Source organism: Citromicrobium sp. JLT1363, assembly GCF_000186705.1.
Classification (GTDB): domain Bacteria; phylum Pseudomonadota; class Alphaproteobacteria; order Sphingomonadales; family Sphingomonadaceae; genus Alteriqipengyuania.
Window position 1 is genome coordinate 1 of record NZ_AEUE01000003.1, and the last position, 55,333, is coordinate 55,333.

Here is a 55,333-nt window from a genome sequence, read left to right on the forward strand (position 1 = left end):
CCACCACGGCTGCACGCCGCGCGCTGTCCGTCGGGTCGCCGGAAAGCTGCTGCAGCGCGGCCTCGAATTCGACGATGGAGCCGAAGATGTCCGACTGCTCCACCGCGGCTTCGATATTCTGCAGGCCCGCCAGTTCGACATTGGCGCGCTGCAGATCGGCCTGCGTGCGGCGCATTTCCGCCTGCCTGAAGGAATCCGCGTTGCGGCGGACTTCGGCCACGCGCGAGCCGGAGGCCGCGATCTCGCTGCCGCGGCCGGCAATGGCGCCGCCCGAGACTTCCTCGATCCGGACGCTGCGGCGCACGTAGCCGTCGCTGGAGGCATTGGCGATGTTGTTCGCCGTAACCTCGAGCGCGCCGCGCGCCGCGCGAGCACCGCTCGCACCGATGGAGAGAAGATCGGACGCCATTATACGCTAACCCTGAAGAGTGTCGTCTTGCGGGATGAACCGCGCGAGCTGCCGCTCGATCGCATCCGCAAAGCCCAGCTGGCCGGACTTCGCCGCGATGTCCGCAAAGGTCTCATCGCGCATTTCGGTAAAGGTGTCGTCGCTGCCTTCGAACAGATCGTTGCCGCCGAAGTCGGTCGAACGGGCCGAAGCCATCATCTGGCGCAGCAGGATAGCCTCGAACTGCTGCGCGGCCTCGCGCAGTTCCTGGCGTTCCGTGGCGGCAGCCGGGCGATCCCCGCCCAGCGGCGTCGGCTGGCGCAGCAGCGAGTAATCTGTGGGGCTCAGCGCGGTCATATCACCACCACCTCTGCCGTGAGCGAACCGGCCTGCTTCAGCGCTTCGAGGATGGCGACCAGGTCCGCCGGGCTCGCGCCCAGCATGTTCAGCGCATCGACCACGTCGGCCAGGTTGGCACCCGCCGGAAGCGGGGTCACGTAGCCGCCGCTCTGGCGCGCCTCGATATTGCTGTTCGGCTCCAGCGCAGTGCGTCCGCGAGAGAATGGCTCCGGCTGGACGATCGTGGGGTTCTCGTCGATCCGCACCACCAGGCTGCCATGGCTGACGGCCGCAGGCGCAAGGCGCACCGCGCTTGAGATCACGATGGTGCCGGTGCGGCTGTTGACGATCACCTTGGCTGCCCGTTCGGCGGGATCGACGGTGAGCATCTCGATCTCGGCCATGATCGTGGCGCGCGTATCCGCGCCAGGGGGCAGCGCGAGGGCGAGTGTCACCGCATCCTCGATCCGCGCCATGCCGGGGAAACGATCGTTGATCGCATCGCGCACGCGGCTGATCGTCAGGAAATCCGCGTGGTACATGTTCCAGCGCAGAACCTCGGTGAAATCGAAATTGGTGGTGACCGCGCGTTCGACGCTCGCACCGTCGGAGATGCGGCCCACGGTCGGCACGTTGACGGTCAGCTTCGATCCGTCGTTGGCCGAAATGCCCAGCCCGCCGACGGTCAGGTTGCCCTGCGCCATCGCGTAGATCTCTCCATCCGCGCCGTAGAGCGGCGTAAGGATCAGCGCGCCGCCGCGCAGGCTCTTGGCCTTCCCGATGGTTGAAACGGTAATGTCGATCCGCTGGCCGGGCTTCGCGAAGGCGGGCAGATCGGCAGTGATCAGCACGGCGGCCGCGTTCTTCAGCGCCGGATTTACGCCCGGCGGCAGCTGCAGGCCGAGACGGCCCGAAACGCCGCGCATCGCCTGCGTGGCATAGGCGAAGTTGTCGTCGCCTGTGCCGTCGAGCCCGACCACGATGCCGTAGCCGGTCAGCTGGTTGGAACGGACCGACTGGAACTGGCCGATGTCGCGCACGCGCTCCGCCGAAGCCACGGAGGGCAGGGCGAGGGCGCAGATCGCCGAGAGGAGAAGAAGGAGGCGGGTCATTGCAGGCTCCGGATCAGAACGGCGAGACGGCGGCGAAGAAGCGCGAAAGCCAGCCGGGCTTGCCCGCCTGCTGCACGGCGCCCTTGCCGCTGTAGGAAATGCGCGCGTCGGCCACGCGGATGGAGGAGATGCGGTTGTCCTGGTCGATATCGGCCAGGCGGATGATGCCCGATACCTGCACCCATTCCTCTCCCTGGCTGAGATTCAGCACCTTTTCGCCGCGCACCAGCGCGGTGCCGTTCGGGCGGATCTCCGCAATCGTCACGGTCAGATCGCCCCTCAGCGTGGAAGTCTGCGCGGCAGTGCCCGATCCGTTGAAGGTCGATCCGGCAGAGGCGCTGAGGTCCTCCTGCCCGATGCCGATGAAGTCCGGCAAGGTCAGCCCGGCGCTGCCGTCGCGGCTGGTCTTGCCGCTGGTCGCCTTGCTGGTGGCCGTCCGTTCGATCAGCACGATCGTCACCAGATCGCCGACCTGCGAGGCCCGGTTGCCGTTGTAGAGCGGCGCGTAGCCCTGCGCCGCGCTGTAGATGGCACCGTCGGTAGCCGAAGGCGCGGCATAGGCGGACTGCAGCGGCGGTGGCGGCGGCAGCGTTGCCGCGAAACCTGCGGGGCGCGATTCGCCACCGCACGCGGCCAGCGAAAGGCCGAGCGTCAGCGTGAGGGGCAGGGCGAGGAGGGTGCGGGTGTTCATGAAATCCAGTCTCACAGCGTCTGGTTGGCGTTGCGCAGCATCTCGTCGACGGCGGACACCATCTTGGAGCTGATCTCGTAGGCGCGCTGCGCCTCGATCATGGCGACCAGCTCCTCCACGATGTTGACGTTCGATCCTTCGAGCATGCCCTGGCGCACGTTGCCGCGGCCGCCTTCGCCCGCCACGCCCAGTTCGGCGGCGCCGCTGGCGGCGGTTTCGGCAAGGAAGTTGTCGCCGATGGCCTGCAGGCCCGCCGGGTTGGTGAAGCGCGCGATCTGGATCTGGCCCAGTTCGGTCGGCTCGGCCTCGCCATTAACGGTCGCGGTAACAGTACCGTCGGGCGCAATGGAAATCGCGGTCGCGCCCTCGGGCACAGTGATTTCGGGCTGCACGGCGAAGCCCTGCTGGGTGACGAGCTGGCCTTCGGCGGAGCGGGTGAAATTGCCCGCTCGGGTATAGCCGGTGCGGCCACCCGGCATGGCGATCTGGAAGAAACCGTCACCGTCGAGCGCCAGATCGAAGGCATTGCCGGTGGTGTCGAGCGTGCCCTGCGTCATGATCTGACTGGTCGACTGGACGGCAACGCCGGTGCCCAGGTTCAGCCCTTCGGCATAGGCCGTCTCGCCCGAGGATCGCTGCCCGGCAACACGCGCGTCCTGATAGGCGAGCGTGGCGAAATTGGCGCGGTCGCGCTTGAACCCGGTGGTGCCGACGTTCGCCAGGTTATTGGCGATAACACGCATGCGCGCGTCCTGCGCTTCGAGCCCCGTGCGGGCGACCTGGAGTGCTGATGTGGGCATGGTCTGTCGTCCTTGAGTTTAGCTGAGGCGCATGAGTTGCGCGCCGCTCTCGTCGAGCTGGCGGGCGGTCGACACGAGCTTGGAGCGCATGGCGAAAAGGCGTTGCTCCTCGATCATGGCGACCAGAACCTCGGTCGGCTTGACGTTGGATTGTTCGAGTGCGCCGGTATGCACGCGGCCCTCGGCGTCGGTCGGCAGGATGCCGCCGCCCTCCACCCGGAACAGCCCGTCCAGCCCTTTGGCAATCGGCGAGCCTTCCCAGCTCGCCAGCTTGATCCGCCCGACTTCGGCCGGCGGGGCTTCGGGCGCATCGGGGTCGGTCCGGGTCACCGTGCCGTCTTCCGAAATGGAGATGCGGCCACCCGGTGGGACCGTGATCGGTCCCGTGTCCCCCAACACCGGGTGGCCTTCCCCCGTGACGAGCAGTCCTGTCGCCGAAAGCGAAAGGTCGCCGCGCCGCGTGTACGCCTCTGTTCCGTCCTGCGCCTGCACCGCCATGAGCGAATCGGTCGCCATGGCAATGTCCAGATCGCGGCCCGTTTCGATGATCTCGCCGCCGGACATGTCTGCGCCGGTGACGCGCGCGGTCTGCATCGCGCGCGCTTCGTTCGGGTGGCCTTCGATGGTCTTCGCGCGCTGCTCGATCAGCTCGGCCCGGAAGCCCAGCGTGTTCGTGTTCGCCATGTTGCTGGCAATCGCGCGCTGGCGATCCATCGAGGCCTGCATCCCCGAAAGCGCAGTATAGATCAGGCGGTCCATCTACTTAGGTCCGCAGGTTGATGACGGTCTGCGAAATCTGCGTCGCGGTGTCGATTGCCTTGGCGTTGGCCTGGAAGTTCCGCTGCGCGGTGATCAGGCCGACAAGTTCCTCGGCGATATCGACGTTCGAACGCTCGAGCGTACCCGAAAGCAGCGCGCCGAACTGGCCATTGCCCGGTTCGCCATAGCTTGCCGCGCCCGAGAAGCCCGTCGCCTGCCAGTTGGCCGACCCGACCGGCTTCAGGCCATTGGGCGCCATGAAGGATGCCAGCGCGACCATCCCGACCGGCTCGACCGAGCCATCGGCATAGGATGCACGAACCACCCCGTCCTTGCCCACCGCTATTCCGGCGTACTCCGCGCCGGCGGCGTTCTGCGCCGGAACCTGCAGGTTCTGAAGCGAGGTGCCCGTAGGTGCGCCGGCGGCGTCGACCGGGAAGACCTGCAGGCTATTGCCATTGCTGTCGACGATGCCGCCGCGCTCGTTGATCGAGAACGAACCCGCGCGGGTATACAGCGTCTCGCCGTTCTCGCCCGACAGGGTGAAGAACCCGTCGCCCGTGACTGCAAGGTCGAGCGCCGCGCCGGTCTGCTCCAGCGGGCCGAGCGAGAAGTTCTGGGAAATCGCTTCGACCGAGGCGCCGATGCCCTGGATCGTGCGCGGGTTGGCGTTGGCCGATCCCGCAACGATTTCGGAAAATTCGGTCCGCCCGCGCTTGAACCCGTAGGTTTCGGAATTGGCGATGTTGTGCGCAATCGTGCCGAGCGAAGACTGCGCGTTCTTCAGGCCGTTGAGCGAAGTGTAGAAGGACATTGTTGCGACTCCCGGTTTAAATGTCGTTGGCGGCCGGGCTGGCGCCCTGGGCCTGAGCTGCGATGAGGGCGTCGAGCTTCTCGACGATCTTGCCCAGCGTCTCGTTGGTTTCGGTGGTGCCGGCGAGCGAGGAGAACTGCGCCATCTGCGCCAGCATTTCCTTGTTATCGACCGGTTCGAACGGGTCCTGCTGCGACACCTGGACGGTCAGCAGACGCAGGAAATCGGCCTGGCCCAGCTGGTCCATGGTGCGCCCCTGGACCTGCGGCGTTTTCGCCGGGGCGGACGCTGCGCTCGCATAGGGATTGGTGCTGTTGATCATTTCATCCTCATCGTTTCGAGCATCAGCTGCTTGGCGGTGGACATGGCTTCGACCATGTTCGAATACTGACGAGAGGCTTCGAGCATCTCGATCATCTCGGCGTTTTCATCGACCGGCGATTCCCACACATCGCCATTCTCGTCGGCGAGCGGATGGCCGGGCTCGTGGCGGCGGGTCGGGGCGACATCGGCACGCACCACGCCATCGACGCGGACCGAGCTCATGCCGCTCTGCCTGTCGAGTTCTTCGGAAAACACCGTGCGCATCGGGCGATAGGCTTCGTCCGCGCTGCCTGCGACGCTGCCTGCGTTGGCAAGGTTGGACGCCGCGGTGTTCATGCGGACCATCTGCGCGGACATTGCGCGATAGCCCATTTCGAACATGGTCATGGGACCGCTCATGCTCATTCGCCCCTGATCGCGCGGGTGAGCGTTTCGACGCGCCCGCGAAGGAAGCCGAGGGTGGCGGTGTAGGCGACGGCGTTTTCCGCGAAGGCGGCCTGCTCCATCCCCATCTCCACGGTATTGCCGTCGAGGCTGGCCATGGTCGGGATGCGGTACACCGTGGCGCGGGCGGCTGCGCTTTCGGTATCGTTGCCCGCCAGGCGTGCCTGCAGCGCGGCACCGAAATCGATGTCGCGCGCCTTGTAGCCGGGCGTGCCTGCGTTCGCGATGTTGGAGCCGAGCACGCTCATCCGCTGCGCGCGGACCTCCAGCGCTGCTCCGTGAATGCCGAAAAGGCCTTCGCTCATCTCAATCATCTCCGCCTGAAAAGGGTGGGCGTTCGTGTACGTCGGTATGTAAGCAAGGGGCGTGCCAAGTCGGTCGAGGGGCGCGGATAAGCGGGCTTTGCCGGTCTGCGCGGCAAGCGCTTGCCGGTCGGCGGCAAATTTGCGGCAACCCTGAAAACCGGCCATGCGCGTGCCGTTCTTGGGTGCGTGGAGAACATCGCGACCTTCCTCGACCACTGGCTGGACCCCGTTGCGCTGGGCATCGTGCTTGGCGGGACATTGCTGGCCACGCTGCTGCGCTGCGGCTTCGCCGAAGCGCGGGTGGCGATGGGCAAGCTGGGCGAGCTGCTGCGCCCTGCCTTCGATCCCGCGCGCGCCAAGGCCGAGCTTGCGCGCCAGCTGCGCGATATTGCGAGCCAGGGTTTTCTCCGCGCGGAGCCGGTGCATTTCGGCGATGCCGAGTTCGACTGCCTGTCCGATGTGCTCGTCAGCCGCCGGTCGCTCGACACGCTTCATGCGGAGCACGAGAGCCACAAGCGCCAGCGCACCGAAGCCGCGCGCACGGCGATGCACGTGCTCGGCCAGGCGGCCGAACTCGCACCCGTGCTGGGTCTCGCCGGAACGCTCGTTGCGCTTGGAACAATGCCGGATGATCCCGGTGAGGTCAGCATGACGGGTGCGATTGCGATGGCGGTCGTCACCACGCTCTACGGGCTGGCGGCCGCGAATTTCCTGTTCGGTCCGCTCGCCGCCGCCATTCTGCGCCGTTCGAACCGCGAAGAGCGGGATCGGCAGGCGGTGCTCGACTGGCTCGAAAACGGCGTGCGTCACGCGATGCCGCAAGAGCGGCCTGGCCCGCAGGTCGTGGAGGGTGGGCATGCCGACGGCTCCGCCCACCGGAAAGCGTCGTGACACTTCGCGGGCCGGCGGGCTGGCAGACGGCGATGGCCGATCTGACGCTCATCCTCTTCCTGGTGGTCGCTGCCGCCTATCGCGAGGACGCGCCGGAGCGGGCCGATCCCGCTGACAGCGAGGCGCAGGCCGCCGACATATCGCTTGGGCAGCCCATGGCGGTGTTCAGGCCCGGTGGTGACGCCGATCTGGCACGGTGGCTGGCCGCCCAGCACATGGGGCCGGGCGAGGTGGCAACGGTGATCGTGCGCCATCGGCCCGGCGCGGCCACGCCGGCGGTGGAAGAAGCCGCCAGCCTCGTCGCCCGGATCGAGCGCGCGGGCGAAGCAGCGCGCCTGATGGTGGAGCCTTCGGCCTTTCCCGAAACGCTGGTGGTGATCGCGCACGACGCGCGCAGGCAGGATGGCACGGAAATTGCAGATACGCGGTAGGAAGACAAAGGCGGGCAGTGCGCCTGCCGCCATGCAATTCGGAGCATCCGCGACCATGCACACACTGACCATCCCGTTCGCCGTCGGCCTGCTGGGCCTGACCACGCCCGCGTTTGCCGAAACGCCGATGGACCCGGCCGAGATCGACCGCGCGGTGATGCAGTTCACCGGCGCGGCAATCGGCCAGCCGGGCGGCGCGCGGCTGGCGGTAGACCGCCGCATGCGGCTCAACGCCTGCGGTGCGCCGCTCCAGCTCGAATGGTACGGCAGCAATCGCGACAGCGTGCAGGTGCGCTGCCCCGATGCGGGCTGGCGCATCTACGTCGCTGTTGCGCAGCTGCCGCAGGCGGGCGAGCCGGGCGGGGGCGAGATCGCCATCAGCCGGGGCGAAACCGTCTCGATCATTGTGGAGGGCGGAGGGTTCTCGCTGTCGCGCCAGGCGGTTGCGATGGAGGAAGGCGCTGTCGGATCGTGGATCAAGGTCCGCCCCACGCAGGACAAGAAGGCCGATCCGGTGCGCGCGCAGGTGGTCCGGCCCGGGCAGGTTGCGGTGCGTCTGCGCTGAGGCGAGAAAAAAGTTGCCGGGCCCTTAAAGCCCGCAAACGGCTGTCGTTCTTGTATACGACGAGGCCGTTCCCCCGAACGGATGGATATTTGGAGCAGTAGCAATGCGAGATCTCGGATTGCCCGAAATCGGAGGACCAGCAGGATTGCGCCGCGGCGTCGCGCCGGTTGAGCGCGTTGCTGCTCCGCGCAAGGTGGCCGACCAGTCCGCGCAGACCGAGGCGATGGCCTCTGTCGCGGCGCTCGACGCGGGAGAAAAGGCGCCGGTCGATGCCGATCGCGTCGCGGAAATCCGCAAGGCGATCGAGCAGGGTAGCTACCCGCTTATTCCGAATGAAATCGCCGATGGCATCATTGCCGCCGGTCTGTTCCAGATCGCAGGCGAGTAAGGCACCCATGACGACGCGTTCCGCCTTGCGGCAAATGCTTGCCCTGCTGGAAGGTGAGCGGCAGGCCCTTGCCGCCCTCGACATCGACCGGATCAACAATTGTTCGAAGGACAAGATGGATCTGTGCGCGCGGCTCGATGAAGTGCGCCCGGAAGACCTCGACGAGGAATGCCTCGGCCTGCTCGACGCGGTCCGCCGGCTGAACACGATCAACCGCCGTTTGCGCAACCTGATTGCCACCAACGTGCAGTCGCGGATCGACGCAATGGCGGGCGCGGGCGCCACCTATCAGGGCGCAAACGGACGGATGGTGGCGCAGTCCATCTGATTGCCGCCGGGCTTCGGCTCCGGTTGGGTCCAAGTTTGGCACGATGATTGCTTGATTGTCCCGGATACGAAATTCCGGGAGGTCCAGTGCCCACCGCCAGCCCAGTACCGAGCATTCCAGCCGCCAGCGCGCCGCCGCCCAATGGGGACGTGCGCGCGGCGATTGCGCGCGCATCCCGGCAGACCGGCGTCGATTTCGATTACCTGCTGGCGCAGGCACGGCTCGAATCCGGGCTGGACCCCGAAGCGAAGGCGCGTACGTCCAGCGCGACGGGCCTCTACCAGTTCATCGATTCCACCTGGCTGCGCACGATGGACCGGCACGGGGCCAAGTACGGGCTGGACTGGGCGGCCGATCAGATCGGCCCGGGCGGCGGTGTCGCCAATCCCGGCACGCGCGCGCAGCTGCTTTCCATGCGGTACGATGCGGATGTCTCCGCGCTGATGGCGGCGGAGCTCGCGCGCGACAATGCGAACGGGCTGCGCGGCATCCTCGGACGCGATCCGCAGCCGGCAGAACTCTACCTCGCCCATTTCCTGGGCCTGGGCGGCGCGCAGAAATTCTTCGAAGCCTACCGGACCGATGCGGGGCAGTCCGCCGCGGCGCTGATGCCCAAGGCGGCAGGTGCCAACCGCCCGATCTTCTACGACAAGGGCCGCGCACGTTCGGTCGCGGAGGTGATGAGCCTGATGCAGACCAAGGTCGCCAACGCGATGGAGCAGGGTGGCGCGATGCCGCTCGTCCCCGGGGGAGCGCCCGGTGCGGGCGGGATCACGCAGGAATTCGCGCAGGCCCGCTTTGCCAGCAGCGCCATGATGCCGGGCCGCAGCACGCGGCCGGTGGCCGCAGCCGCCCCGGCAGGCCCGCAGGCCCGGCCTTCGATGGCGGAGACGCTGCGCACCACCTTCGGCGGGACGGACGATACCGGCATGGGCGCCCGCGCGCGTGCCCGCATCGATGAAGCCTACGGCAAGTTCGCGGCGCTCGGCCTGTGAAGCTGCCTGCCTTCATCTCGCCCGCGCTGGCGCTGCCCGCCGGTATCCTCGCGGTCATCATCCTGATGGTGGTGCCGATCCCGGCGCTGATGCTCGATCTGTTCTTCGTGCTCAATATCGCGCTTTCGGTCTCGATCCTGATGGCCGCGATGAACGCACAGAAGCCACTGGATTTCTCTTCCTTCCCCTCGGTCCTGCTGTTCGCCACGCTGATGCGCCTCGCGCTCAACGTCGCCTCGACCCGCATCGTGCTCCTCAACGGGCACGAGGGCGGCGATGCGGCAGGCAAGGTGATCGAGGCCTTCGGCGCCTTCCTGATCGGCGGCAATTTCGCCGTCGGGCTGATCGTGTTCATCATCCTGACCATCATCAACATGGTGGTGGTGACCAAGGGCGCGGGCCGCGTGTCCGAAGTGACCGCGCGCTTCACCCTCGACGCTCTGCCCGGCAAGCAGATGGCGATCGATTCCGATCTCGCCGCCGGGCTGCTGACTGCCGAGGAAGCCAAGGCCCGCCGCCGCGAGATCGCGACCGAGGCCGACTTCTACGGTTCGATGGATGGTGCCAGCAAGTTCGTGAAGGGCGACGCCATTGCCGCCCTGCTGATCCTGATCGTCAACGTGATCGCCGGGCTGGTGCTGGGCATGAGCATGTATGGCCTTTCGGCAGGCGAGGCAGGCTCGGTCTATGTCACGCTGGCCGTCGGCGATGCGCTGGTGGCCTCGATCCCCGCGCTGCTGCTGTCGATTGCCGCCGCCGTGATCGTGACCCGTGTTTCCGACACGCGCGATCTTACCGGGCAGATCGGCGGCCAGCTGGCCGATTCCAAGATCTGGTTGCCGGTCGGCTGCATTCTGGGCGCCATCGGCTGCATCCCCGCGATGCCGCAGATGATCTTCCTGCCGCTGGCCGCAGGCGCGCTGCTGCTGTGGCGTGCCCTTTCCAGGCGCGAGCAGGCGGCTGCCGTCTTCATCCCCGAGCCCGAGGAAGCGCCCGATCCCTCGCGCATTTCCATCGGCGAGGTGTCCGATCAGACGCTGGTGACGATCCAGCTCGGCTACGGGCTGGTCCAGCTGGCCGACGACAAGAAGGGCGCCCCGCTGGTCGCCCGCCTGACCGGGCTACGCAAGCAGATGTGCCAGGCTTTTGGCTTCGTGGTGCCGCAGTTCCGCATTGCCGACAGCTTCGACATCGGGCCGGACGAATATCGGATCATGCTGGGCGGTGCGCCGGTTGGCTCGGGCATGCTGCGTGCGAACAAGCTGCTGGCGATCGACACCGGCGAAGTGCTCGACGCGCATGTGCTGCAGGGCGAGCCGACCAAGGACCCGAGCTTCGGTTGCGACGCCAAGTGGATCGACGCGGGATCGCGCGATCTGGCGGTGGCCGAAGGCTATCTCGTGGTCGACCCCGAAAGCGTCATTGCCACGCAGGTCCACCAGTTGCTGGCCGGCCGCGCTGCGGAGCTGCTGGGCCCCGACCAGGTGCGCGAACTGCTCGACCTGCTGCGAGAACGCCATTCGCAGCTGGTCGAAACGATCACACCGCAGCCCCTGTCGCTCGCCGCGATCACCGCAGTGCTCAAGGCGCTGCTGGCGGACGGCATTTCGCTGACCCATTCGGTGCGCGTGTTCTCCAGCCTGTCGCAGGCGGCGCAGCGCACCGCAGACCCGGCGCAGATCGTGGAGCTGATGCGGACCGATCTGGGCACGCTGCTGGTCGGCAATATCTGCGGCCCCAACGAGCGGTTGCCGGTCGTCACCCTGGCCGCGCAGCTGGAAGAGATGGTCGTCGGCGGGATGCAGGACCCGACCACGGGCGAGATCGTGATCGAGCCCGATCTGGCACGCTCCATCGGTGAACGGATCGGCGCGCTGCTGCAGAGCCGTCCGCAGGGCGCGCTGACGCCTGCGCTAGTCGTCCAGCCGCGCGCGCGCCGTGCGCTCGCCAGCCTGCTGAAGCTGCGCGCGCCCGGCATGCTGGTCCTGTCGATCAACGAACTGCCCGCCGCCCAGCCGATCGAGGTGGTCGCGGTGATCGGTGACGAGGCGGAGGCCGCCGCGAGCGAACCCCGCCAGCTTCCGCCGCCGGAGCATCAGTCAGCCATGCAACCTGCCGAGGCACTTGCCGCATGAAGCACGACCACTCCAATTTTGCCGTCCGCCAGGCCTATGGTTCGAGCGTCCAGCAGAAGGTGACACAGTTCCTGCCGCTGGTGCGCAAGCTTGCCTGGTACTACGAAGGCCACGGCAGCGCGACGATCGATGTGGACGATCTGATGCAGGCCGGGATGATGGCGCTGACCGAAGCGGCGCAGAGGCACGACCGGCCGAGCGATGATGGCTTTGCGGCCTATGCCAAGATGCGCGTGCGCGGCGCCATGGTGGACCTGTTGCGCGGCCAATCCCACAAACCGCGCAGCGCGGCGAGCTGGTCGCGCAAGCGCGATTGTGCAGAGCAGGGCCTGCGCACCGAATTGGGCCGCGCGCCCACCGCCGCCGAAATGGCTGGCGCGATGGACATGCCGCTCGACCGGTACGAAGCGATGCGATTTGCCGCGTCGACCAGTTCCACCTCGATAGAGGAATGCTACTCGGACAGCGACAGCGCCTTCGGTGACGAGCGGCCCGATCCCGAAGCGAGCCTGCTGGCAAGCGAGGACAGTTCGGTTCTGGCCGGTGCCATCGCCGCCCTGCCGGAACGATTGCAGCTGGTCCTGAAGCTCTATTTCATCGAGGAACTGAACCTCAACGAGATCGCCGCAGTCTTGGGCGTCAGCGTGCCGCGGGTGCACCAATTGAAGGCAGATGCCCTCAAGAAGGCGCGCGTCGCGCTGGTATCGCAGGTCGAATAGGGATGCCTGCTGCGCGAAGCGTTTGCACCGCAGCATAACTTGCCTCTATGGCCTTGCACATGGCCGACGGAGATCTCGATCCACCGCCTGCATTGGGCACCATCGCCTGTCCGGCACTGTTTCTCGATTTCGACGGTACGCTGGTCGAGCTCGCGCCGAGCCCCTCGCAAATCGTCGTTCCCGACTATCTGTCAGGCGCGCTGCAGCGCAAGGCTGCGCAGCTCGATGGTCGGCTGGCGCTGATTTCCGGGCGTTTCGTGGCAGATGTCCGCAGTCACCTGCCCGATTGTGCCGTCGTCGTCAGCGGGTCGCACGGGGCGGAGATCACCAGCCCGCAGGGCTCTCCCGTGGGCGAGAAGGAGGTTCCGCGGATCGGCGATGCCGTGCTGGCGCAGGCGCGCGACTACGCATCCCGAACCGACGGCCTGCTGCTGGAGGAAAAGGCGCTGGGGCTGGGCCTGCACTACCGCAATTGCGAAGATCGGCGCGACGAAATCCACCGTTTCGCGCAAGGCCTGGCGCAGGAACATGGGCTGCACCTGCGCGACGGCAAGATGCTCTTCGAACTCGCGACTACCGACGCCGACAAGGGCGTCGGCGTACGCGCGATCATGGAACAATCGCCTTTCGCGGGCGCTTCCCCGATTTTCGTGGGTGACGATACGACCGACGAGGACGGCTTCGCGGCCGTGAACGATTTGGGCGGCTTCGGCGTTCTTGTCGGCGAAAGACGCAAAACCCTGGCGCGATACCGCCTCCGCGACGTGGCGGCCGTCCATCAATGGCTGGAGCTTGAATGACACAGACACCACCGCAAAGCTCTCTCGAACTCTGGCCGGTGGGCAATTGCCAGGTCTCCGGCATGTATGACGATCGCGGCGGCCTCGTCTGGGGCTGCGTGCCGCGCGTCGATGGCGATCCGGTGTTCTGCTCTCTGATCAATGGCAGCAATCAGGACGAAGGCGTCTGGCGGATCGAGCTGGAAGGCTTCGCTCGCGCGACGCAGGAATATCAGCGCAACACCGCCATCCTGAAAACGCGGCTGGAAGCGGAAGACGGCAGCGCGGTGGAAATCATCGACTTCGCGCCGCGCTTCCGCCGTTCGGGCCGGATGTATCGCCCGGTCGCCTTCGTGCGGATCGTGCGCCCGGTGGCGGGCACGCCGCGCATCACGGTCAACCTCTCACCGATGAAGAACTACGGCGAGGCTCTGGCGGCGACCACCAACGGCACCAACCATATCCGCTATCTGGTCGGCCAGCAGGCGATGCGGCTTACCACCGATGCCCCGGTTGGTTATGTGCTGGAAAAGCGCAAGTTCCGGCTGGAAAACGACCTGCATTTCTTCCTTGGCCCGGACGAGCCCTTCGGGGGCAATGTCGGCCACGAGGTCGAGACGATGCTGGAGCTGACCGACCACTACTGGCGGCACTGGGTGCGCGGCCTCGCCACCGTGATGGAATGGCAGGAAGCGGTGATCCGCGCCGCGATCACGCTGAAGATCTGCCAGCACGAGGAAACCGGCGCCATCGTGGCCGCCCTGACCACCTCGATCCCCGAGGCGCCCGGCAGCGAGCGCAACTGGGATTACCGCTACTGCTGGATCAGGGACGCCTATTACACCGTGCAGGCGCTCAACCGGCTGGGCGCGCTCGACGTGCTGGAAAAGTACCTCGCGTACCTGCGCAACATCGTCGACAACGCCAAGGGCGGGGCGGTGCAACCGCTCTATTCGGTGATGGGCGAGCCCGAACTGACGGAGAGTTTCGCCGAAAACCTCGCCGGCTATCGCGGGATGGGGCCGGTGCGCAAAGGCAATGCCGCCTACAGCCAGGTTCAGCACGACGCCTATGGGCAGATCGTGCTGCCCAGCGTGCAGGCCTTCTTCGACCAGCGGCTCTATCGCATGGCGGGCGAGGCCGACTTCGAAAGCCTCGAGCAGGTGGGCGAGATGGCGTGGAAGATGCACGACCAGCCGGATGCCGGCCTGTGGGAATTCCGCACTCGGCAGGAGGTCCACACCTACTCGGTACTGATGAGCTGGGCGGCCTGCGGACGCATCGCCACGGTCGCGCAAAGGCTTGGCCTGACCGAGAAGTGCGAGTTCTGGCGCCAGCGCGCCGCCACCATCCGCGCGAAGATCGAAGACGAAGCGTGGAACGAGGAGGGGCAGCATTACGCCTCCGCGATGGGCGGCAGCCATCTAGACGCAAGCCTGCTGCAGATGATCGACCTGGGCTTCCTCAAGCCCGAGGACCAGCGTTTTCAGCTGACCTTCGCGGCCATCGAGAAGGAACTGAGACGCGGCGAACACATGCTGAGATACGATGCGGAAGACGATTTCGGCCTGCCCGAGACCGCCTTCAATATCTGCACCTTCTGGCTGATGGAGGCACTGCATCTGGCGGGCCGGGAGGAAGAGGCGCGCAACCTGTTCGAAACGATGCTCTCCCACCGCACGAAATCGGGCCTGCTGTCCGAGGACCTCGATTTTAACAATGGCGAACTCTGGGGCAATTTCCCCCAGACGTACTCTTTGGTGGGTATCATCAACTGTGCGACCCTCTTGTCCAGACCATGGAGCGTGATCCGATGAGCCGCCTGATCGTTGTCTCGAACAGAGTATCCGTCCCCAAGGCGCGGGGTGCGGCAGGGTCGCAGGGCGGGCTGGCCGTGGCACTTGGATCCGCTCTGCGCGAGCGGCGCGGCATCTGGTTCGGCTGGTCGGGCAAGGAGACGGAGACCTATACCGGCGACATCAACATGCAGAAGAACGATGGAGTCACCACGGCGACCATCGATCTCGAAGCGCAGGATGTCGACGAATATTATAACGGCTACGCCAATCGCACGCTCTGGCCGCTGTTTCACTACCGCATCGATCTTGCCGAATACGAAACCGGGTTCGGCAAGGGATACGAGCGGGTCAACAAGCGCTTTGCCGACAGCCTGGGTCCGCTGATCGAGCCGGAGGACATGGTCTGGGTCCACGATTACCACTTGCTGCCGCTGGGCAGTCGCCTGCGCGAACGCGGCAACAAGAACAAGATCGGCTTCTTCCTCCACATACCCTGGCCTCCGCGCAACCTGCTGGTGGCGCTGCCGTTTCACGAGCGCCTGGTGCTGACCATGCTCGACTACGACCTGATCGGCTTCCAGGACGAGGAATCGGTCGACAGCTTCCTGGGCTATTGCCGCAAGGAACTGCAGGCGGATGTGCGCGAAGATGGCACCGTCACCTACGACGGGCGCTCGGTAAAGGTCGCTGCCTTTCCCATCGGATTGGATTACGACGAGTTCCTCGAGGGCGGACAGAGCGGTGAGGCGCGCCAGGCAGAGCAGCGCATGCGTTCAAGCTCGCGCCACCGCAAGGTCATCATCGGGGTGGACCGGCTGGACTATTCCAAGGGTCTGCCGGAGCGGTTCGATGCGCTCGGCCGATTTTTCGACACCTATCCGGACCGTGTGGCTCAAACGCTCTACGTCCAGATCGCACCGCCTTCGCGGCAGGATGTCGTCAGCTACCAGCGCATCCGCAATACGCTGGAACAGAAGGCGGGCCAGATCAATGGCGAGCGTTCGGAGGTGGACATGGTCCCGATTCGCTACGTCAACAAGGGATACCCCCGGCAGGCGCTGTTCGGCATCTACCGGTCCGCCCATGTCGGCCTCGTCACGCCGCTGCGCGACGGGATGAACCTTGTCGCCAAGGAATACGTCGCGGCGCAGGACCCGGAAGACCCCGGCGTTCTGGTGCTCTCTCGCTTCGCGGGCGCGGCCGAACAGCTAAAGGATGCGCTGCTCGTCAATCCATACAGCCTGGAAGAAACCAGCGAGGCAATCCGCACCGCGCTCGACATGCCGCTGGAAGAGCGCAAGGCGCGCTGGGAAAAGCTCAACGAGGTGATCAAGACCTCCACGGTCGAGCAGTGGCGATCCGATTTCGTGGAAGCGCTGAGCGCCTGAGGCGCCGCCTTATGCCAGGGGCCTAGATCAGCGCGCGGCGGCCATCCCCCGCAAGGCTGACGAGCACCCAGATGATCAGCGGCACGAACACGAAGCTGAGCACAACCTTCGCAATCGCCTGCCCGATCAGCAGCGGTACGATGTCGAACTGACCGTAGAACGCGACCGTGATGAAGATCAGCGTGTCGACCGCCTGGCTCACCGCGGATGCGAAGCCGCCCCGCAGCATCATCCAGAAGCCGCCGCCATCGCCGTTTTGGCCGCGCAACCGTTCGAACAGCCAGACATTGAGGAACAGCGAAACCCCGTAGGCGATGGGGCCAGCGATCATGATCCGTCCGGTCTGGCTCAGCACGGTTTCGAATGCCGCGAGGTTTTCCGCCGGCATCTGCGGGCTGGGCGGGAAGGCCAGCACCAGCTGGATCAGCAGGACCGACAGGCCGAGCGGGGCGAAACCCCACAATACCAGCCTGTTCGCGGCCGCCTTGCCGTAAAGTTGGGCGATCGTGCTGGAGATGGCGACCAGCATCAGGAACGCGAGAATTCCCGACTCCACCGCCAGCGTGGTGAAGCCCAGCGGCAGGGCGATCTGCTTGAAGCCCAGCACGCCGGCCAGCACGGTCATCCCGCCGTAGAGCAGGGCATAGACGAATAGCGGGCGGGGCAGCGCAGGGGCCGTGCTGGTCTGATCCATGGTCGGGGCTTAAGATCGTGCCGCGAAAAAGGAAAGATGGCGGGAACCGATTTGCCCCATGCGAATTGACTGACCCTCCTGAAAAGGCAAAGGGTGCGCGAACTTCCCGCGGACGACCCGAAAGGCTTTTATGCCGCCCGTTCTTGCCAGCCTGATTGGGATCGTCGCGATCCTTGCTGTTGCCTTCCTGCTTTCCAACGCCAAGACCAAGATTCGCCTGCGGGTCGTCCTGTCCGCCTTCGCGCTACAGGCACTGCTGGCGTTCCTGATCCTGCGCACGTCCGGCGGGCGGATGGTGATCCGCGAGATGAGCAACGGCGTTGCCGCGCTTCTCTCCTATGCCGATGCCGGTACCGCCTTCCTGTTCGGGGCGGACAATCCGCTGTCGAACACCTTCGCGCTGGGCGCGCTGCCGGTGATCGTGTTCTTCGCGGCGCTGGTTTCGATTCTCTATCACCTCGGCATCATGCAGGTCATCGTGCGCTGGCTGGGCGGCGGCATTGGCGCGATTACCGGGATCAGCAAGGTCGAGGCGCTGGGATCGGCGGCGAACATCTTCGTCGGCCAGTCGGAAAGCCCGCTGGTCGTGCGGCCCTATCTCGCGGCGCTGGCACCCAGCCGCCTGTTCACCCTGATGACCGTGGGCATGGCCGGTGTCGCGGGCACCATCCTGGCTGCCTATGCCGGGCTGCTGGGCAACGAATACCTGCCCTTCCTGCTGGCCGCGGCCTTCATGTCCGCGCCGGGTGGCATCCTGATGGCGAAGATCATCATGCCCGACGTGGAAGAAGCCTCCCCCGAAGCCGAGGGGGAACTGAACCTGCCGCGTGGCCGGATCAGCGCAGAGGGGCCGGCGGCCATTACCGAAAGAGAGCACGCGCACGAGGTCGAAATGGCCGAGGCCTTCGAGGAAGGCGAGCGGCCCGCCAATCTGATCGAGGCGGCTGCCCAGGGTGCGCAGACCGGCCTCAAGCTGGCGGCTGCGGTCGGCGCGATGCTGCTTGCATTCGTCGCGCTGGTCGCACTGGCCAATGGCCTTTTGGGCGGGGTGGGCTCCGGACTGGTGCAGCTGGCAGAATCCGTTGGCGCCCCCTTCCGGGCGGATGTGGCCACGTGGCTGCTCGATCTCAGTTTCCAGAAGCTGCTGGGCATGATCTTCGCACCGATCATGTTCCTTATCGGCGTCCCGTGGGAGGATGCGGGAATTGCCGGCGGGCTGTTCGGCACCAAGATCGTGCTCAACGAATTCGTGGCCTTCATCGAGCTGGGCCAGATCGGCGCTGCGGACATGTCCGAGCGCAGCCGGGCGATCATCACCTTCGCGCTGTGCGGCTTTGCGAATTTCAGCTCGATCGCCATCCAGATGGCGGTGACGGGGGGGCTGGCGCCCAACCAGCGTCCCGTCATCGCCAAGCTGGGCATTCGTGCGCTGGTCGCCGGGTCGCTCGCCAACCTTATGAGCGCGGCGCTCGCCGGGCTCTTCCTGCCTGCCTGACAAGAGAGCTTCCATGTCCGATATTGCTTCCGTCTCGCTCGAACGCCCGCTGGAGGACATCGCGCGCGATCTGGGGGAGAGCTTTGCCGAGTTCGGTTTCGGCATCGTGCGCGACCATGGCATTCCCGACGATCTGGTGGCGCGGGCGCAGGCGGCGAGCGAGGCCTTCTTCGCGCTGCCCGATGAGGCGAAGCGGGCCTACAAGATCGAAGGCAATGCAGGCGCGCGGGGCTACACCCCCTTCGGGCAGGAGCAGGCCAAGGACGCGACCGTGTTCGATCTCAAGGAGTTCTGGCACGTCGGCCGCGATCTGGACGACGGCCACCCGCTGGCACGGTTCATGGAACCCAATATCTGGCCCGCCGAAGTGCCCGAGTTCGAGCCGACCATGCGCGAACTTTTCAACGCCTTCGACGCGAGCGGCAGCCGCATCCTCTCGGCCATTGCCATCCATCTGGGCGAAGCGCCCGACTTCTTCGATCCGGCGATCGAGGACGGCAATTCGGTGCTGCGCCTGCTACGCTATCCGCCGCTGCCCGAGGATGCGCCCGACGGAGCGATCCGCGCTGCCCCGCATGGCGATATCAACGCCATCACCTTGCTGCTGGGCGCGGAGGAAGCCGGGCTGGAACTGCTTACGCGCAAGGGCGAATGGCTGGCGGTCAGCCCGCCGCCCGGCGCGCTGGCGGTCAATATCGGCGACATGCTGGAACGGCTGACGAATCACCGCCTGCGTTCGACGACGCACCGGGTGGTCAATCCGAGCGGGGATGCCGCGCGGCGGACGCGCTATTCGATGCCCTACTTCCTTCATTTCCGGCCCGATTTCGAAATCGCGCCGCTGCCATCCTGCATCGCCGAGGGCGCCGAAGGAGAGGCCCCGGAGCCGATCCTGGCGCACGACTTCCTGATGCAGCGCCTGCGCGAGATCAAGCTGGCCTGACCCACGTTACAGCGGGCGTCACACTGTTACGATTATAATAAAGTTGCGCATGTTGCAGTGCGGCAACACCTCTAAAACCCGGAAATGCGTGTGTTTCGGGGATGGGGCGCCGAGCAGTGTCACTGTCCGGCCATGCCGTCACTGAACTGTCATATTTCTGGCCTTAGGCGCCCTTCGACCGGCCAGGGGGTCGGCCCACAGACATTATCGATTCTCTCCACGACGCGTCTTCAAAGGGGTAGTCCATGAAGCTCAAGTATCTGCTGGCAGCTAGCGTTGTCAGCCTCTCCGCCGCTGCGATCGTCCCGGCCCCGCTGGCCGCGCAGGAAACCACCTCCGCCATCACCGGCGCGGTGACCGACGAAAGCGGCAACCCGATCCCCGGCGCGACCGTCGTCCTGACGGACGCGCGCACCGGACGCACCAGCACCTCCACCACTTCCAGCCAGGGCGCGTTCAACTTCCGCACGCTGGAAGTCGGCGGCCCCTACACCGTGGTCGTGAACGCCGCCGGTTATCAGGGTGAGCGCGTCGACGGCATCGCCATCAGCCTGTCCGATACGCGCGCCCTGCGCTTTGCGCTTGCGCAGGACGCCGCTGCCAGCGTCGGTGACGAAATCGTCGTGACCGCCGCCGCCGTCAGCACCCCCTCGCTGGCGCTTGGCCCGGGCAGCTCCTTCGGCCTCGACACGCTCGAAGAGCAGCCGACGATCAACCGCGACATCCGCGACGTGATCGCGCTGGACCCGCGCGTCACCTTCGACTCCGGCTTCCCGGACGACAACGGCGCCGTTTCCTGCCTCGGCGCGTCGGAGCGCAACAACTCGCTGACCATCGACGGCGTCCGCATCGACGACGGCTTCGGCCTCGGCAGCACGCCGTTCCCTTCGGAAGCGCAGCCCTTCCCGTTCGAAGCGCTGTCCTCCGTCTCGGTGGAATTCGCCCCGTTCGACGTTCAGTACGGCCTCTTCTCGGGTTGTAACATCAACGTCGTCACCAAGTCGGGTTCGAACGACTTCTTCGGCGGCGGCTACTTCTTCTACAACGACGACAGCCTGATCGGCGACACGGTCGACGGTCGCAACGTCAGCCTCGGCAAGTTCGAGACCAAGAAGTACGGCGGCTACCTCGGTGGCCCGATCGTCGAGGATCGCCTGTTCTTCTTCGTCAGCTACGACCGCGAAGACGGCTCGCGCGGTGAAGACGACGGCCCGCTGGGTTCGGGTGCGGCCAACGAAGCGCAGAACGTGACGCAGGCCGAAATCCAGCAGGTCCAGCAGATCCTGCAGAACGTGTACGGCTTCGATGCCGGCGACGTTGTCACCTCGCTGCCCAACAGCACCGAGCGCCTGTTTGCCCGTATCGACGCGAACATCTCCGATCGTCACCGCCTGGCATTCAGCTACGGCCTGACCCGCGAAGACTTCGTGAGCTCGGGCGAAGGTTCGAACGCACGCTTCGACGAGATCGCGCTGTCCTCGAACTTCTACCAGTCGGGCAACAAGATCGACAGCTACTCGGCCCGCCTGTTCTCCGACTGGACGGACAACTTCTCGACCGAGATCCGTCTGTCGCGTCTCGAAAACCGTGACGTTCAGGACAGCCTGGGTGGTACCGACTTCCAGCAGTTCGAGATCACGACCCCGTCGGGCGGCACGATCTTCATCGGCCCGGACCGGTTCCGTCAGCGCAACGATCTGGAAACCACGACCGATCAGGCCAAGATCGCGGCCTTCGCCACTGCGGGCAATCACTTCTTCACCATCGGTGCGGAATACGACCGCTTCGACGTGTTGAACCTTTTCGTCCAGGACGGCACCGGCACGGCCGAGTTCGACAGCTTTGCCGATCTTCAGGCCGGCACGCCGAGCGACTTCGTGATCCGCGTGCCCGTCAGCGGCAACATCGACGACGCGACTGCCCTGTTCGAGCGTGAGATCTACACGGTCTACGCACAGGACGAATGGCAGCTGACCCCGGACTTCCTGCTCCAGTTCGGCGTCCGCTACGACTTCTACAACGGCGACTCCAAGCCTGCCCCGAACCCCACCTTCCTGGCGCGTTACGGCTTCTCGAACCAGACCGGTTTCGACCAGCTCGATGTCGTCCAGCCGCGTGCGGGCTTCCGCTACGATGCGGGCGATCTGGGCCTCGGTGGTTACACCGTGTTCCGCGGCGGCGTCGGCATCTTCTCGGGTGGCGATCCGACCGTGCTGTTCGCCAACAGCTACACGAACAACGGCATCACGCTGGACGACGTGTTCCTGAACGAAATCCAGGCGGCCAACATCACAGACTTCCTGGGTGCGGGCGTTCAGCCCAATGTGCTGCCGCTGGCGGTTGCCGGGGATGGTGAAGTCAACGCCATCGATCCGGACTTCGAGATCCCGCGGGTTCTGCGTGCGAACTTCGGCGTCGAACACCAGTTCGATTTCGGCCCCACGCTGATGATCGATTACATCTACTCGAAGAACAACAACCCGCTGTTCGTGCAGGACCTCACGCTGGCACAGATCGGCACGGCGCCTGATGGCCGTCCGCTCTACCGTCAGGTCGATTTCCTCGATCCGGACTGCGCGGCCAACCCGGCAAGTGCGGCCTGTTCGGCACGTACCACCAGCGATTACCTGCTGACCAACGGCAAGGGTGGCCGCGGCCACGTCGCCAGCGTCAGCCTGCGTGACAGCTGGCCGCAGGGCGGCGCGTTCCTGGGCATCGGCGGTGACATCACGATCGGTTACTCCTACTCGGATGTGACCGAGATTCAGCCGCTGACCTCCAGCCGCGCGGTTTCGAACTTCGGCAACTTCTCGAAGATCGACGTGAACAACCCTGAAGCGAGCCGTTCGAACGCGTCGCGTTCGCACAACGCGCTGTTCCGCCTGAACCTCGAAAAGGACCTGTTCGGCGACAACACGACCGAGTTCACCTTCTTCCTGAAGTACCGGACCGGCCAGCCGTTCAGCTACAACTTCGATACGCCGGGTGCCTTCAACCCGTTCGGCGACTCGAACTCCTTCGAAGACCGCGTGCTGCTCTACGTCCCGGCTGTGAACGACCCGACGGTCACCTACGCACCGGGCTTCGACCTCGCGGCCTTCAACCAGTACCTCGCCGACAGCGGTCTGGACGAATACCGCGGTTCGATCGTTCCGCGGAACGCGTTCGACAGCGGAGACTACTGGGATCTGGACCTGCGCTTCAGCCAGGAACTGCCCGGCTTCTTCGGCAGCGATCGCTTCAAGCTGATCGTCGATGTCGAGAACGCGCTGAACCTGATCGACAGCAGCTGGAATACGCTGCGCGACGTGTCGTTCGAGTACAACGTGCCGATCGTGCAGACGCAGATCAACGGCGCGGGCCAGTACGAGTTCGTCAACTTCGTCGATCCGCGTAACGGCGACGAACTGGTTCCGCTCAGCACCAGCACCGGCCCGTCGGTGTGGCAGGTTCAGTTCGGTCTGCGCTACGAATTCTGATCGTAGCGGCTGAACAGCCGAATTCGAAAAAAGCGGCGGCCTCCCTCACGGGAGGTCGCCGTTTTTCGTTGGGGCGGCCGCCGCGGGTCGGTGGAACCGCCTGCCCGCGCGCAGAGTTTCGAAACCGATGGACGACGCGCGGGGATTTTCCGAGACCACGAACAGGCCGAGCTTTGCCGTGCTCGCAGGGATCGTCCTGCTGCATGTCGCGCTGTTCTACGGGCTGATTCGCGCGCTCGCGCCCGATCTGGTGACCGGCGAAAGCGTGACCGCAGTCTCTGCCTTCGACCTTGCCTCACCTCCGCCGCCACAGCCCACGCCAACCCCCACGCAAGACCCTGCCGAGAAAAGTGCCGCCGGCCCGCCAGAAGAAGCGGCCGGAGCGCAGGGCGATCCGGGAGAGCGGGCCACCGCCCGCGCGGTCACCGCGCCTCAGCCACCCATCCCGCTCCCCAGCCGCAGCGCGGCACCTCGCGCCGCCTCGACCGGGACGGCGAACGAATCGGGTGCGGCCGATAGCGGCGATGGCACGGGCGCGTCGGGCGATGGCGCTGGCACCGGCGCAGGTGGCCAGGGGCAGGGCGGCGGAGGGGGCGGCATCGCCGTCGAGCCTAGCCTCACCCGTTCGATCACCGACGTATCGGCCTTCCCGGTCCCGCCCGAAGGCCGCCGGGCGCGGGTCGGCAAACGTACGCTGGTGATGCTGGATGTCTCAGCCCGGGGGCGGGTGACCGGCTGCCGGGTCACACAGTCCAGCGGGTTTCCGGATACGGACGCGAAGGTGTGCGAACTGGCATACGAGCAGGTCCGCTTCGAACCTGCGCGCGATGCCGCGGGCAACCCCGTCGCTTCGCGCTTTCACTACCAGCAGAAGTTCTTCAACTAGTCTGCCGAGGCGGCCGCGCTCCGGAGAGCGCCGGCCAGGTCCGACTTGTCGTAAGGCTTCTTCAGCATGGCCAGCGCGCCAAGCTCTTCGAACTTGATTTCCTTCGCGCTGTAGCCCGTCGCCAGGACGAAGGGTACGCCCCGCCGGGAGAGTTCGCGGGCAACGGGCTCGCTCGATTCCTCGCCCAGATTGAAGTCGAGCACCGCGAATTCCGGACTGTCGTTCTCGATCGCTCTGAGGGCCTGCGTCACGCTGCCGCTGACGAGCACTTCCTCGACGCCCAGTTCGCGCAGCATCTCTTCGATATCCAGCGCGATGATCATGTTGTCTTCGATCAGCAGGACGCGCCGGGGGAGCTCGCCGGCACCCTCGGCATTCTCGGGTGTACCGTGGTCTACGTGGCTGACCATCTCGTGTTCCTCCTCAGCTTCCGTCAGGAAGCGGGCGGGCACGACAAATCGTGCGCGCAGACCGCTGACGGCAAATTCGACGTCGGCTTCGCCCTGCAACTCGTGCGGGATCGACTGTTCGATGATGGTGGTGCCGAAACCACGCCTTTCGGGCGCTCTCACCGGCGGGCCGCCCCGCTCCTTCCAGTGCAATTCGAGATCGCCGTTATCCAGCCGGTTGAGCCGGATGAGCAGGTCGCCCGAGTGATCCGAAAGGCTGCCGTACTTGGCCGAGTTGGTAATCATCTCGTGCAGCACCAGTGCCAGCACCGTATAGGCCTGGGGCGCAATGAGCACGTCGCTGCCCTCGACCGCGAGGCGCGAGGTCTTGGAGCCGAGATAGGCATCGGCCTCGTCCGCGATCAGTTTCTTGAGCGAGGTGGGGCCCCAGTTATCCTTCGTCAGGTTGTCGTGCGCGGCGGCGAGCGCGCCGATGCGTCCGCCAATCAGCTTGGTCAGCGTCACCGCGTCGCCCGCCTCGTGGCGGGACTGGTTCACCAGCCCGCGGATCAGGTTGAGGATGTTGCGCACCCGGTGGTTGAGTTCCGCAATCAGCAGGTCCTGCTGTTCGCTGGCCCGCTTGCGTTCCTGGGCGGCGGCATCGGTCAGCCGCAGGATCACCTCGATCAACGTGATCCGCAGGGTCTCGGCAAGGTCGAGTTCGGGCTGCGTCCAGTCCGCGCTGCGTCCCTCCACCGTCTGTTGCCAGGCGGCGAAGCTCTTGCGCGGGGAAATGCGCCCACCTTCGCCTTCGGTCGGCTTATCGGGATTTCCGGCCCAGGTGATGACCTGCTTGAGTTCCCGCCGCCACAGCACGAAGTAGTCGCGCGGCGATCGCGAAACCGGGATGATGAGCGCGCCCGCGGCGCGCTGTACGAAGCCGTGCGCCGCGTCGAACTCGCGCGCCAGTTCGGACGTGGCGAGAATGCGGCCCGCCGGCCCTGCTTGCAGCCCGGGAAGAATTGCGCGAAACTCGTCCTCGCTCGGCGCATGGCCGCTGGCGACATACTCGCCGTCGATGAAAATGCTCGCGCCGTCATGCGGGATGCTGTCGCCGATTGTCGCGCCGACCTGGGTCAGCGTGTCGCGCAGCGATGCGCCCCCTGCCAGCCGCGTCATCAGCCGTTCGTGCAGGTTCTGGCCCAACGCCCGGCGTGCGGTGCCCTGATCGTGCAGCGCCTTGTCCAGCGTAAGCGAGAACATCTGCGAAAAGACTTCCGCCGCCGTCCGGTTCGAGAACGGCAGGACACGCGGGCGATAGTGGTGGCAGGCGAACAGGCCCCACAGGCGGCCGCGCACGATGATCGAGATCGAAAGCGAGGCACGCACGCCCATGTTGCGCAGATATTCCAAGTGGATCGGGGAGACCGATCGCAGGGTCGAAAGGCTGAGATCGATCGGCTCGCCACCGAATTGCCTGCCTGGCACGATCGGCACCGGACTATCATTCACATTGCTGATGATCCGGAGCCGGTTGCGCAGGTACAGCTCGCGCGCCTGGCTGGGAATGTCGCTCTTCGGGTAGCGCAGGCCGGCATAGCTGTCGATCTCGCGCTCGCGGGCTTCCGCGATCACCTCACCCGAGCCGTCCGGATGGAACTGGTAGACCATCACCCGGTCGAATTCGAGCAGCGCCTTCAGCCTGCGCGCGGCGGCCTCGCACAGCTTGCCCACATCCTCGATCGCGTCGAGGCCCTTCATCATGGGGCGGATCGAGGCGACATGATTGGCGAAGCCGGCCGGATCGTGGCGTTCGAATTCCAGCACCAGCTGTCCGCCGCTGCGGTGGACGGAACAATCGAAACGCTCGCCCGCGCTCGCGTGGAGCGACAGCGCGAACACCCTTTCGGTATCGTCCGGCTCGACCAAGCCCTCGGCGGCGTTCTGCAGGGCGGACAGGGCTTCGCGCGGAAGCAGATCGTCCAGCAGCGCACCCTGCACAATCCCCTGGATGTTCAGGAATTCTGGGGCGTTCTGCGAAAAATGCGCGATGAAATTGTCGCTCGAGACGACCAGCATCGCGCCGAAGGGCTGGACATGGCCCAGCTGGTGGATCGGTTCGCGGTCGCAGCTTGTCAGATCGACCTGGTGTTCGGTGGCACTCATGCGTGGGCGACTGCCACTTGCCGGTCGGCCTCGGCCTGAAAATGGCCGAAGACGGCGGATGCCGTCCGTTCGGCACCCGGGTTGATGTCCGTCGTGGCGAGCAGCGGTCGCAGTGCCTTGAAGTAGGCAGGCATGGCGGTGTCGCGCAGGAACGCCATCGGCCAGCCGGCCGGTGCCCGGGCGGAAAGATCGCGTTCCATCATGGTGTTGCCGAGCGATGAACCTGCCAGCACCCAGGCCGCGCCAAGCCACGCGACAGGGCCTTCGTCGTCGAAGGCGAAAGGTGCATGCGCCTCGCCGCTTTCATGGCCCAGGGCAGACAGGTCGCTTTCCAGCAGCGCGTCTTGCGAAGGAGGTAGCCACTCGGGAGGACAGACCGAAGCAAGCCATTGCTCGACCCCGCGTCGCGCCTGCAGCTGCACGCGCAGGAAACAGGCGTATTCGCCCCGGTCGGCAAGGTCGAGCCGTCCGAGTGCTTCGTCGAGCGATTGGTGATCGTCTTGTGTGGCCGCGCGCAATCTCGCGCGCAGCGCGGGTGCATCAATGCACCTGGCCAACATTCGCGCGTTCCCTCTTAAAATTCTGAAACCTGTATTCCGCGCCACCATCGCGGAAAGCGTAAGCTAGATTTACCACCAGAGTTACGCAAGGTTCCCGCGTAAACCTTTATCAAGTCTGGCCTTTAAAAAGTTCAGTTTTTTCTGGATGGCCCGCTCAGCAGTTTGGCGCCCTTTTCCGACACTGCGCTGGCGATGAGCGGTTTGAAGAAAGACAGCATCGCTGGAAGATCGAGATCCACGATCACCTGCCGCTCTTCGATCGTGATCGTGGTTCGCACGGTCTGGCCCATCGCAGCCACGGTCAGCTTCATGCAGTCTTCAGTGGGCCATTCGGTGGTCATGTCCGTCACGCCGCCGGGCATGTGGGCAGGCAGTTCGTGCATGCGTTCGCGCAGGCGGCGGCGCACCTCCTCCTTCGGCAGATCGTGGGGGATGGGGACGCGCATCAGGAACCTGCCTGCTCTTGCGGCGCGCCGGCATCGTCCGCCGGACCAGAGCCCGCACCTTCGCCATAGCGGTAGCCGAGATAGCGGTGTTGCACGGCAAGATCGTCCAGCGCGCCATCTGCGATCTTGCGGTTGATCGCGTCGATCTCGCCGCTGATCTTGCCCAGGCCTTCGACCAGGCGCTGGTCCGCAGTCGCCCCGACATGTTCTTCACGCCTCATCGCGGGTGGGACGCGCGTATAGGACTGGACCATTTCGGGCAGCGTCTCGCCCACCAGTTCCCGAATATCGCGGATCGCATCATGGCCCGCGGGCGCGGTTTCGAGCTGCTGGCCGAGAATGTCGAGCTTCACGCCAAGGTCGTCCACCAGCTGTACCGCCGGGGCGGGCAGGGCGGGGCGCTGCTGTTCCAGCCACAATTCGGTCCGCGCGACCATCTGGCGCGGAGTGCCCTTGTTGAGGTCGCCGGCCTGCGGGACCGAGAGCCTGGGGAAATTGGCGAACAGAATCGCCGCGCCAAGCGCTGCGAAAAAGGCGACCACCAGCCCCCAGAAGCCGATCCCGCCAAGCACCGCCCCGGCAATCGCCATGGCGATCAGGATGGCGAGGACGGCGCCTGCGAACATTCCGCCACGCTTGGCCCACAGCTTCAGCTTCGCTTGGGCGGAGCCCTTGCCGATGGAGCGGACCATGCGATGGCGGCCGCCGTTGCGATTATCGTCTCGCAGGCGGCGGCCTTCGGAAATCAGGCGGTCGCTGTCTCGGGTAAGGTCATTCATCGCGCGGCCCTTACCCCTCCAGTTTCAGGAGCGATTCTTCGGAGGCGTCGAGCTGCGCCTGGGCTTGTGCCTGGCTTTCCGCGCGGGCGATGTATTCCTTCGATTTTTCGACCTCGCCGGAAAGCGTGTCGACCGTCTGCTTCATGGTGTCGAGCGCCTTGAGCTTGAAGGTGTCGACCTCGTCCATGGTCGCGTAGATGTTCTGGAAGGCGTTCTGCAGCGTCTGCATCGGGATCGTGCTGGCGGCGGCCTGTTCGTGAATCTTGCCGGTCTGTTCGCGCAGCAGCTTGCCGGTGGAATCGATGATGCCCGCCGTCGTGTCGTTCAGCGCAGTAATCTGCTTGAGGACGAGGCGTTGGTTGGTCATCGCCTCGGCCACGGTAACGGCGGTGCGCAGCGCGGAAACGGTGGTGGTGCTGGCGCGGTCCACGCCCTTCACCAGTTCGACATTGTTCTTCTTCACCAGATCGAGCGCGAGGTAGCCCTGCACGCTGACCGCCATCTGGGTGAGCAGGTCCTGCGTGCGCTGGCGGACATAGAACAGCGCGGTCTCGCGGATCGCCTTGGCTTTCTCCGGGTCGGTCGCGTCGAGTTCGTTGGCCTTTTCTTCCAGCTTCGCGTCGAGCGTCTTGGAGATGTGGATCATCTGTTCGAGGCTTCCCATCGCCTCCCACAGCTTCTGCCGCTCGACATCGATCGCAGCATTGTCCTTCTGCAATTCGGTACGGCCCGAATGCAGCTTGTCGAGGATCGACTGGATGTGGCCCTGCGCGCTCTGGTAGCTGCGGAAATAGCTCTTCAGGCTGTTGCGGAAGGGCAGCTTGGAAAGGATGCCGCTCTTCCCGCGCTTCGCCGGGTCCAGTTCCTCCACCGTGCTGCGCAGTTCGGCAAGGTTCGCGCCCACGCCCTGGTCGCGGTCCATCGCGCGGATCGGGCGGTCCAGGAAGCGGTTGGACATGCTGGACGCCGCCGCGATTTCCTTGCGGCCCATGTTGGAAATCTCATCGACCCGCTTGTTGAAGGCCGGCGACTGCGTGTCGTGCGCCAGCAGATCGGCGACGAAGCTGTCGACCTTCTGGTCCAGTTCGCTCTTCTTGCTGTCGTCGACCGGCACGAGGCCGACCGCCTTCTCGACATCCACAGCCGGGATCGGCTCGGGCGGAGTGAGATTGAGTTCGGTCGCGGTGGCGGTTTCGTTCTGCGTGGCCATTCTGGGCGGATGTCCTCTTTTCCGGCGCTTACTGTATTAGTTGCGCAAGACACGTGTTTCAAGCTTTGGCAGCTACCACTTTCCGCGATAACAGGCAGACATGCAAACTTCATCGCAGGCGCCTGCCGATCCGGGCGCCGAGGATTCTACGAACCGCCGTCGTATCGGGATCGACTACGTCGTCACCGCCTTCACCCGCTGGTGGACCATCGAGGTCGGCGGGACGGTCGATCAGGCAGCCGTGATCGAGAAACGGCGCGCAGAATGCGAATTGAGCGCGCGGTACCTGCTGATGACCTGCATGTCGGCCGGGATCGCCATCCTCGGCATGTTGCTGTCATCGCCTGCCGTCGTCATCGGCGCGATGCTGCTCTCGCCACTGATGGACCCGATCATGGGTGTCGGTTTCGCGCTGGCGATCGGGGATTCGAAATGGTTGAAGCGGGCGACGCGCTCGCTTGCGCTGGGTGTCGGCCTGGCCATCCTGTTCTGCGCCGCAATCGTGGTTTTCTCGCCCATCCAGACGGTGACGCCCGAAATCGCCTCGCGCACACAGCCCAATCTGTTCGACCTGATGGTGGCGATCTTCTCCGCGGTCGCGGGCGGGTATGCCGTGATCCGCGGGCGCGAGGGCACGATCGTGGGCGTTGCCATCGCAACCGCGTTGATGCCCCCGCTGGCCGCCGTGGGCTATGGCCTGGCCACGCTCAACTCCACGGTCTTCTCGGGCGCGCTCCTGCTGTTCGTCACCAACCTGACCGCCATCGCGCTCACCGCCACGGCGATGGCGCGCGGCTATGGCTTCAGCACCAGCCTGTCGGAAAAGCAGAGCCAGCTGCAGGCCTTCCTGATCTTCGGCGCGTTTGTTGCGCTGGCGGTGCCGCTGGGCCTGTCGCTCTACCGGATCGGGTGGGAAGCGAACACGACGCGTCAGATCAACACCATCGTGGTGGAAACCTTCGGCGGGCGGGCGCGCGTCTCCGATATCGTGCCCGACTACAGCAGCAAGCCGATCCGCGTCAGCGCTACCGTCCTTACCCCGCAGATCCTTGCCGATGCGGAGCGTCTGGCGGGTTCCGCGATGGCCGAGCGTCTGGGGCAGCCCGTCGATGTGTCGCTCACCCAATTGCGGGTCGGCACCAGTGCGCAGGCGGCCGAGGAGGCGGAACTCGCCAACGCCCGGGCGCAGGAAGCCCAGGCGGCCCAGCAGGCGCAATCGATTGCGGAGCGCCTGTCGATGCTGGCGGGTGTGCCGGAGGACGACGTGACCATCGACCGGCAGCGCAGGCGCGCGCTGGTAACGGCGCGACCGCTCGACGGGGCGAGCCTTGCGGCCTACCGCGAACTCGAAGGGCGGATCGACGCGACCGAGCCCGAATGGGATATCCGCATCGTCCCGCCGTTGCGCGCGCTTCCCGCGATTCCGCTCGACGAAGAGGGCGCGCCGACTGCCGAGGGGCGCCGCGCAATCGGCGTGGCCATATGGGCGCAGCGCCGAATCGCTATCCCGCTGCAGATTGCAGGAACGCAGGAGCAGACCCAGGCCGTGCGCGAAGCCTTTGCGGAAGCCGGGATCGACTTCGTGCAGGAGGAATCGGGCAACGGTCCGTCCGATGCCGTGGCACTGGCGTGGAGCGTGCCGGAGGGCTGAGACCCGCCCGGGACGCCGATCTACCCGGTGATCACGCCGCCAGCTTGTAGGGCTGAATCTCGCCGGAGAGGTAGAGGCGCTTGGCCTTCGCGCGGCTGAGCTTGCCGGAGGATGTGCGCGGCAGCGTGCGCGGGGGCACCAGTTCGACCACGCAATTCATGCCCGTGACCGACTGGACCTTCTCGCGAATCCGCTCGCGCAGGACGCGCCGCTCTTCCGGGTCCGAAACGCGGCAATGGACCAGCACTGCAGGCGCTTCCTCGCCATCGCCGTTTTCCACTGCGAAGGCGGCAATGTCGCCATGGTTGAAGCCGGGCAGCTGTTCCACGGCCCACTCGATATCCTGCGGCCAGTGGTTCTTGCCGTTGATGATGATCATGTCCTTCGCGCGGCCGACGATGAACAGGTAGCCATTGGCCATGTAGCCCATGTCGCCCGTGTCGAGCCAGGCACCCCCGCCATCGGTGCTGGGCAAGAGGCAGTCGTGGGTCGCTTCCTCGTTGCGGAAGTAGGAATGCATGATGCTGGGGCCGCGACACCAGACCTTGCCGATCTGGTGATCGGCCTTGATCTCGTCGTTCTCGCCCCGGATTTCGACTTCCATGTCGGGCAGGGGCTTCCCGCAATTGACGATCGCGCGATAGCGGGCAGGGCGGTTGAGGTTGGGGCGCGCGCCGGAAAGCCGCTCTTCCTCCACCAGTTCAACCCTGATGCCTTCGCCCGGCGGCATCACGGTGACCGCCAGCGTCGCCTCGGCAAGGCCGTAGCTGGGCGTGAAGGCGGATGCCTTGAAGCCTGCATCGGCAAAGGCATTGACGAAGTTCTGCATCACGTCGGGCCGGATCATGTCCGCCCCGTTGCCCGCCGTGCGCCAGCGCGACAGGTCGAACCGGTCGGCCACGCTTGACTGGCTGGATATGCGCCGCGCGCAGATATCGTATCCGAAGGTCGGCGAGTAGGAGAGCGTGTTGCCCTTGTTGCGGCTGATCAGGTCGAGCCAGGCGAGCGGCCTGCGCGCGAAATGTTCGGTCTTGAGGTAATCGACCGAAACCTGGTTGGCGATCAGGCTGAGGAAGCAGCCGACCAGCCCCATGTCGTGATACCACGGCAGCCAGCTTACACAGCGGTCGTTGGTGCCCAGGTCCATCGCGCTCGAATGACCGTACAGGTTGTGCAGCAGCGCCTTGTGCGTCACCGCCACCCCGGTTGGGAAGCGGGTCGAGCCGCTGGAATATTGCAGATAGCAGATATCTTCGGGCGATGCCTCGGGCAGGTCGGCCTCGGGCGCTTCGCGGGTTGCGAATTCCGCCCAGTCAATCGCGGTGCAATCGATCCGCTGCGCGGCAGCGCGCGTCATCTCGGCGATTTCGGGCGGGAACAGCAGGATCGCGGGGTCCGCGCTTTCCAGCTGGACCACCAGCTGGTCGATATAGCTTTCCTTCCCGCCGAAGGTGGTCGGCAGCGGCAGCGGCACGGGCCAGGCCCCGGCATAGATGCAGGCGCAGAACAGCGCTGCGAATTCCGGGCTGGTATCCGCGATCAGCGCCACACGGTCCTTCGGTCCGATGCCGGCGGCGACGAGTCGGCGGGCCATCGCCAGCGCGTCCTCTCGCATCTCGCGATAGGGATAGGCGCGCTCCAGCGTGCCGCGCATGTCGTGGAAGTTGAGGCCCTTCTCCGAAAGCGCAGCGTAGTCGATGGCTTCGTTGAAGGTGGCAAAATCGGCCCGGCGTCGCGGCAGTGCGCAATCATTGGGCGTCGGAAGAATCTGGCTGTCGTGCATAGGGGAGAGCGTAATCCTGTTAACCGCTTCTTGGCCGGCGTTCAGACCGTCGCCAGACGGAATCTGGCGGAGAACGTGGGCTTGGCGGGCGTTTTATCGATCACAATCGTCATTCCCGAAACGAGGGCGCTTCCAATCCTCAAGGAGTGTGGCATCATTATGACCCATGGGGGAAGACGAGGAGAGATCGCGGCGACGTCCCAAGTCGATACCGCCGCTCGACGAGGCATCAATGCGCGATCTGGCGCTGAGCTATGCCGGGCGCTATGCCACGACGCAAGCGAAGCTCAAGCACTATCTGAAGCGCAAGTTGCGCAGCAGGGGGTGGGCAGGCGAGGATGAACCTGCCGTTGATGCGCTGGTCGCCCGCCTCGCGGAACTGCGATATATCGACGACGAAGCCTTTGCCGAGGCGCGCACGCGCGACCTGCTGCGGCGCGGCTACGGCGCCCGCCGGGTCGCGCAGGCGCTGCATCACGCGGGTGTGGACCGCGAAGAGGTGGACATCCCCCCGCCGAGCGAGGCCGAAACGCGCGCCGCCGCGCTCTCCTTCGCGCGCAAGCGGCGACTCGGCCCCTTCGCATCGGAGCCGCCCGATCAGCGTACGCGAGAAAAGCAGCTTGCGGCGCTGGTGCGCGCGGGCCATGATTTCGACGCGGCGCGCGCTCTGATCGACGCCGCAAATGTGGAAGAAGCGGAAACATGGGCATCTGGCGCCGAAATCTGACCCTGCTTGCTGCGGCTGCCACCTGCGCGCTGGCCGCCTGCTCGCCTCAGGCGGCCACCGAATCGAACCAGGCCGCTTCTGCCGCACCGACCGCGCCGCAGGTCCACGCCGTTTCGGGTCTGGAGCTGATCCCGGTCACCGTGAAGAGCGACGATGCCGAGCATGAATTCGTCACCGAAGTGGCCCGCAGCCCGCAGGAACAGGCGCGCGGGCTGATGTTCCGCACCGAACTGGGGCCGAACGAAGCGATGATCTTCCCGCGCGAGGGAAATAGGGTCGCCAGCTTCTGGATGAAGAACACGCCGCTTCCGCTGGATATCATCTTCATCGGGCCGGATCGCCGGATCATCAATATCGCCGCGCAGACCACGCCCTATTCGCTGGAGAGCGTTACTGCCGAGGGGCCGACCGCTGCCGTGCTGGAAATTCCCGGCGGCCGGGCGGCAGAACTCGGGATCGGGCCGGGCGACCGGGTCGAATGGTAGCCCCCTGCGCAAAGCGGCTTGGCCCGGCACCGGCCTTGCGCTAGTCGGCATCCCGCAATGAACATCCTCGGCAAGATCTTCACCTGGTGGGACGGCGCCACCATCGGCACCTCCCTCTTCACCTCGCGCAAGGGCGAGCACGTGGGCACGGACGCGTTCGGCAACAAGTATTATCGCGCGAAGCCCGGCCGCAAGAACCTGCCGACCGCAGGCTCCTACACCGCAACAGAGCGGCGCTGGGTGATCTACGACGGCGCCAACGATGCCAGCCGCGTGCCGGCCGAATGGCACGGCTGGCTGCACGGCGCGGGCGAAGATGTGCCCGAAAGCAATCTTCCCCCGCCGCGCATCTGGGAAGCGGACTATTCCCCGAACGCCACCGGTTCCGCCGATGCCTACCTCCCCAGCGGCGCGCTGGAACGCGGTGGTCGCCGCGCGCGCGCAAGCGGCGATTACGAGGCCTGGGCACCGGGCGAATAATGGCCATGCGCGCGCCCATCGCCATGCTCGCAGCCATGCTGGTGCTTTGGGGCTGCGACAATGATCAGCCCGAGCCGACCGCGGTGGAAACCGAGGTTCCCGACGAGCTGAGCAAGCGTGGCGCCGCACAAGGCACGGAAGACGCAGACGCGGTTGGCACTCCCATGGCGGAGCGCGTTGCCACGATCGGCCTGCTCAACAAGCGCAACAATGTCAGCCGCGATTTCGAGATGTCGCCGGGCGATGCGACCCGGGTGGGCGATGTCGTGATTCGCATGGAAGCCTGCGAGAAGACCGCGCCCTGGGAAATGCCCCAGGAAGAAGGCGCCTTCGTTCAGGTCTTCGTGCGCGAACGCCGGGGCAACGAGTCGGAGCCGAGCTGGAACAAGGTGTTCTCCGGCTGGCTGTTCCGCAACTCGCCCAGCCTCAATGTCGTCGAACACCCGATCTACGACGTCTGGGTCAAGGAATGCGCGATGAGCTTCCCGGGAGAGGAAGAGGAATCCTGAGCTTCCCGTTCGACCTCCGCGAGCGACTGCGGAAGGGTTAGCCGCTGCGCGCCGCGCGCATTCTCCAGCCGATCCAGATATTCGCTTTGCGGAATGGGAATTGCACCCAGCGAGGCGAGATGCCCGGTCATGAACTGGCAGTCGAACAGCACGCCCCCGGCGCGTTGCAGCAGCGCCAGCAGCCAGGCCAGCGCCACCTTCGACGCGTCGCGGCGGCGACTGAACATGCTCTCGCCGCAGAACACCTGGTCGAAGGCGACGCCGTACACGCCGCCAACCAGTTCGGTACCCTGCCAGCATTCGATCGAATGCGCGTGGCCGACTTCATGCAGCCGCTGGTAGCTCGCAGCGATTCTTCCGCTGATCCAGGTCCCTTCGCCATCGCCCCGCGGAGCCGCGCATTCGAGCACGGTGCCTGCAAAATCGCTGTCCACGCGGATCGTGAAGACCTCGCGCCTGATCGTGCGGGCGAGCGAGCGTGAGCAGTGAAATCCGCCGATGGGAATGATGGCGCGCTCGCGCGGTTCGACCCAGAAGATATCCTGGTCGCTGCGGCTTTCGGCCATGGGGAACAGCCCCTGCCGGTAGGCGGAGAGCAGGATCGGGGGCGGAACGATAGGCAGCATGCTGCCCACAGGTCTAGCACGGGGCGTCATGCGACCGCCACGCTTTCGGCAAATTCGGCCCGGCGCCGTTCGTCTGCCCGCGCTGCGAAGCCCTCTTGTGAACCGCGCTTGCCGTGGAACACCCCCTGGGGGCCTCGCGCGGGGCGGTTCGCGCAACACCGTGTGGGGGCGGGGGAGTGCGCCATCAGCGCTTGCAAAGCCGCGCCCCGCGCCTTAGAGCGCGCTTCCGCCTGCAGGGGTGTAGCTCAGTTGGTAGAGCATCGGTCTCCAAAACCGAGGGTCATGGGTTCGAGTCCCTTCGCCCCTGCCATTTCTTCCGAATGGTCCAGGATCCTGTCGGCGCTTCGGACTGCGATCGGTTTCGCGGCGGGGTGCGGACCACCGCGCTGGACATCAACACCATCTGGCCGCTCTTCAAAGACGGGTGAGGTCTTCAAGCGCGCATCCTGGCGCAGGGTGAAGTGCGCCCGGTCGACGGCAAGCCATGCGCGAGCGCCATTGCCGGTTTCGCAAGCCTTCTCTCAGGTGACCGCCCGATCCGAAAACCGCAGGTCGCCCGTGGGGGAGCTCGCTCGCCGCTTTTCTCCGGCTAGCCGTTCGGCGCCGGCTCGTGATCCGGCGCATCCTCGCCATGAATCGTCATCAGTGACTTGGCGAAGTCCTGCTCGCGGCTTGCGCAGATGCCCAGCACATGCGCTTCGTCGCATCCCTCGGCCACCACGTATGCATGGCCCATATCGGAATCGATGTAGATTCCCTCGCCCTTTTCCAGCGTGACCGAATCGTAGAATTCGGTGTGCACGACGATGCTGCCTTCGATGACGTGGATATATTCCTCGCCCGAATGGCGCACGAGCTTGCCGAATTCCTCGACCGTGCGCGCCCGGATCGTCGTCACGATCGGGATCATGCGTTTGTTCCGCAATTCGGGGCACATGTAATAATAGTCGTAGTTGTCGGTCGTTACGCGAACCGCGCGGTCGAGCCGTCCGATGCTGCGACGTGCCGTGATCGAGCGCTCGTCACGCTCCTCTGGTTCGGCAAACAGTTCCGACAGGCGAATCCCCAACCGCTGGCTGAGCTGCAGCAGCTTGTCGTAGGTCAGCGTGAGCCGGTCGTGCTCCACCTTCGACAATGTCGAAACCGGGATGCCGCTCTCCGCACTCATCTGCTTGAGAGTCCAGCCGTTGCGCTTTCGAAGACTGCGCATGAGGCTGCCGAGGGTCTGATGCTCATCCGTCACAAGCGTCCGCTCCGCAAACCCCGATTTGACAATTTTCTAATTAGGATCATTATGTCCTGATCACGCCATTTGGTCTTCGCCCAAGCTAGCGGCGAAGCCGGATCGAAGCAACAAGCCGCACGGGCGGGGGGAAACCATGCGTTTGAAGAAAGAGATGCTCGCAGCGATCGCAGCGATGGGTGCGTTCCTACTCTGGATCGGGGGGAGCAGCTTCGCGCAGACGCCCGAAGCCGATCTGCCGACCACATCCGAGGCCGAAGCTGCCGCCACCGACAGCACAGGCAGCGGGGCGGACGGCGCACAACAACTCACGAAAACCGATCTCGATACCTGGCTCGACGGCTTCATGCCCTATGCGCTGGGCGACGGCGATATCGCGGGCGCGGTGGTCGTGGTGGTCAAGGATGGGGAGATCCTGACCCAGCGGGGCTTCGGGCTCGCCGATGTGGAGAGCCGGACCCCGGTCGATCCCGAGCGCACGCTGTTCCGCCCCGGATCGGTTTCGAAACTGGTGACCTGGACTGCGGTGATGCAGCAGGTCGAACAGGGGCGCATCGATCTCGACGCGGACGTGAACCAGTACCTCGATTTAACGATTCCCGAGCGCAACGGCGAACCGGTCACGATGCGCCAGCTGATGACCCATACTGCGGGCTTCGAAGAGCAGATCAAGGACCTCATCGGTCACGATCGCGATGCGATTCCGCCGTATGACGAACTGCTGAAGCAGTGGGTGCCGGAACGCATCTTCGACGCGGGCGAAACGCCGGCCTATTCGAACTACGGCACCTCGCTCGCCGGATATATCGTCGAGCGCGTCTCGGGCGAGCCATTCGACGATTATGTCGAACGGCACATCTTCGATCCGCTGAGCATGGAGGATTCGACCTTCCGCCAGCCCGTGCCGGAAAACATGCGTGGCAATCTCGCCACGGGCTACGGCAAGGCGTCGGGCGAGCCGATCCCGTTCGAGATCGTCGGCCCGGCTCCGGCCGGATCGCTGACCTCTACCGGGACCGACATGGCGCGGTTCATGATGGCGCACCTCAATGGCGGCGAACTCGACGGCAACCGCATCCTGCAAGCCGATACCGCGCGCGAGATGCATACCAGCGCGACCGACATGATCCCCGGGCTGGACCGGATGCTGCTCGGCTTCTTCGAAACCGACATCAACGGCCAGGACGTGATCGCACACCTCGGCGACACCGAGGGCTTTCATACCTCGCTCCACCTGTTCCTCGACGAAGGTGTGGGCCTCTATGCGTCGTTCAACAGCGGCGGCGAGGCGGGCGCGGTCAATGGCGTGCGGATCAACCTGTTCACCGAGTTCGCCGATCGTTACTTCCCCGGCCAGCCGGAAACGCGCCGCGTCGATCCTGAAACCGCCAAGGAGCATGCGCAGATGCTGGCGGGCAACTGGATGCCATCGCGCCGCGCGGATTCCACCTTCCTCAATCTGACCCAGCTGCTCGGCCAGACGACCGTGGGCGTGGACGCGGACGGCGACCTCGTGCTGCCGCCGGGCATGGGCCTCACCGGGCGCCCGGCCAATTGGGTCGAGGTTGAGCCGTTCCTGTGGGAGGACCTCAACAGCCACCAGAAGCTGGGTGCCGAGGTTGTCGATGGGGAGGTGACGCGCTTCAGCCTGTCGATCATGTCTGCTTTCACGGTGTTCGAGCGGGCGCCGTGGTACAAGGATTCCTCGCTGCTGATGCCGCTGCTTTACGCGAGCCTTCTCATCCTGCTGCTCACGGCGCTGCTCTGGCCGACGCGCGCCCTGGTAAGGCGGCACTATTCTGGCACGCTGGGATACGAGGGGCGCGAGCTGCTCGGCTATCGCCTGTCGCGGATTGCCGCGCTGGCCATCCTCCTGGTGCTTGTCGGATGGGCCGTCACGATCACCCTGATGTTCGGCGACCTGACCAATCTCGGCGGGGCGTTCGATGCGATCGTCATCGCCTTGCAGATCGCCACCATCGTCGTGTTCTTCGGCGGGCTGGGCATCTTCTGCTGGTATCTGTGGCAGGTCTGGACGGGCAAGCGGGCATGGACCGCCAAGGTCTGGAGCGTCCTGCTGGTGCTCGCTGGCGTGGTGATAGTGTTGGTGGGTCTCGCCTTCCACCTGATCGGGTTCGGGACCAGCTACTGATGCCGGCCCTGAAGCTGGAGGCGCGGCGCGAGACGCTGCGCCTCGCCGCACCGTTTCGCATTTCGGGCCATGTCTTCGAAAACTGCGATGTGATCGTGGCGACACTCTCCGACGGCGTTCACGAGGGGCGCGGGGAGGGCGGCGGCGTCTATTATCTGGGCGACGATGCGGATCACATGCTGGCCGAGATCGAGGCCGCGCGCGGCGTCATCGAAGCCGGGATCGATCGCGAGGCCCTGCTGGAAGCGATGCCTGCCGGGGGTGGCCGCAACGCCATCGACTGCGCCTTGTGGGAACTGGAGGCGCGCCGGAAGGCCGTGCCGACATGGCAGCTGGCAGGCCTCGCCCAGGCGCTACCGGTCGTCACGACCTTCACGCTCGGGGCGGACACGCCGGAGGCGATGGCGGCCGGGGCCGTCCGTTACTGCGATGCGAAGGCCATCAAGATCAAGCTGACGGGCGATCTCGATCTCGACATTGCGCGCGTGCGCGCGATCCGGGAGGCGCGCGGCGACGTCTGGCTGATGGTCGACGCGAACCAGGGTTTTGCGGTCGGGGAGCTGGACCCGCTCGTCTCGGCACTCGTCGACTGCAGGGTATCGCTGCTCGAACAGCCGCTGGCGCGTGGTAGCGAAGGCGACCTGGAGGGGTTCGAGTCCCCGATTCCGCTCGCTGCCGACGAAAGCGCGCTGACCAGTGCCGACGTCGAAGCGCTGGCAGGCAGGTTCTCCGTCTTCAACATCAAGCTCGACAAGTGCGGCGGGCTGACCGAAGCGTTGAGGATCGCGCATCTGTGCCGAGAGCACGGGCTGCAGGTAATGGTCGGCAACATGGTCGGCTCAAGCCTCGCCATGGCGCCCGCCTATATCTTGGCCCAGCTGTGCGATTACGTCGATCTGGACGGACCCACCTTCCTCGCGAAGGACCGCGAACCGTCGCTGCGTTATGAAGACGGCATGGTCAGCTGCGGCCAGGACGTGTGGGGCTACGTCGCGTGACGACAACCCTGGTTCCGGGTGGCGAGAAGACCTGGTTCGGCCAGCCGCGCGGCCTGACCGTCCTGTTCCTCACCAACATGTGGGAGCAGTTCTCCTATTACGGCATGCGCGCGCTGCTCGTCTATTACATGACGCTGGAGCTGCTGATCGAGCAGGGCATGTCGTCCTACATCTACGGCACCTACACCGCGCTCGCCTATTTCACGCCGATCTTCGGCGGGATCATCGCAGACCGCTGGCTGGGCAAGCGGCGCGCGGTCATCCTTGGCGGCACGATCATGGCGCTGGGCCACTTCCTGATGGCCTTCGAGCCGATGCTCTACATTGCGCTGGGCACGATTGCGCTGGGGAACGGATTCTTCCTTCCCAGCCTGCCGAGCCAGATCAACGATCTCTATGCCGCGGACGACCCGCGCAGGCCGTGGGCCTATAATATCTATTATGTCGGCGTGAATATCGGCGGGTTTCTCGCGCCCCTGATCTGCGGAACGCTGGGGGAATTCTACGGCTGGCACTACGGTTTCGGTGCCGCCGGTATCGGGATGGTCATCGGCCTGACGATCTACCTGCTCGGCGGGAAATACCTGCCGCCCGAGACCCGCGAGCCAGCCCCTGTCGAAGCGGACGAGGGCGGAACCTGGCAGGGATTCGACCGGGCAACCCTGATGCTGCTGGGGGCGCTGCTGCTCGCTGTCACGCTGTTTCGCAGCGCCTACGAACAGGTGGGCAACACGGTTGCGCTCTGGGCGAACGAGGGTGTGGACCGCACCGCGTTCGCCTTCGAAATCCCGATGACCTGGTTCCAGTCGCTCAATCCGATGATCGTGATCCTGCTCACTCCCTTCCTGCTCGCGCGCTGGCGACGGCAGGCGGAGGCGGGAACGGAACATTCGCCGCTCCAGAAGATGGCGATCGGCGCGCTGGTCGTCGCGTGCGCCTACGTGCTGCTCGCGTTCGCTGCCGCGATCCAGCAGGACGGGCAGGCCAGCTGGATATGGCTGGTCGCGTTCTTCGTGATCCTGACCACGGGCGAGCTTTACATCCTCCCCAACGGTCTCGGCATTTTCGCGCGGCTCGCCCCGCAGCGCCTCGGAGCGAGCACCGTAGCCAGCTGGTTCTTCGCGATCTTCACCGGCAGCCTCGCCGGTGGTTTGGTCGGGAGCTTCTGGAGCGACCTGACCCCTGCGATCTATTTCGGCCTCCTGGCCGGCATCGCGATTGCTGCAGCGATCGTCCTGCGGTCGCTGGACGCGCCTGCGAGGCGGGTTTTTGCCGCCAGGTTCGGATCGGATGAGAGGATTTCGGACACGAAGGGCCAGCCGGGCGCCGATATTTGACATTTCTCTTTCAAGGACATTATTGTCCTGATTAGAAAATAACATCCTGTCGAGTCGGAGTTGTTTCGACTCGGGTGCCAACGTCAGAAGGAATTTAGGGGTATGACCAAGGCCGGACTTTGCAATCGCGCGGTTCTTGCAGCGGGCGTCGCCACCCTTGCCGTATCGTCGCCGACGATCGCAGCCGCACAATCTGCCGATGAGGGGGGCGAGGTCGAAGAGACGCGTCTCGAAGAACCCCGTTCGGTGATTGTCGTCACCGCGCAGAAGCGTACCCAGGCGCTCGACGAGGTGCCGCAGTCGATCAGCGTCGTCGGTGGGGATACGCTCGAGCGGCAGCAGGCGGACAGCTTCACCGACTATGTCGAACTCGTTCCCAGCCTCAGCCTGACCCAGAGCAACCCGGGCGAAACCCGCGTGATCCTGCGCGGGGTGAACACCGGATCGGTCGGATCCACCGTGGCCATCTACGTCGACGAGACGCCCTTCGGTTCCAGCACCAGCCTCGGCAACGCAGCGGTGCTGGCGGGGGATTTCGATACCTTCGACCTGGAACGGGTGGAGGTGCTTCGCGGCCCGCAGGGGACGTTGTATGGATCGAATGCGCTGGGCGGGGTGATCCGTTTCGTCACTACGCCGCCGCAACTCGGCGAGTTCGAAGGACGTGCGCAAGCCGGGATCGAGACCGTCGACGGGGGCGGCGTGGGCTATCTGGCCAATGGCGTGGTCAACGTGCCGTTGGGCGACGCCCTGGCCGTCCGTGCCAGCGGGTTCTACCGCAAGAAGGCGGGCTTCGTCGACGCGATCGGCCGCGCACCCGAAGAAGAGATCGACGAAGCCGAAATCTACGGCGGACGGATCTCCGCGCTGTTCGAACCGACACCCGAATTTTCGGCCCGTCTCACCGCGCTCGCGCAGAACATTCGCGCTGGCTCGCCCAGTTCGTATGACGCCGACCCGGTGACCGGCGATCCGGTCACGGTGGACCCCAACACCAATACGCCCGTCAGCGGGCTGGTGCGGACGGAGTTCTATCCCGAGAACAACGATGTCGATTATCGTCTCTACAACGGCACGCTCGAATACGATTTCGGCCCCGTATCGCTGACCTCGGTCACCAGTTACGGCGAGCTGGACCAGCGCCAGCGGACCGACAACACGATCGGCTTCGGGCCCACCGTGACTTTCGTCTATCAATCCTTCGGCGGACGGACCGACGACGTCGGCGCGTTTCTCGACGCTCCGCTCAAGCAGGAAAAGTTCACACAGGAAGTGCGGCTGGCGTCGGCCGACGGGCCCTTCGAATGGCAGATCGGCGGGTATTACACCGACGAGAAGGTCGAAATCGTGCAGAGCCTGATCCCGTTCGTGCAGGATACCGGCGTGCTGTTCGATCCGACCGTGCTCGGCTTTTCCGACCTGCTGATCCTCAACCTCGACTCCGAGTACGAGGAGATCGCGGGATTCGCCAATGTCAGCCTCGAGCTGACGCCGTGGTGGGAGATTGGCGGCGGTATCCGCTACAGCCAGAACGACCAGAGCGTGGTTCAGACCGAACGCGGCGCCTTCCAGCCATTGCAGGGCCTTCCCTCTCCCAACATCACGCAGGGCGAATCGAGCGAGGACGTGGTCACCTGGTCGGCAGACACACGCATCGAACTGAGCGGGCTCAGCTCGATCTATGCGCGGGTGGCCAAGGGTTACCGCCCCGGCGGCCCCAATGTCGTGCCCCCGGGCGCAGCGGCGGACTTCCCGCGTCAGTACGACGCCGATACGCTGATCAGCTACGAGCTTGGCTTCCGCGGCGAAACGATCAACCGCAGTTTCGCGATCGATGCCGCAGTCTATTATCTCGATTGGAACGACATCCTCATCTTCGGGGCGTTCGACAGCGCGATCGGCCCGGTGGGCGCGAATGACAACGGCGGCGAAGCGCGTGTCTATGGCGCGGAACTGACCGCGACCATACGCCCGGTCGATGGTTTCAGCCTGGTGCTGAACGGCGCCTACAACGACGCCGAACTGGTCGACGACACGCCCCCGGTGACCGGCGGCCTCGCGGGTGACCAGCTGCCCTACACGCCCGAACTGACCGCCACGATGAGTGTGGATTACGAATGGAGCCTGGGCGGAAGCACGCTGGCGTTCGTAGGCGGCGATGTTCGCCTGACGAGCGACCAGGCGGGTGGTTTCGATCAGACCTACCGGACCCTGTTCGGACGCAGGCTGGAAATCGACGGCTACCAGAAGGTCGATCTGCGTGCTGGTGTGGCCTTCGACAAGTTCAGCGTCACTGCCTTCGCCAACAACGTGACCAATAGCCGCGGGTTGACCAGCTTCGGCGGCCTCGGCGATCGACCGGGTACGCTGCTGGAAGCTTCGCCGATCCGCCCGCGGACCTTCGGTGTGACCGCCGCAGCAAGCTTCTGATGGCAGATGGCAAGGGGGGCGCATTGGCGCTGGCAACAAGGGCATTGCCCCACGACGATGAGGGCACGCTCGCCTCGCCTCGACCCGAAGACGAGGCGGGCACCACGGCTGGCGGATTGCGCACGCCATACCTGCTCTTCATCGGGGACTGCACGGAACCCGGCTATGCCAAGACCGCCTTTGGCCTGCGCGATTGGGCGGGCGAAAAATGTCTCGGCGAATATGCTCTCGCCGGCGCTACCGTCTCCACCGGCCTCACCCGCCTCACGCCCGCGCAAGCACGCGAGCGGGGCGCCAGGTCGATGGTGATCGGCATCGCCAATTCCGGCGGCCGGATCGCGCCGGAATGGATCCCCGCGCTGGAAGAGGCGCTGGCTGCGGGGCTCGACCTGATCAGCGGAATGCATGCGAAGCTTTCCGACTTGCCGGGCTTGCGTGCCGCTGCGGAGAAATACGGGCAGCGCCTGGTCGATGTGCGTACCCCACCGCCGGACCTGCCTGTCGCCACGGGGCGGAAGCGCGGTGGCAAGCGCATCCTCACGGTCGGCACGGATTGCGCGCTGGGCAAGAAATACACCGCACTTGCGATCGCGAAGGCCCTTGAGTCGCGCGGCGTGAGAAGCAATTTTCGCGCCACCGGGCAGACCGGCATCCTGATCGCGGGTGCGGGCATTGCGCTCGATTCGGTCGTCGCGGATTTTGCCGCAGGCGCGGCAGAGCTGCTCTCGCCGGACAATGCGGCCGATCACTGGGATGTGATCGAAGGGCAGGGGTCGCTGTACCACCCAGCCTATGCGGGCGTGTCGATGGCGCTGTTGCACGGCAGCCAGCCCGACGCCTTCGTCATCTGTCACGATCCCTTGCGCACGCATGTGCTGGGGCACCCGGATTTCCCGCTGCCCGATATCGAGGAACTCGCCGAACTCACGATCCGGCTGGGGCGCAGGACCAATCCTGCCATCCGTTGCGCGGGCGTATCGCTCAACACCTCGGCGCTGGGTTCCGAGGAAGCGCTGAGTCTGCTGACTGGCGAGACAGCCCGGCTGGGCATGCCGGTTGCCGATCCAATGCGCGGCGGCGATCTGTTCGACCAACTGGTCGAAAGCTGTCTCGCCGAATGAGCGGAGCGGTCGCCTCGGACGGGTTCTTCCGGCGGCTGGTGCTGCCGGGGTTCGCGTTCAAGGCGGTCGTGATCGGCGGGGGCTATGCCACGGGGCGCGAGATTGCGGAGTTCTTCGTCGGCAGCGGACCGATGGGCGGGCTGCTCGGCCTGCTGCTGGCGATGGCGATCTGGAGCATCGTGTGCGCCGTCACCTTCGAATTCGCGCGGCAGGTGCAGGCGACGGATTATCGAGGTTTCTTCGCTGAACTTCTCGGCCCCGGCTGGATCGCGTTCGAAATCGCCTATGTTCTGTTCATGATCCTCGTCATCGCGGTGATCGCGGCTGCGGCGGGCGAGATCGGTAGCGCCTTGTTCGCCTGGCCGACATGGATCGGGACCGCCCTGCTGCTGGGCCTGATCATCGCGGTGGTCAGCCGCGGCACCGCGGCGGCAGAGCGCCTGTTCCGCTATTCTTCCGTGCTGATCTACGCGGTCTATGCGCTGTTTCTGATCCTGGCGCTGGCTGCGTTCGGCGATCAGATCGGCGGCAAGCTTACCGCGTCCACTCCGGGTGCCGGATGGGTTGCAGGAGGCGTGACGTACGCCAGCTACAACGTGATCGGCGCCGCGCTGATCCTGCCATTCCTTCGTCACCAGTCGTCGCGCCGCGATGCGCTGTATTCGGGGCTGCTCGCCGGACCGCTCGCCATGCTCCCCGCACTGGGCTTCTTCCTCAGCATGATCGCCTTCACGCCCGAGATCGGCGAGGCAGCCTTGCCTTCGGACTTCCTTCTCACGCGGATCGGGGTGCCGTGGTTCGGTTTCGTCTTCCAGGCGATGATCTTCGTCGCGCTGCTCGAGACCGGCATCGGCATGGTCAACGCGCTGGAGGAGCGCGCGGTTGCCGCTGTCCGCAGCCGGGGGGGCACCCTGCCTGCAACCGCGCGCATTGCCCTCAGCGCGGCGATCGTGATCGGATCGGGTGTCCTTGCCTCGAAGCTCGGCCTGATAGACCTGATCGCCTCCGGCTACGGCGTGTTCGGCTGGATAATGCTGTTCCTTTTCGTCGTGCCGCTGCTGACGCTCGGCACCTATCGCATCATAACCCGCCCTCTGGAGATCGCATCGACATGACCCACCTGCGCCCGGCCCGCCTTCTCACCGTATTGCTGGCGAGTGCCAGCCTTTTCGCGGCTCCGGCATATGCCGCGCCGCCCGAAGACCTGGAGGCGAGGGCCGAAGCACTGATCGATCGCTTCGAGGCGCCGGGCCTCTCGATCGCCATCGTTGAGGATGGCGAGGTCACCTTTGCCGACGGCTTCGGCGTGACCGACCTGCAGGATCCCGTCGCGGTCGGCTCCGACACGAATTTTGCGATCGGTTCGGTGACCAAGGCTTTCACCGCGACCGCGCTTGCGATCCTCGTCGACGAAGGGCGGATCGGCTGGGACCAGAAGGTGGTCGATATCATGCCCGAATTCCGCATGAAGGATGCCTGGGTGACGCGCGAGATGACCGTGCGCGACCTGCTCGTCCATCGTAGCGGGCTTGGTCTTGGCGCGGGCGACCTGCTGTTCGTGCCGCGCAGCGACCTTACCCGTGCGGACGTGGTCGAGCGGCTGGGCGAAATCCCGCTCGAGACCAGTTTTCGCAGCAGCTACGCCTACGATAACATCCTCTACATGGTGGCAGGCCGGCTGATCGAGCGGGTGACAGGGCAGAGCTGGGAGCGCTTCGTGACCGACCGCATCCTGCGTCCGGCAGGAATGACGAGCGCGACGGTAGAGAACGACGCACGCGGGCCCGACGATCTGGTGGCGGATCCGCACGCGCGGATCGACGGTCCGATCCGGGGGACAGGGACGATGGAACGGCTGGACGATTCACTCGTCGTTGCGCAGGTCGCTGCCCCGGCAGGGGGGATCGCCGCAAGCGCCAGCGACATGGCGAAATGGATCGAGCTGCAGCTCGCGCTGGGTGACCTGCCGGGAGATGCGCGGCTGTTCAGCGAAGAGCAGGGGCGCGAAATGTGGAAGCCCGTCGTGCTGATGCCGACGCCAATGTACGCGGGCGACCTCGCGCAGACCGCGCCCTTGTTCAACACCTACGCGCTTGGCTGGAACGTGCGGGATTATCGCGGCGAACGGGTTATCATGCATGGCGGCGGGGTTTACGGTTCGATCACCCGCCTCGTCCTGCTGCCCGATCGCAACGTGGGGTTCTTCCTGGCCACCAACAGCGAGGAGGCAGGGCTGCTGACCGGGCTGCAGTTCGAACTGCTCGATCATTATCTGGGCGTGGAGGGGAACGACTGGCCCGCCGCCTTCGGCAAGTTCATCGACGACTATTTCGGCAGTGCCGCCAGCCAGTTGGCAGGGCCGGGCAAGGAGCCCGCCGATGTCGGCCCCTCGCTCCCGCTGGCGGGTTACGCGGGCGAATATGCCGATCCATGGTTCGGTACGATCGCGGTGAGCGATGGGGATGACGGCCTGACGGTCCGGTTTCCGCACTGGGAAGGGGTTACCGCCCGCCTGGAACACTATCAGTACGATACCTTCATCACGCGTTACGAGGATGAAAGCTTCGAGCCTGCCTACGTGACCTTCGCGCTCGATGCCCAAGGCAAGGTGGACCGGGTCACCATGAAGGCGGTGTCACCGGTAGCCGATTTCAGCTGGGACTATGACGATCTGCTGTTTCAGCCGGTCGCTTCCAACGGGCAATGAAGGGCCAAGACATGCGATGTGAAGGGCAGCCGAAGGCTGGCCGGGCCATGGTTGCGGTGCTTGCCGCCGCAGCGCTCGCAGGCTGCGTCACGGGTGTCGAAAGCGAAACCGGTGTGGCGAGGGCAGGGGAGGTTCATCGCGAACTCCTGGTACTCGACACCCATCTCGACACCGCGATCAATTTCGGACGCGAGGGCTGGGATTTCTCCGAAGCGCATGACGTCTCGAGCGAGATCGCGCAGGTGGATCTTGGCCGGATGGCGGCGGGCAACCTCGATGGCGGCTTCTTCGTCATCTTCACCGAGCAGGGCCCGTTGACGGCCGAGGGATATCGCAGCGCGCTCGATCACGCCCGCGAGCGCTCCGACACCATCGACCGGGAACTGGCGAAACATCCGGCCATGGTCGGCCTGGCGAGGAGCGCGGCAGAGGCCGAAGCGCTGATCGCGCAGGACAAGCTGATCGCATTCAAGTCGATCGAGAACAGCTATCCGATCGGAGAGGATCTCTCGCTTCTGCGCGAATTCTACGATGCTGGCGTGCGCATGGCGGGGCCGGTCCACGGCGGGACGAACCAGCTGGGCGACTCAGCCACCGACGATGCCAAATGGAACGGGCTGAGCCCCCTCGGCCGGCAATGGGTGCGCGAGATGAATCGGCTGGGCATGATCATCGATGCCAGCCACGCATCGGATGTCGTTCTCGACCAGATGCTGGAGCTTTCGAAAGCGCCGATCATCCTGTCGCATTCCTCGCCTCGCTGGGCCTACGACCATCCGCGAAACATCGACGACGATCGCATTCGCCGGATCGCGGCGAAGGGCGGCGCGGTATGCATGTCGTCGATCTTCATGAGCGAACTGGACCTGTCGGGAGAGCGCGGGGAGCTGTTCGACCAGTATGATCGCATCGCGCAGATGACTCCTGCGCAGCAGCGCGAACTCAGCCGCAAATGGCGCGCGCTCGACGCTGCCCAGCCGATGTGGGACGTCAGCTTCGATCGCTACATGGAGGCACTGCTCCATCTGATCGACGTCGCGGGCGTCGATCACGTGTGCTTCGGTACCGATTGGGATGGCGGCGGCGGCATCGAGGGGTTGATGGATGTGACCGATCTGCCCGACGTCACCGCCCGGCTGATCGAAGCCGGCTATTCGCAAGAGAGCATCGGCAAGATGACAGGGGGCAACGTCTTGCGGATCATGCGCGCCGTCGAGGCGGCGCGCACGCGTTGACGGGCTGCGGGTAAGGCTTTTTTCCGCTCCGGGAGGGAAACCAGGGCCGCCGCGGTTGCCGGCCTGAAGGACCGGAATCTCCGCATCGCAAGAGCGGTCTCGGCCTGCTCCCATCGCGGCGCCATGGGAGACGCTGAAAACCGGCCTGTCCCGGCATTTCCGATGCCACCGTGGGCCATCGCTCCACTGGGGAGCTGAGGGTTTTTTTGCATCCTCCTCATGTGTCGCGGTCTCTTGCCCGCGCACTCTGCCGAAGCTAAACACGGCCTCGCCGGAGCGGGAAACCGGACATTTCAGAAGCTTGAGTTGCCTGCGGCTTGGGGTCCTGCTGCCCCAGCCATTCCCGCTTCCACCCTCAGGCCCAAACGCGGGAAAACGACGATGGAATATCTCCACACCATGATCCGGGTCAGCGATCTGGACGACTCACTCGATTTCTTCTGCAACAAGCTGGGCCTGGTGGAAGTGCGGCGCGTCGATGTGGAGGCCGGGCGCTTCACACTGGTGTTCCTGTCCGCCCCTGGCGACGAGACCCGTGCACGGGCGGATCAGGCTCCGCTGGTCGAACTCACCTATAACTGGGACCCGGAAGAATATGACGGCGGCCGCAATTTCGGCCATCTCGCCTACCGGGTGGACGATATCTACGCCGCCTGCCAGCGCCTGATGGACAAGGGCGTGACGATCAATCGCCCGCCGCGCGACGGGCACATGGCCTTCGTGCGGTCGCCCGACGGTATCTCGATCGAGCTGCTCCAGAAGGGCGAATCGTTGCCCGCGAAGGAACCCTGGGCGTCGATGGAAAATACCGGCACCTGGTGAGCTCTCCGGCGCGCTGCGCCCCTTTTGTCACATTCGCCGAAATTTGATCGCACACGGGAACCGCCCGGTTTCCCTTGGCTTGCGCGCTGCTTTTGCCGTCTCCCTTTTGTTCCCACAGGAAATTCGGGAACGCTGCTCACGAGCTGTGCATTTTTCGCGCTATAAAGCACTCAGGTGCCCATCTTAGGAGTTGACCAATGTCGAGCATGCCATTTCGTAGCAGCCGTCCGGACAGCTGGACCACCCCGCGTTCGCACACCGATGCAACGCTTCGTATGATGAAGTACGGCAAGATCCAGCCGATGCATCAGCCCACTTTTTGGGAGCGGCTGTTCGGCGCGCACTGAGCGCACACATCGTTGAATGAAAAAGGGCCGGGGCGCTTGATTGCGCTCCGGCCCTTTTCGTTGTGGCCTCGATTGCCCGTTAGTATTCCTCGGGTTCTTCCGGGGTGTCAGCGTGGAAGTCCTTGCCTGCGGTCTTGTCGCCCCGCGCCAGCGCGAACACGACGCCAGACAGCAGCAGAAGCCCCAGCAGGTTGGGCAGGACCATCAGGCCGTTGGCAATATCCCCCATCCGCCAGATCAGGTCGGACTCGCGGCCCGCGCCAAGGAAGATCACGACGCACCACAGCACGCGCCAGATCATGTGCAGCACTTTCTCTCCGCCCCGGGTGGAGCCGGGAATCCGGTCGTACAGGAAGGTGATCGCGCGCTCGCCGTAATAGCTCCATGTGAGCAGGGTGGTGAACACGAACAGCAGCAAGGCGATGCTGGCGATCAGCGTGCCGAGAGGGATCGATGCGATTTCGAACGGGAAGGCCGCGGCAAAGGCGCCGCTGGTCACCGCGAAACCGTCCAGATCGGCCTGCCATGCATGCAGAACCGGCTGGCCTGCGTGGGTGAAGTTGCCTTCCACCGTCAGGATCACGAGCGCGGTCATGGTGCAGATCACGATCGTGTCGATGAAGGTGCCCAGCATCGCCATCCGGCCCTGGAACTGCGGATCGTCCGTCTGCGCGACGGCGTGCGCGATCGGCGTGGAGCCCTGGCCTGCCTCGTTCGAGAACAGCCCGCGGGCGACACCGGCCCGGATGGCAAGGATCACCGCCGCACCCACAAAGCCGCCGCTGGCCGACTGGGTGTTGAACGCCCCGCCGAAGATGCGGCTGAAGGTTTCCGGAATGTCCTGAATGTTCAGGATGATGGCGAGGATGGCCATGACGATGTAGGCGGCCGCCATGAAGGGCACCACGCTTTCCGCCACGCGGCCGATCGACTTGATGCCGCCGATGATGACGATGAACACGAGAATCGCAACGATCAGGCCGCCGAGCCATTCCTCGATCCCGAACAGCTCGTTCAGGCCGTCCGCCACAGCGTTTGCCTGGATGCCGTTGCCCGTCACCAGCGCGGAAACCAGCGCCCCGATGCAGAAGAAGACCGCCAACCACGTCCATTTCGGGCCGAGACCCATCATGATGTAGGTCATGGGGCCGCCGCGATAATTGCCCTCGCTGGTCGTCTCGCGATAGCGAATGGCGAGCGAACCTTCGGCAAAGGCGAGCGCCATGCCGAACAGCGCGGTCACCCACATCCAGAAGATCGCGCCGGGTCCGCCCAGCGCGATGGCCGTCGCCACGCCCGCAAGATTACCGGTGCCGACCTGGCCGGAGAGTGCGGTCGAGAGGGCGGCGAAGGGGCTGATCTCGCCCTTGCCTTCGCCCTTGCGGCTGCTGAACAGCGTGCTGAAGGCACTGCCCAGCTTGACGATAGGATAGAAGCGCAGCCCGATCATGAACCACAGGCCCGCGCCAAGCAGCACGATGGCCAGTGGGGGGAAGGGGAGCAGCTGTTCCCCGTTCCACATCCCGCCCCAGATAAACTCGGACAGGTTGGTTACTGGCCCCAGCATCTGCTGGTCCAGAGTCATCTGCGCTTCCGCAGCCATATGAAAGTTCCCCCGAATGCGTCCCTGAAAGAGCGGACGCTATATCCGGGGCCGGTCCAGCGCAACGGATTTTCCCGGTGCTTGCGTTTGCGTGCATCCGGGCCTAGATGCGGTCGGGTCTCTCGACATCGAAGCTGCAGACCTGCCTTCCCGATCATGCGATCTGGAAGGCGATCCCGGCTTCCCGGAAGAGACGTTGGTTTGGTTCGATACACATCAGGTGGGACGGCAAAGATGGCCGAAGGCAAAGCCGAAACGAAAAAGCGCAGGACGTCGATCAGCGAATTCGCACGTCAGGTGCGTACGGAGACGAGCAAGGTCGTCTGGCCCACGCGGCAGGAAACGATCCAGACCGCGATCTTCGTCAGCATCCTGGTGCTGATCCTCTCGCTGTTCTTCCTCGGCATCGATTCCCTGTTCGGGGCGATCGTCCGCTTCCTTCTCACGCTCGTCTGAGCCGCCTTTTCCCGCAGGACATTTGCATGGCACGCTGGTACATCATTCACGCCTATTCCGGTTTCGAGAACAAGGTCCGCGACGCGATCATCGCCGAGGCAGAGCGCCTGGGCCTGTCCGAGGGCGTCGAAGAGGTCGAAGTGCCGACCGAGACCGTGACCGAGGTCAAGCGCGGCAAGAAGGTTCAGGTCGAACGCAAGTTCATGCCCGGCTACGTGCTGGCCAAGCTGAACATGACCGACGATGTCTATCACCTGGTCAAGAACACGCCCAAGGTGACCGGCTTCCTGGGCGCGGGCAACAAGCCGCAGGCGATTTCCGAGAAGGAAGCCGCGCGCTATTTCGGCGGGGTGGAAGAAGCGAAGGCCGCGCCCAAGCAGCAGGTTTCGGTCGATTACGAAATCGGCGACCAGGTCAAGGTGCTCGACGGGCCCTTCGCCAGCTTCAACGGCGTGGTGGAAGAGCTCGATTTCGACAAGGCGAAGGTCAAGGTTTCGGTCTCGATCTTCGGCCGCGCGACTCCGGTCGAGCTGGACTTCGAACAGGTCGAACTGGTCAAGTAGGAACCGGGACGGGCGCGCGCCGGATGAAGACGCGCCCCGGCATCTGGCATCGCAAGAAGCAATATGCGACCCGCGAGGCAGCCGAACTGGCTGCGCGCGAGGCGCCGTTCACGCTGCGCGCCTATCGCTGCGCGCTATGCCGCCGGTTCCATCTGACCAGCCGCACCAAGGGCATGAAAATCCCGCGCCACGAACTCGATGCGCGCCGCTCGGGCCAGCCGAAAGGCTAGGCCAGCCAGCCGAGGCTCTGGCTGTAGGCCAGGCTGAGCATGATCGTGTCGACAGCCGCATGCGCGAGGATGCAGGCCCACAGGTTGCCGCGATTGGCGAAGCGCAGCCAGGCGAGAAACAGGCCGATGCTGGCTGTCACCAGCACGCCGCCCCAGCCCTGATACAGATGCGGCAGGCCGAACAGGGCCGCCTGGATGATCGCGGCGGGCCACTTGCGCCCGCGCATGCCGCGCAGCCGCATCAGCCGGTCCATCAGGAAGCCGCGATAGAGCAGTTCCTCCCCGAAGCCCGCGGCAAACCATGCGACCAGCACGATCCACAGTGCGAAACTCGTCGGGCTTTGGGTGACGTAGTCCATCACCAGCGACACATCGATGGGCGGCAGCCCCAGAGCGTCGATAACGATCCCCCCGATGGCGAACAGCGCGATGATCGCGCCCGTGCCAAGCGCCGCCAGCCCGAGCGTGCGCTGCATGTTCGTGGGCGGGCGGATCTTCCACGCATGGGCAAGGCAGTTGTCCGACGCGAGCCACAGCCGCGCGACCAGCAGGGCGGCGACCATGCTTGCCACGACCGAGCCGAGCACGCCCACATTGGTTTCGCCGAAGATCAGGATGGGGGGGATGCTGGCGAGAAAATAGGCCAGCGCCACGCTGCCAAGTTGTACCGCGAACCGCAGCCAGCCGAGTCGACGCAGGCGGTTTCTGGCGAGGGAGCGTGGCTTCATTGGGCTTGGACAACTGCCGCAAATGGGCGCTTCTGGCAACCGGCCTGCCGCGCAGTCGCGCCAGAACGGGACGGACCGGGGCCTAAACAGCGCGGATCGTGCCACAGCGCCGAACCGGCGCGCTGCGTGCGGCGAGTACTTTCCTGCTCCGGTCCGGTCTGCGATGACCGGGGTGGCCGCTGTGGTCGAGCTAAGCCGGGAGAAAACGGACGGAAAAAGCGAAATGTGTCACCCGGGGCTGGGTGCGGCAGAATAAATCACGCAATATCAACACCATGATCCATCATCTATCGGGGGGCACATTGGCGACACGTGTCACCCTGCCGCGCCTCTCGCCCCTCTGCGACACACGGAGAATCGCTTGCATTTCGCGGCAAAATCGCTATCTGCGCCGCTTCCCGAGCACAGCTTTGGAAAACCCGATGCGGGAGGCGATCATGGATCGCCGCTGACCGCTTACCATGAGCGTGGGCCGCAAGGCTCCGCGCGACAGTGAGAAAAGGAGGCCTCCCATGGCCAAGAAGATCGAAGGTTACATCAACCTTCAGGTGCCCGCCGGCACCGCCAACCCCTCGCCGCCGATCGGCCCTGCGCTGGGTCAGCGCGGCGTGAACATCATGGAATTCTGCAAGGCGTTCAACGCCGCGACGCAGGACCTTGAAAAGGGCGCTCCGATCCCGACCAAGATCACGGTCTATGCGGATCGCAGCTTCACCTTCGTCACCAAGAGCCCGCCCGCCAGCTTCCTCATCAAGAAGGCGATGAAGATCAAGTCGGGTTCGAAAGAGCCGGGCAAGAACATCATCGGCTCGATCAAGGTCAGCCAGCTGTCCGAGATCGCGGAGCAGAAGATGAAGGATCTGAACGCGAACGACATGGATCAGGCGATCAAGATCATCGCCGGTTCCGCCCGTTCGATGGGCATCGAAGTGGTGGAGGGCTGATCATGGCGACGCTTACCAAGAAGCAGAAGACGTTGAACGAGAAGCTCGACGCGGAAAAGCTGTACACCTTCGACGAAGCGCTCAGCACGCTGCGCGAGCACAAGGCGAAGTTCGACGAGACGGTTGAGGTCGCGATGAACCTCGGCGTCGATCCGCGCCATGCGGACCAGATGGTGCGCGGCATGGTCGCGCTGCCCTCGGGCACCGGCAAGGACGTGAAGGTCGCCGTGTTCGCCAAGGGCGACAATGCCGAGAAGGCGCTGGCCGCCGGTGCCGACAAGGTCGGCGCGGAAGACCTCATGGAAGACATGCAGGCCGGCAACCTCGATTACGACCGCGTGATCGCAACGCCCGACATGATGGGTGTGGTCGGCCGCCTCGGAAAGGTGCTGGGCCCCAAGGGCCTGATGCCGAACCCGAAGCTGGGCACCGTGACCCCGAACGTGGAACAGGCCGTGAAGGACGCCAAGGGCGGCCAGGTCGAATTCCGCGTGGAGAAGCAGGGCATCATCCACTCGGGCCTGGGCAAGCTGTCGTTCAAGGACGAAGACCTGAAGACCAACTTCAAGGCCTTCACCGATGCGATCGTCAAGGCGAAGCCCTCGGGCGCGAAGGGCAAGTACGTCAAGAAGGTCACGCTGACCTCCTCGATGGGCCCGGGCCTGAAGATCGACCTGAGCGAAGTCGAAGGCGCGTAAGCCTTTCGTTTCACTGG

General features: G+C 65.1%; 56 protein-coding genes and 1 tRNA gene. 36 read left to right on the top strand and 21 right to left on the bottom strand.

The genetic code is table 11. The features are described 5' to 3' along the window. From ADAD_RS15530 to flgB, 10 genes are all read right to left on the bottom strand, one after another. Positions 1–409, bottom strand: a 409-nt coding sequence (locus ADAD_RS15530) for a flagellar basal body protein (protein WP_010410227.1), incomplete at its 3' end; no start/stop codon positions are given. 6 nt (positions 410–415) lie between these two features. Next, positions 416–745, bottom strand: coding sequence for a rod-binding protein (locus ADAD_RS0104495; protein WP_010410229.1), 330 nt, complete (start codon positions 743–745; stop codon positions 416–418). Further along, positions 742–1,839, bottom strand: coding sequence for a flagellar basal body P-ring protein FlgI (locus tag ADAD_RS0104500; RefSeq protein ID WP_010410234.1), 1,098 nt, complete (start codon positions 1,837–1,839; stop codon positions 742–744). The genes ADAD_RS0104495 and ADAD_RS0104500 overlap by 4 nt, the downstream gene beginning before the upstream one ends. Positions 1,840–1,852: 13 nt before the next feature. Beyond that, on the bottom strand, positions 1,853–2,530 hold the full coding sequence (locus tag ADAD_RS0104505; protein WP_010410237.1) for a flagellar basal body L-ring protein FlgH: 678 nt from the start codon (positions 2,528–2,530) through the stop codon (positions 1,853–1,855). Positions 2,531–2,541: 11 nt separating this feature from the next. Then, a complete protein-coding gene (gene flgG / locus ADAD_RS0104510; RefSeq protein WP_010410241.1) occupies positions 2,542–3,330 on the bottom strand; it encodes a flagellar basal-body rod protein FlgG in 789 nt (262 codons plus the stop codon). A gap of 18 nt (positions 3,331–3,348) precedes the next feature. Next, positions 3,349–4,089, bottom strand: coding sequence for a flagellar basal body rod protein FlgF (locus tag ADAD_RS0104515; protein ID WP_010410243.1), 741 nt, complete (start codon positions 4,087–4,089; stop codon positions 3,349–3,351). A gap of 4 nt (positions 4,090–4,093) precedes the next feature. After that, complete coding sequence (locus ADAD_RS0104520) at positions 4,094–4,903, bottom strand: flagellar hook-basal body complex protein (RefSeq protein ID WP_010410246.1); 810 nt, start codon at positions 4,901–4,903, stop codon at positions 4,094–4,096. Positions 4,904–4,919: 16 nt separating this feature from the next. Next, on the bottom strand, positions 4,920–5,225 hold the full coding sequence (locus tag ADAD_RS0104525) for a flagellar hook capping FlgD N-terminal domain-containing protein (RefSeq protein ID WP_010410248.1): 306 nt from the start codon (positions 5,223–5,225) through the stop codon (positions 4,920–4,922). Continuing rightward, on the bottom strand, positions 5,222–5,632 hold the full coding sequence (flgC, locus tag ADAD_RS0104530) for a flagellar basal body rod protein FlgC (protein WP_029139907.1): 411 nt from the start codon (positions 5,630–5,632) through the stop codon (positions 5,222–5,224). The genes ADAD_RS0104525 and flgC overlap by 4 nt, the downstream gene beginning before the upstream one ends. Continuing rightward, positions 5,629–5,976, bottom strand: a complete 348-nt coding sequence (gene flgB, locus ADAD_RS0104535) for a flagellar basal body rod protein FlgB (RefSeq protein WP_029139908.1) — start codon at positions 5,974–5,976, stop codon at positions 5,629–5,631. The genes flgC and flgB overlap by 4 nt, the downstream gene beginning before the upstream one ends. A gap of 186 nt (positions 5,977–6,162) precedes the next feature. Here flgB and ADAD_RS15535 point away from each other — a divergent pair, with 186 nt between their 5' ends. The 11 genes from ADAD_RS15535 to otsA all read left to right on the top strand — a co-directional run bounded on the left by ADAD_RS15535 (position 6,163) and on the right by otsA (position 16,394). Further along, the gene (locus ADAD_RS15535; RefSeq protein WP_237700756.1) at positions 6,163–6,867 is read left to right on the top strand and encodes a MotA/TolQ/ExbB proton channel family protein; all 705 of its coding nucleotides are present in this window, start codon (positions 6,163–6,165) and stop codon (positions 6,865–6,867) included. Further along, positions 6,864–7,298 (top strand): hypothetical protein, encoded by a 435-nt coding sequence (locus tag ADAD_RS0104545; RefSeq protein ID WP_010410258.1) that lies wholly within the window; start codon positions 6,864–6,866, stop codon positions 7,296–7,298. Before ADAD_RS15535 ends, ADAD_RS0104545 begins: the two co-directional genes overlap by 4 nt. A gap of 55 nt (positions 7,299–7,353) precedes the next feature. Next, a complete protein-coding gene (locus ADAD_RS0104550) occupies positions 7,354–7,863 on the top strand; it encodes a flagella basal body P-ring formation protein FlgA (protein ID WP_010410260.1) in 510 nt (169 codons plus the stop codon). Between the two features lie 103 nt (positions 7,864–7,966). Beyond that, a complete protein-coding gene (locus ADAD_RS0104555) occupies positions 7,967–8,251 on the top strand; it encodes a flagellar biosynthesis anti-sigma factor FlgM (protein WP_237700760.1) in 285 nt (94 codons plus the stop codon). A gap of 7 nt (positions 8,252–8,258) precedes the next feature. Further along, a complete protein-coding gene (locus ADAD_RS15540) occupies positions 8,259–8,579 on the top strand; it encodes a hypothetical protein (protein WP_237700761.1) in 321 nt (106 codons plus the stop codon). A gap of 86 nt (positions 8,580–8,665) precedes the next feature. After that, positions 8,666–9,574 (top strand): transglycosylase SLT domain-containing protein, encoded by a 909-nt coding sequence (locus ADAD_RS0104565; RefSeq protein WP_237700762.1) that lies wholly within the window; start codon positions 8,666–8,668, stop codon positions 9,572–9,574. Continuing rightward, positions 9,571–11,709 (top strand): flagellar biosynthesis protein FlhA, encoded by a 2,139-nt coding sequence (locus tag ADAD_RS0104570; RefSeq protein ID WP_010410268.1) that lies wholly within the window; start codon positions 9,571–9,573, stop codon positions 11,707–11,709. The genes ADAD_RS0104565 and ADAD_RS0104570 overlap by 4 nt, the downstream gene beginning before the upstream one ends. Then, positions 11,706–12,428, top strand: a complete 723-nt coding sequence (locus ADAD_RS0104575) for a sigma-70 family RNA polymerase sigma factor (protein ID WP_010410269.1) — start codon at positions 11,706–11,708, stop codon at positions 12,426–12,428. The genes ADAD_RS0104570 and ADAD_RS0104575 overlap by 4 nt, the downstream gene beginning before the upstream one ends. Positions 12,429–12,487: 59 nt before the next feature. Further along, the gene (gene otsB / locus ADAD_RS0104580; protein ID WP_010410270.1) at positions 12,488–13,228 is read left to right on the top strand and encodes a trehalose-phosphatase; all 741 of its coding nucleotides are present in this window, start codon (positions 12,488–12,490) and stop codon (positions 13,226–13,228) included. 62 nt (positions 13,229–13,290) lie between these two features. Beyond that, positions 13,291–15,024 (top strand): glycoside hydrolase family 15 protein, encoded by a 1,734-nt coding sequence (locus tag ADAD_RS0104585; protein ID WP_010410273.1) that lies wholly within the window; start codon positions 13,291–13,293, stop codon positions 15,022–15,024. Continuing rightward, positions 15,021–16,394, top strand: coding sequence for an alpha,alpha-trehalose-phosphate synthase (UDP-forming) (otsA, locus tag ADAD_RS0104590; RefSeq protein ID WP_010410274.1), 1,374 nt, complete (start codon positions 15,021–15,023; stop codon positions 16,392–16,394). Before ADAD_RS0104585 ends, otsA begins: the two co-directional genes overlap by 4 nt. Before the next feature lie 22 nt (positions 16,395–16,416). Here otsA and ADAD_RS0104595 read toward each other — a convergent pair whose 3' ends face one another. Beyond that, a complete protein-coding gene (locus tag ADAD_RS0104595) occupies positions 16,417–17,088 on the bottom strand; it encodes a queuosine precursor transporter (RefSeq protein ID WP_010410276.1) in 672 nt (223 codons plus the stop codon). Between the two features lie 130 nt (positions 17,089–17,218). On the opposite strand from ADAD_RS0104595, the gene ADAD_RS0104600 reads away from it, so the two are divergent. The 4 genes from ADAD_RS0104600 (at position 17,219) to ADAD_RS0104615 (ending at position 23,891) form a co-directional block, all read left to right on the top strand. Next, the gene (locus tag ADAD_RS0104600; RefSeq protein WP_010410278.1) at positions 17,219–18,583 is read left to right on the top strand and encodes a NupC/NupG family nucleoside CNT transporter; all 1,365 of its coding nucleotides are present in this window, start codon (positions 17,219–17,221) and stop codon (positions 18,581–18,583) included. Between the two features lie 13 nt (positions 18,584–18,596). Beyond that, positions 18,597–19,526 carry an isopenicillin N synthase family dioxygenase gene (locus tag ADAD_RS0104605; protein ID WP_010410281.1) on the top strand — a complete coding sequence of 310 codons (930 nt, stop codon included), beginning with the start codon at positions 18,597–18,599 and terminating at the stop codon, positions 19,524–19,526. Positions 19,527–19,771: 245 nt separating this feature from the next. Further along, positions 19,772–23,005: a TonB-dependent receptor gene (locus ADAD_RS0104610; RefSeq protein ID WP_010410285.1), complete on the top strand. Its 3,234-nt coding sequence runs from the start codon at positions 19,772–19,774 to the stop codon at positions 23,003–23,005. A 127-nt stretch (positions 23,006–23,132) separates the two neighbouring features. After that, entirely contained in the window at positions 23,133–23,891 is a 759-nt protein-coding gene (locus ADAD_RS0104615; protein ID WP_010410289.1) for an energy transducer TonB, read from the top strand. Here the strand turns inward: ADAD_RS0104615 and ADAD_RS0104620 are convergent. The 5 genes from ADAD_RS0104620 to ADAD_RS0104640 form a co-directional block, all read right to left on the bottom strand. Then, complete coding sequence (locus ADAD_RS0104620) at positions 23,888–26,446, bottom strand: HWE histidine kinase domain-containing protein (protein WP_010410292.1); 2,559 nt, start codon at positions 26,444–26,446, stop codon at positions 23,888–23,890. The two genes, ADAD_RS0104615 and ADAD_RS0104620, sit on opposite strands and share 4 nt — an antisense overlap. Further along, positions 26,443–27,006: a biliverdin-producing heme oxygenase gene (locus tag ADAD_RS0104625; RefSeq protein ID WP_010410297.1), complete on the bottom strand. Its 564-nt coding sequence runs from the start codon at positions 27,004–27,006 to the stop codon at positions 26,443–26,445. Before ADAD_RS0104625 ends, ADAD_RS0104620 begins: the two co-directional genes overlap by 4 nt. A 131-nt stretch (positions 27,007–27,137) precedes the next feature. Then, the gene (locus tag ADAD_RS0104630) at positions 27,138–27,452 is read right to left on the bottom strand and encodes a polyhydroxyalkanoic acid system family protein (RefSeq protein WP_010410299.1); all 315 of its coding nucleotides are present in this window, start codon (positions 27,450–27,452) and stop codon (positions 27,138–27,140) included. Next, positions 27,452–28,231 (bottom strand): hypothetical protein, encoded by a 780-nt coding sequence (locus ADAD_RS0104635; RefSeq protein WP_010410302.1) that lies wholly within the window; start codon positions 28,229–28,231, stop codon positions 27,452–27,454. Before ADAD_RS0104635 ends, ADAD_RS0104630 begins: the two co-directional genes overlap by 1 nt. Positions 28,232–28,241: 10 nt before the next feature. Continuing rightward, positions 28,242–29,441, bottom strand: coding sequence for a toxic anion resistance protein (locus ADAD_RS0104640; protein ID WP_010410304.1), 1,200 nt, complete (start codon positions 29,439–29,441; stop codon positions 28,242–28,244). A 100-nt stretch (positions 29,442–29,541) separates the two neighbouring features. Between ADAD_RS0104640 and ADAD_RS0104645 the strand changes: the two genes are divergently transcribed. Further along, the gene (locus ADAD_RS0104645) at positions 29,542–31,092 is read left to right on the top strand and encodes a TIGR00341 family protein (RefSeq protein WP_010410306.1); all 1,551 of its coding nucleotides are present in this window, start codon (positions 29,542–29,544) and stop codon (positions 31,090–31,092) included. Positions 31,093–31,123: 31 nt separating this feature from the next. On the opposite strand, the gene ADAD_RS0104650 is transcribed toward ADAD_RS0104645, so the two are convergent. Further along, positions 31,124–32,875, bottom strand: coding sequence for a fatty acyl-AMP ligase (locus tag ADAD_RS0104650; RefSeq protein WP_010410309.1), 1,752 nt, complete (start codon positions 32,873–32,875; stop codon positions 31,124–31,126). Positions 32,876–33,107: 232 nt separating this feature from the next. On the opposite strand from ADAD_RS0104650, the gene ADAD_RS0104655 reads away from it, so the two are divergent. Genes ADAD_RS0104655 through ADAD_RS0104670 form a run of 4 tightly spaced genes read left to right on the top strand, consistent with a single transcriptional unit; the run spans position 33,108 to position 35,076 of the window. Next, complete coding sequence (locus ADAD_RS0104655; protein ID WP_010410311.1) at positions 33,108–33,602, top strand: regulatory protein RecX; 495 nt, start codon at positions 33,108–33,110, stop codon at positions 33,600–33,602. Beyond that, positions 33,578–34,087, top strand: a complete 510-nt coding sequence (locus ADAD_RS0104660; protein WP_010410316.1) for a DUF192 domain-containing protein — start codon at positions 33,578–33,580, stop codon at positions 34,085–34,087. The genes ADAD_RS0104655 and ADAD_RS0104660 overlap by 25 nt, the downstream gene beginning before the upstream one ends. A 57-nt stretch (positions 34,088–34,144) precedes the next feature. Beyond that, complete coding sequence (locus tag ADAD_RS0104665; RefSeq protein WP_010410320.1) at positions 34,145–34,567, top strand: NADH:ubiquinone oxidoreductase subunit NDUFA12; 423 nt, start codon at positions 34,145–34,147, stop codon at positions 34,565–34,567. A gap of 5 nt (positions 34,568–34,572) precedes the next feature. Beyond that, positions 34,573–35,076 carry a DUF2155 domain-containing protein gene (locus ADAD_RS0104670; protein ID WP_029139913.1) on the top strand — a complete coding sequence of 168 codons (504 nt, stop codon included), beginning with the start codon at positions 34,573–34,575 and terminating at the stop codon, positions 35,074–35,076. Here the strand turns inward: ADAD_RS0104670 and aat are convergent. Beyond that, positions 35,016–35,702, bottom strand: a complete 687-nt coding sequence (gene aat / locus ADAD_RS0104675) for a leucyl/phenylalanyl-tRNA--protein transferase (protein ID WP_010410325.1) — start codon at positions 35,700–35,702, stop codon at positions 35,016–35,018. The two genes, ADAD_RS0104670 and aat, sit on opposite strands and share 61 nt — an antisense overlap. A gap of 234 nt (positions 35,703–35,936) precedes the next feature. On the opposite strand from aat, the gene ADAD_RS0104680 reads away from it, so the two are divergent. After that, positions 35,937–36,012 (top strand) — tRNA-Trp (locus tag ADAD_RS0104680). Between the two features lie 279 nt (positions 36,013–36,291). On the opposite strand, the gene ADAD_RS0104690 is transcribed toward ADAD_RS0104680, so the two are convergent. Beyond that, positions 36,292–36,912 carry a helix-turn-helix domain-containing protein gene (locus ADAD_RS0104690; RefSeq protein ID WP_050803708.1) on the bottom strand — a complete coding sequence of 207 codons (621 nt, stop codon included), beginning with the start codon at positions 36,910–36,912 and terminating at the stop codon, positions 36,292–36,294. A gap of 169 nt (positions 36,913–37,081) precedes the next feature. Here ADAD_RS0104690 and ADAD_RS0104695 point away from each other — a divergent pair, with 169 nt between their 5' ends. The 10 genes from ADAD_RS0104695 (at position 37,082) to ADAD_RS17070 (ending at position 50,094) form a co-directional block, all read left to right on the top strand. Then, positions 37,082–39,097: a serine hydrolase gene (locus tag ADAD_RS0104695; protein ID WP_029139914.1), complete on the top strand. Its 2,016-nt coding sequence runs from the start codon at positions 37,082–37,084 to the stop codon at positions 39,095–39,097. Continuing rightward, positions 39,097–40,095, top strand: a complete 999-nt coding sequence (locus tag ADAD_RS0104700) for a dipeptide epimerase (RefSeq protein ID WP_010410334.1) — start codon at positions 39,097–39,099, stop codon at positions 40,093–40,095. Before ADAD_RS0104695 ends, ADAD_RS0104700 begins: the two co-directional genes overlap by 1 nt. Beyond that, positions 40,092–41,432: a peptide MFS transporter gene (locus ADAD_RS15545; RefSeq protein ID WP_010410336.1), complete on the top strand. Its 1,341-nt coding sequence runs from the start codon at positions 40,092–40,094 to the stop codon at positions 41,430–41,432. The genes ADAD_RS0104700 and ADAD_RS15545 overlap by 4 nt, the downstream gene beginning before the upstream one ends. A gap of 102 nt (positions 41,433–41,534) precedes the next feature. Further along, positions 41,535–43,862 carry a TonB-dependent receptor gene (locus tag ADAD_RS0104710; RefSeq protein WP_010410339.1) on the top strand — a complete coding sequence of 776 codons (2,328 nt, stop codon included), beginning with the start codon at positions 41,535–41,537 and terminating at the stop codon, positions 43,860–43,862. Next, complete coding sequence (locus ADAD_RS0104715; protein ID WP_010410341.1) at positions 43,862–44,983, top strand: DUF1611 domain-containing protein; 1,122 nt, start codon at positions 43,862–43,864, stop codon at positions 44,981–44,983. Before ADAD_RS0104710 ends, ADAD_RS0104715 begins: the two co-directional genes overlap by 1 nt. Beyond that, complete coding sequence (locus tag ADAD_RS0104720; protein ID WP_010410344.1) at positions 44,980–46,098, top strand: YkvI family membrane protein; 1,119 nt, start codon at positions 44,980–44,982, stop codon at positions 46,096–46,098. Before ADAD_RS0104715 ends, ADAD_RS0104720 begins: the two co-directional genes overlap by 4 nt. Then, complete coding sequence (locus tag ADAD_RS0104725) at positions 46,095–47,690, top strand: serine hydrolase (protein ID WP_010410347.1); 1,596 nt, start codon at positions 46,095–46,097, stop codon at positions 47,688–47,690. Before ADAD_RS0104720 ends, ADAD_RS0104725 begins: the two co-directional genes overlap by 4 nt. A 47-nt stretch (positions 47,691–47,737) precedes the next feature. Continuing rightward, on the top strand, positions 47,738–48,925 hold the full coding sequence (locus ADAD_RS0104730; protein ID WP_033193189.1) for a dipeptidase: 1,188 nt from the start codon (positions 47,738–47,740) through the stop codon (positions 48,923–48,925). Positions 48,926–49,306: 381 nt separating this feature from the next. Then, a complete protein-coding gene (locus ADAD_RS0104735; protein WP_010410352.1) occupies positions 49,307–49,747 on the top strand; it encodes a VOC family protein in 441 nt (146 codons plus the stop codon). Between the two features lie 197 nt (positions 49,748–49,944). Beyond that, on the top strand, positions 49,945–50,094 hold the full coding sequence (locus ADAD_RS17070; protein ID WP_192807573.1) for a hypothetical protein: 150 nt from the start codon (positions 49,945–49,947) through the stop codon (positions 50,092–50,094). Between the two features lie 79 nt (positions 50,095–50,173). Here the strand turns inward: ADAD_RS17070 and ADAD_RS0104740 are convergent, their stop codons facing one another. Further along, a complete protein-coding gene (locus ADAD_RS0104740; RefSeq protein ID WP_010410355.1) occupies positions 50,174–51,697 on the bottom strand; it encodes an alanine/glycine:cation symporter family protein in 1,524 nt (507 codons plus the stop codon). A 234-nt stretch (positions 51,698–51,931) separates the two neighbouring features. Here ADAD_RS0104740 and secE point away from each other — a divergent pair, with 234 nt between their 5' ends. From secE to ADAD_RS0104755, 3 genes are read left to right on the top strand one after another with little or no spacing between them, the layout of a single operon-like run. Beyond that, a complete protein-coding gene (gene secE, locus ADAD_RS0104745; RefSeq protein WP_010410358.1) occupies positions 51,932–52,153 on the top strand; it encodes a preprotein translocase subunit SecE in 222 nt (73 codons plus the stop codon). A gap of 26 nt (positions 52,154–52,179) precedes the next feature. After that, positions 52,180–52,716, top strand: coding sequence for a transcription termination/antitermination protein NusG (nusG, locus tag ADAD_RS0104750; protein ID WP_010410361.1), 537 nt, complete (start codon positions 52,180–52,182; stop codon positions 52,714–52,716). A gap of 23 nt (positions 52,717–52,739) precedes the next feature. Then, complete coding sequence (locus ADAD_RS0104755) at positions 52,740–52,946, top strand: hypothetical protein (RefSeq protein WP_010410363.1); 207 nt, start codon at positions 52,740–52,742, stop codon at positions 52,944–52,946. On the opposite strand, the gene ADAD_RS0104760 is transcribed toward ADAD_RS0104755, so the two are convergent. Further along, positions 52,943–53,674, bottom strand: a complete 732-nt coding sequence (locus ADAD_RS0104760; RefSeq protein WP_010410366.1) for a CPBP family intramembrane glutamic endopeptidase — start codon at positions 53,672–53,674, stop codon at positions 52,943–52,945. The two genes, ADAD_RS0104755 and ADAD_RS0104760, sit on opposite strands and share 4 nt — an antisense overlap. A gap of 512 nt (positions 53,675–54,186) precedes the next feature. On the opposite strand from ADAD_RS0104760, the gene rplK reads away from it, so the two are divergent. Together rplK and rplA are read left to right on the top strand one after the other, a co-directional pair. After that, the gene (gene rplK, locus ADAD_RS0104765) at positions 54,187–54,618 is read left to right on the top strand and encodes a 50S ribosomal protein L11 (RefSeq protein ID WP_010410369.1); all 432 of its coding nucleotides are present in this window, start codon (positions 54,187–54,189) and stop codon (positions 54,616–54,618) included. A gap of 2 nt (positions 54,619–54,620) precedes the next feature. Beyond that, complete coding sequence (rplA, locus tag ADAD_RS0104770) at positions 54,621–55,316, top strand: 50S ribosomal protein L1 (protein WP_010410371.1); 696 nt, start codon at positions 54,621–54,623, stop codon at positions 55,314–55,316. The last annotated feature ends 17 nt before the right edge of the window (positions 55,317–55,333 follow it).

Bases quoted from the DNA above. Each gene is read 5' to 3' on its own strand.
- ADAD_RS0104520 (WP_010410246.1), bottom strand. From the start codon at position 4,903: ATGTCCTTCTACACTTCGCTCAACGGCCTGAAGAACGCGCAGTCTTCG.
- ADAD_RS0104760 (WP_010410366.1), bottom strand. From the start codon at position 53,674: ATGAAGCCACGCTCCCTCGCCAGAAACCGCCTGCGTCGACTCGGCTGG.
- flgG (WP_010410241.1), bottom strand. From the start codon at position 3,330: ATGCCCACATCAGCACTCCAGGTCGCCCGCACGGGGCTCGAAGCGCAG.
- flgB (WP_029139908.1), bottom strand. From the start codon at position 5,976: ATGAGCGAAGGCCTTTTCGGCATTCACGGAGCAGCGCTGGAGGTCCGC.
- ADAD_RS0104635 (WP_010410302.1), bottom strand. From the start codon at position 28,231: ATGAATGACCTTACCCGAGACAGCGACCGCCTGATTTCCGAAGGCCGC.
- secE (WP_010410358.1), top strand. From the start codon at position 51,932: ATGGCCGAAGGCAAAGCCGAAACGAAAAAGCGCAGGACGTCGATCAGC.
- ADAD_RS15540 (WP_237700761.1), top strand. From the start codon at position 8,259: ATGACGACGCGTTCCGCCTTGCGGCAAATGCTTGCCCTGCTGGAAGGT.
- ADAD_RS0104660 (WP_010410316.1), top strand. From the start codon at position 33,578: ATGGGCATCTGGCGCCGAAATCTGACCCTGCTTGCTGCGGCTGCCACC.
- flgC (WP_029139907.1), bottom strand. From the start codon at position 5,632: ATGAGCATGAGCGGTCCCATGACCATGTTCGAAATGGGCTATCGCGCA.
- rplK (WP_010410369.1), top strand. From the start codon at position 54,187: ATGGCCAAGAAGATCGAAGGTTACATCAACCTTCAGGTGCCCGCCGGC.
- ADAD_RS0104630 (WP_010410299.1), bottom strand. From the start codon at position 27,452: ATGCGCGTCCCCATCCCCCACGATCTGCCGAAGGAGGAGGTGCGCCGC.
- ADAD_RS0104655 (WP_010410311.1), top strand. From the start codon at position 33,108: ATGCGCGATCTGGCGCTGAGCTATGCCGGGCGCTATGCCACGACGCAA.
- ADAD_RS0104755 (WP_010410363.1), top strand. From the start codon at position 52,740: ATGAAGACGCGCCCCGGCATCTGGCATCGCAAGAAGCAATATGCGACC.
- ADAD_RS0104735 (WP_010410352.1), top strand. From the start codon at position 49,307: ATGGAATATCTCCACACCATGATCCGGGTCAGCGATCTGGACGACTCA.
- ADAD_RS0104625 (WP_010410297.1), bottom strand. From the start codon at position 27,006: ATGTTGGCCAGGTGCATTGATGCACCCGCGCTGCGCGCGAGATTGCGC.
- ADAD_RS0104505 (WP_010410237.1), bottom strand. From the start codon at position 2,530: ATGAACACCCGCACCCTCCTCGCCCTGCCCCTCACGCTGACGCTCGGC.
- ADAD_RS0104665 (WP_010410320.1), top strand. From the start codon at position 34,145: ATGAACATCCTCGGCAAGATCTTCACCTGGTGGGACGGCGCCACCATC.
- ADAD_RS0104615 (WP_010410289.1), top strand. From the start codon at position 23,133: ATGGACGACGCGCGGGGATTTTCCGAGACCACGAACAGGCCGAGCTTT.
- ADAD_RS0104640 (WP_010410304.1), bottom strand. From the start codon at position 29,441: ATGGCCACGCAGAACGAAACCGCCACCGCGACCGAACTCAATCTCACT.
- ADAD_RS0104715 (WP_010410341.1), top strand. From the start codon at position 43,862: ATGGCAGATGGCAAGGGGGGCGCATTGGCGCTGGCAACAAGGGCATTG.
- ADAD_RS0104605 (WP_010410281.1), top strand. From the start codon at position 18,597: ATGTCCGATATTGCTTCCGTCTCGCTCGAACGCCCGCTGGAGGACATC.
- ADAD_RS17070 (WP_192807573.1), top strand. From the start codon at position 49,945: ATGTCGAGCATGCCATTTCGTAGCAGCCGTCCGGACAGCTGGACCACC.
- ADAD_RS0104740 (WP_010410355.1), bottom strand. From the start codon at position 51,697: ATGGCTGCGGAAGCGCAGATGACTCTGGACCAGCAGATGCTGGGGCCA.
- rplA (WP_010410371.1), top strand. From the start codon at position 54,621: ATGGCGACGCTTACCAAGAAGCAGAAGACGTTGAACGAGAAGCTCGAC.
- ADAD_RS0104690 (WP_050803708.1), bottom strand. From the start codon at position 36,912: ATGCGCAGTCTTCGAAAGCGCAACGGCTGGACTCTCAAGCAGATGAGT.
- ADAD_RS0104495 (WP_010410229.1), bottom strand. From the start codon at position 745: ATGACCGCGCTGAGCCCCACAGATTACTCGCTGCTGCGCCAGCCGACG.
- ADAD_RS0104650 (WP_010410309.1), bottom strand. From the start codon at position 32,875: ATGCACGACAGCCAGATTCTTCCGACGCCCAATGATTGCGCACTGCCG.
- ADAD_RS0104550 (WP_010410260.1), top strand. From the start codon at position 7,354: ATGCACACACTGACCATCCCGTTCGCCGTCGGCCTGCTGGGCCTGACC.
- otsB (WP_010410270.1), top strand. From the start codon at position 12,488: ATGGCCGACGGAGATCTCGATCCACCGCCTGCATTGGGCACCATCGCC.
- ADAD_RS0104700 (WP_010410334.1), top strand. From the start codon at position 39,097: ATGCCGGCCCTGAAGCTGGAGGCGCGGCGCGAGACGCTGCGCCTCGCC.
- ADAD_RS0104595 (WP_010410276.1), bottom strand. From the start codon at position 17,088: ATGGATCAGACCAGCACGGCCCCTGCGCTGCCCCGCCCGCTATTCGTC.
- ADAD_RS0104730 (WP_033193189.1), top strand. From the start codon at position 47,738: ATGGTTGCGGTGCTTGCCGCCGCAGCGCTCGCAGGCTGCGTCACGGGT.
- aat (WP_010410325.1), bottom strand. From the start codon at position 35,702: ATGCTGCCTATCGTTCCGCCCCCGATCCTGCTCTCCGCCTACCGGCAG.
- ADAD_RS0104645 (WP_010410306.1), top strand. From the start codon at position 29,542: ATGCAAACTTCATCGCAGGCGCCTGCCGATCCGGGCGCCGAGGATTCT.
- ADAD_RS0104585 (WP_010410273.1), top strand. From the start codon at position 13,291: ATGTATGACGATCGCGGCGGCCTCGTCTGGGGCTGCGTGCCGCGCGTC.
- ADAD_RS0104610 (WP_010410285.1), top strand. From the start codon at position 19,772: ATGAAGCTCAAGTATCTGCTGGCAGCTAGCGTTGTCAGCCTCTCCGCC.
- ADAD_RS0104575 (WP_010410269.1), top strand. From the start codon at position 11,706: ATGAAGCACGACCACTCCAATTTTGCCGTCCGCCAGGCCTATGGTTCG.
- nusG (WP_010410361.1), top strand. From the start codon at position 52,180: ATGGCACGCTGGTACATCATTCACGCCTATTCCGGTTTCGAGAACAAG.
- otsA (WP_010410274.1), top strand. From the start codon at position 15,021: ATGAGCCGCCTGATCGTTGTCTCGAACAGAGTATCCGTCCCCAAGGCG.
- ADAD_RS0104670 (WP_029139913.1), top strand. From the start codon at position 34,573: ATGCGCGCGCCCATCGCCATGCTCGCAGCCATGCTGGTGCTTTGGGGC.
- ADAD_RS0104720 (WP_010410344.1), top strand. From the start codon at position 44,980: ATGAGCGGAGCGGTCGCCTCGGACGGGTTCTTCCGGCGGCTGGTGCTG.
- ADAD_RS0104600 (WP_010410278.1), top strand. From the start codon at position 17,219: ATGCCGCCCGTTCTTGCCAGCCTGATTGGGATCGTCGCGATCCTTGCT.
- ADAD_RS0104725 (WP_010410347.1), top strand. From the start codon at position 46,095: ATGACCCACCTGCGCCCGGCCCGCCTTCTCACCGTATTGCTGGCGAGT.
- ADAD_RS0104620 (WP_010410292.1), bottom strand. From the start codon at position 26,446: ATGAGTGCCACCGAACACCAGGTCGATCTGACAAGCTGCGACCGCGAA.
- ADAD_RS0104515 (WP_010410243.1), bottom strand. From the start codon at position 4,089: ATGGACCGCCTGATCTATACTGCGCTTTCGGGGATGCAGGCCTCGATG.
- ADAD_RS0104710 (WP_010410339.1), top strand. From the start codon at position 41,535: ATGACCAAGGCCGGACTTTGCAATCGCGCGGTTCTTGCAGCGGGCGTC.
- ADAD_RS0104555 (WP_237700760.1), top strand. From the start codon at position 7,967: ATGCGAGATCTCGGATTGCCCGAAATCGGAGGACCAGCAGGATTGCGC.
- ADAD_RS0104525 (WP_010410248.1), bottom strand. From the start codon at position 5,225: ATGATCAACAGCACCAATCCCTATGCGAGCGCAGCGTCCGCCCCGGCG.
- ADAD_RS0104500 (WP_010410234.1), bottom strand. From the start codon at position 1,839: ATGACCCGCCTCCTTCTTCTCCTCTCGGCGATCTGCGCCCTCGCCCTG.
- ADAD_RS0104695 (WP_029139914.1), top strand. From the start codon at position 37,082: ATGCGTTTGAAGAAAGAGATGCTCGCAGCGATCGCAGCGATGGGTGCG.